53 protein-coding genes and 3 tRNA genes (1 of these 56 cut by a window edge) are annotated in these 56785 nt (G+C 61.9%); 38 read left to right on the plus strand and 18 right to left on the minus strand.

From position 1 onward, the window contains the following. The 12 genes from QD228_RS13710 to ihfA form a co-directional block, all read left to right on the plus strand. On the plus strand, window positions 1–201 hold a 201-nt coding region (locus QD228_RS13710; protein ID WP_279875892.1), incomplete at its 5' end, for a UDP-glucose/GDP-mannose dehydrogenase family protein. Then, window positions 198–1340 (plus strand): glycosyltransferase family 4 protein, encoded by a 1143-nt coding sequence (locus QD228_RS13715; RefSeq protein WP_077374646.1) that lies wholly within the window; start codon window positions 198–200, stop codon window positions 1338–1340. The genes QD228_RS13710 and QD228_RS13715, both read left to right, overlap by 4 nt. Window positions 1341–1495: 155 nt before the next feature. Then, entirely contained in the window at window positions 1496–2008 is a 513-nt protein-coding gene (locus QD228_RS13720) for a DUF2489 domain-containing protein (RefSeq protein WP_077374644.1), read from the plus strand. Between the two features lie 111 nt (window positions 2009–2119). Beyond that, a complete protein-coding gene (locus QD228_RS13725; protein WP_191237488.1) occupies window positions 2120–3274 on the plus strand; it encodes an amidohydrolase in 1155 nt (384 codons plus the stop codon). 278 nt (window positions 3275–3552) lie between these two features. Further along, entirely contained in the window at window positions 3553–4428 is an 876-nt protein-coding gene (locus QD228_RS13730; protein WP_065392602.1) for an OmpA family protein, read from the plus strand. Between the two features lie 345 nt (window positions 4429–4773). Beyond that, a complete protein-coding gene (gene thrS, locus QD228_RS13735; RefSeq protein WP_084208127.1) occupies window positions 4774–6672 on the plus strand; it encodes a threonine--tRNA ligase in 1899 nt (632 codons plus the stop codon). Window positions 6673–6706: 34 nt separating this feature from the next. Further along, window positions 6707–7246 (plus strand): translation initiation factor IF-3, encoded by a 540-nt coding sequence (infC, locus tag QD228_RS13740; protein ID WP_077374638.1) that lies wholly within the window; start codon window positions 6707–6709, stop codon window positions 7244–7246. A gap of 100 nt (window positions 7247–7346) precedes the next feature. Then, window positions 7347–7541, plus strand: a complete 195-nt coding sequence (rpmI, locus tag QD228_RS13745; RefSeq protein ID WP_043335648.1) for a 50S ribosomal protein L35 — start codon at window positions 7347–7349, stop codon at window positions 7539–7541. A gap of 45 nt (window positions 7542–7586) precedes the next feature. Then, window positions 7587–7940, plus strand: a complete 354-nt coding sequence (gene rplT, locus QD228_RS13750; protein WP_043335644.1) for a 50S ribosomal protein L20 — start codon at window positions 7587–7589, stop codon at window positions 7938–7940. Window positions 7941–8298: 358 nt separating this feature from the next. Beyond that, window positions 8299–9318 carry a phenylalanine--tRNA ligase subunit alpha gene (pheS, locus tag QD228_RS13755; RefSeq protein ID WP_176493407.1) on the plus strand — a complete coding sequence of 340 codons (1020 nt, stop codon included), beginning with the start codon at window positions 8299–8301 and terminating at the stop codon, window positions 9316–9318. A 56-nt stretch (window positions 9319–9374) separates the two neighbouring features. After that, a complete protein-coding gene (gene pheT / locus QD228_RS13760; RefSeq protein ID WP_279875893.1) occupies window positions 9375–11759 on the plus strand; it encodes a phenylalanine--tRNA ligase subunit beta in 2385 nt (794 codons plus the stop codon). A gap of 26 nt (window positions 11760–11785) precedes the next feature. After that, window positions 11786–12148 carry an integration host factor subunit alpha gene (gene ihfA, locus QD228_RS13765; protein WP_103751403.1) on the plus strand — a complete coding sequence of 121 codons (363 nt, stop codon included), beginning with the start codon at window positions 11786–11788 and terminating at the stop codon, window positions 12146–12148. Window positions 12149–12286: 138 nt separating this feature from the next. On the opposite strand, the gene QD228_RS13770 is transcribed toward ihfA, so the two are convergent. Together QD228_RS13770 and QD228_RS13775 are read right to left on the minus strand one after the other, a co-directional pair. Beyond that, on the minus strand, window positions 12287–13681 hold the full coding sequence (locus tag QD228_RS13770) for a TrkH family potassium uptake protein (RefSeq protein WP_240704230.1): 1395 nt from the start codon (window positions 13679–13681) through the stop codon (window positions 12287–12289). After that, on the minus strand, window positions 13678–14331 hold the full coding sequence (locus QD228_RS13775; RefSeq protein ID WP_077374629.1) for a TrkA family potassium uptake protein: 654 nt from the start codon (window positions 14329–14331) through the stop codon (window positions 13678–13680). The genes QD228_RS13770 and QD228_RS13775 overlap by 4 nt, the downstream gene beginning before the upstream one ends. Window positions 14332–14739: 408 nt before the next feature. Between QD228_RS13775 and QD228_RS13780 the strand changes: the two genes are divergently transcribed. Next, entirely contained in the window at window positions 14740–16197 is a 1458-nt protein-coding gene (locus QD228_RS13780) for a sodium-dependent transporter (RefSeq protein ID WP_176493405.1), read from the plus strand. 170 nt (window positions 16198–16367) lie between these two features. Here the strand turns inward: QD228_RS13780 and lapB are convergent, their stop codons facing one another. The 3 genes from lapB to QD228_RS13795 all read right to left on the minus strand — a co-directional run bounded on the left by lapB (window position 16368) and on the right by QD228_RS13795 (window position 18268). Next, entirely contained in the window at window positions 16368–17546 is a 1179-nt protein-coding gene (gene lapB, locus QD228_RS13785) for a lipopolysaccharide assembly protein LapB (protein WP_084208132.1), read from the minus strand. After that, the gene (locus QD228_RS13790) at window positions 17547–17852 is read right to left on the minus strand and encodes a LapA family protein (RefSeq protein WP_077374623.1); all 306 of its coding nucleotides are present in this window, start codon (window positions 17850–17852) and stop codon (window positions 17547–17549) included. It lies immediately after the preceding gene. A 119-nt stretch (window positions 17853–17971) separates the two neighbouring features. Beyond that, on the minus strand, window positions 17972–18268 hold the full coding sequence (locus QD228_RS13795) for an integration host factor subunit beta (protein WP_077374621.1): 297 nt from the start codon (window positions 18266–18268) through the stop codon (window positions 17972–17974). Window positions 18269–18536: 268 nt separating this feature from the next. On the opposite strand from QD228_RS13795, the gene QD228_RS13800 reads away from it, so the two are divergent. Continuing rightward, window positions 18537–18812 (plus strand): succinate dehydrogenase assembly factor 2, encoded by a 276-nt coding sequence (locus tag QD228_RS13800; RefSeq protein ID WP_077374619.1) that lies wholly within the window; start codon window positions 18537–18539, stop codon window positions 18810–18812. After that, a complete protein-coding gene (locus QD228_RS13805) occupies window positions 18772–19560 on the plus strand; it encodes a hypothetical protein (RefSeq protein WP_279875894.1) in 789 nt (262 codons plus the stop codon). Before QD228_RS13800 ends, QD228_RS13805 begins: the two co-directional genes overlap by 41 nt. Here the strand turns inward: QD228_RS13805 and nadB are convergent, their stop codons facing one another. Then, the gene (nadB, locus tag QD228_RS13810) at window positions 19561–21294 is read right to left on the minus strand and encodes an L-aspartate oxidase (RefSeq protein WP_279875895.1); all 1734 of its coding nucleotides are present in this window, start codon (window positions 21292–21294) and stop codon (window positions 19561–19563) included. After that, window positions 21291–22538: an FUSC family protein gene (locus tag QD228_RS13815; protein WP_279875896.1), complete on the minus strand. Its 1248-nt coding sequence runs from the start codon at window positions 22536–22538 to the stop codon at window positions 21291–21293. Before QD228_RS13815 ends, nadB begins: the two co-directional genes overlap by 4 nt. Before the next feature lie 440 nt (window positions 22539–22978). Between QD228_RS13815 and QD228_RS13820 the strand changes: the two genes are divergently transcribed. Further along, complete coding sequence (locus tag QD228_RS13820) at window positions 22979–24376, plus strand: class II fumarate hydratase (protein ID WP_279875897.1); 1398 nt, start codon at window positions 22979–22981, stop codon at window positions 24374–24376. 140 nt (window positions 24377–24516) lie between these two features. On the opposite strand, the gene glpD is transcribed toward QD228_RS13820, so the two are convergent. Next, window positions 24517–26019, minus strand: a complete 1503-nt coding sequence (glpD, locus tag QD228_RS13825; protein ID WP_271302251.1) for a glycerol-3-phosphate dehydrogenase — start codon at window positions 26017–26019, stop codon at window positions 24517–24519. Window positions 26020–26116: 97 nt separating this feature from the next. On the opposite strand from glpD, the gene QD228_RS13830 reads away from it, so the two are divergent. Further along, window positions 26117–26521, plus strand: a complete 405-nt coding sequence (locus QD228_RS13830) for a hypothetical protein (protein ID WP_279875898.1) — start codon at window positions 26117–26119, stop codon at window positions 26519–26521. Window positions 26522–26578: 57 nt separating this feature from the next. On the opposite strand, the gene QD228_RS13835 is transcribed toward QD228_RS13830, so the two are convergent. Next, window positions 26579–27361: a DeoR/GlpR family transcriptional regulator gene (locus tag QD228_RS13835; RefSeq protein WP_084208138.1), complete on the minus strand. Its 783-nt coding sequence runs from the start codon at window positions 27359–27361 to the stop codon at window positions 26579–26581. Window positions 27362–27780: 419 nt separating this feature from the next. Between QD228_RS13835 and glpT the strand changes: the two genes are divergently transcribed. The 7 genes from glpT to QD228_RS13870 all read left to right on the plus strand — a co-directional run bounded on the left by glpT (window position 27781) and on the right by QD228_RS13870 (window position 32961). Beyond that, window positions 27781–29124 (plus strand): glycerol-3-phosphate transporter, encoded by a 1344-nt coding sequence (glpT, locus tag QD228_RS13840; RefSeq protein WP_077374603.1) that lies wholly within the window; start codon window positions 27781–27783, stop codon window positions 29122–29124. An 88-nt stretch (window positions 29125–29212) separates the two neighbouring features. Then, on the plus strand, window positions 29213–30706 hold the full coding sequence (gene glpK, locus QD228_RS13845) for a glycerol kinase GlpK (protein WP_279875899.1): 1494 nt from the start codon (window positions 29213–29215) through the stop codon (window positions 30704–30706). 1 nt (window position 30707) lies between these two features. Further along, entirely contained in the window at window positions 30708–31430 is a 723-nt protein-coding gene (locus QD228_RS13850; RefSeq protein ID WP_191237481.1) for an MIP/aquaporin family protein, read from the plus strand. Between the two features lie 198 nt (window positions 31431–31628). Continuing rightward, window positions 31629–32351, plus strand: a complete 723-nt coding sequence (locus QD228_RS13855; protein ID WP_084208139.1) for an MIP/aquaporin family protein — start codon at window positions 31629–31631, stop codon at window positions 32349–32351. A gap of 302 nt (window positions 32352–32653) precedes the next feature. Then, a tRNA-Val gene (locus tag QD228_RS13860) sits at window positions 32654–32730 on the plus strand. Between the two features lie 37 nt (window positions 32731–32767). After that, window positions 32768–32844 (plus strand) — tRNA-Val (locus QD228_RS13865). Between the two features lie 40 nt (window positions 32845–32884). Further along, window positions 32885–32961, plus strand: a tRNA-Val gene (locus QD228_RS13870). 90 nt (window positions 32962–33051) lie between these two features. On the opposite strand, the gene QD228_RS13875 is transcribed toward QD228_RS13870, so the two are convergent. From QD228_RS13875 to QD228_RS13895, 5 genes are all read right to left on the minus strand, one after another. Continuing rightward, a complete protein-coding gene (locus tag QD228_RS13875) occupies window positions 33052–34083 on the minus strand; it encodes an alpha/beta hydrolase (protein WP_279875900.1) in 1032 nt (343 codons plus the stop codon). Between the two features lie 171 nt (window positions 34084–34254). Then, window positions 34255–34743, minus strand: coding sequence for a GAF domain-containing protein (locus QD228_RS13880; RefSeq protein ID WP_279875901.1), 489 nt, complete (start codon window positions 34741–34743; stop codon window positions 34255–34257). Between the two features lie 204 nt (window positions 34744–34947). After that, a complete protein-coding gene (locus tag QD228_RS13885) occupies window positions 34948–35766 on the minus strand; it encodes a MetQ/NlpA family ABC transporter substrate-binding protein (protein WP_077375588.1) in 819 nt (272 codons plus the stop codon). Between the two features lie 160 nt (window positions 35767–35926). After that, complete coding sequence (locus QD228_RS13890) at window positions 35927–36580, minus strand: methionine ABC transporter permease (protein ID WP_077374591.1); 654 nt, start codon at window positions 36578–36580, stop codon at window positions 35927–35929. After that, on the minus strand, window positions 36561–37604 hold the full coding sequence (locus QD228_RS13895) for a methionine ABC transporter ATP-binding protein (RefSeq protein WP_279875902.1): 1044 nt from the start codon (window positions 37602–37604) through the stop codon (window positions 36561–36563). The genes QD228_RS13890 and QD228_RS13895 overlap by 20 nt, the downstream gene beginning before the upstream one ends. 622 nt (window positions 37605–38226) lie before the next feature. On the opposite strand from QD228_RS13895, the gene QD228_RS13900 reads away from it, so the two are divergent. From QD228_RS13900 to QD228_RS13925, 6 genes are all read left to right on the plus strand, one after another. Continuing rightward, a complete protein-coding gene (locus QD228_RS13900) occupies window positions 38227–38838 on the plus strand; it encodes a riboflavin synthase subunit alpha (RefSeq protein ID WP_136938677.1) in 612 nt (203 codons plus the stop codon). A gap of 300 nt (window positions 38839–39138) precedes the next feature. Continuing rightward, window positions 39139–40440, plus strand: coding sequence for an NCS2 family permease (locus QD228_RS13905; RefSeq protein WP_084208142.1), 1302 nt, complete (start codon window positions 39139–39141; stop codon window positions 40438–40440). Beyond that, window positions 40440–40985 carry an adenine phosphoribosyltransferase gene (locus QD228_RS13910; RefSeq protein WP_077374582.1) on the plus strand — a complete coding sequence of 182 codons (546 nt, stop codon included), beginning with the start codon at window positions 40440–40442 and terminating at the stop codon, window positions 40983–40985. Before QD228_RS13905 ends, QD228_RS13910 begins: the two co-directional genes overlap by 1 nt. A 171-nt stretch (window positions 40986–41156) precedes the next feature. Continuing rightward, a complete protein-coding gene (gene gpt, locus QD228_RS13915; RefSeq protein ID WP_077374580.1) occupies window positions 41157–41654 on the plus strand; it encodes a xanthine phosphoribosyltransferase in 498 nt (165 codons plus the stop codon). 1 nt (window position 41655) lies between these two features. Beyond that, window positions 41656–42369: a uracil-DNA glycosylase gene (gene ung, locus QD228_RS13920; RefSeq protein WP_279875903.1), complete on the plus strand. Its 714-nt coding sequence runs from the start codon at window positions 41656–41658 to the stop codon at window positions 42367–42369. Window positions 42370–42405: 36 nt separating this feature from the next. Continuing rightward, window positions 42406–43596, plus strand: a complete 1191-nt coding sequence (locus tag QD228_RS13925) for a glycosyltransferase family 4 protein (protein ID WP_279875904.1) — start codon at window positions 42406–42408, stop codon at window positions 43594–43596. A 63-nt stretch (window positions 43597–43659) separates the two neighbouring features. Here QD228_RS13925 and QD228_RS13930 read toward each other — a convergent pair whose 3' ends face one another. After that, the gene (locus QD228_RS13930; protein WP_279875905.1) at window positions 43660–44595 is read right to left on the minus strand and encodes a glycosyltransferase family 8 protein; all 936 of its coding nucleotides are present in this window, start codon (window positions 44593–44595) and stop codon (window positions 43660–43662) included. A gap of 165 nt (window positions 44596–44760) precedes the next feature. On the opposite strand from QD228_RS13930, the gene QD228_RS13935 reads away from it, so the two are divergent. From QD228_RS13935 to QD228_RS13950, 4 genes are all read left to right on the plus strand, one after another. Next, window positions 44761–45381 (plus strand): sulfotransferase family 2 domain-containing protein, encoded by a 621-nt coding sequence (locus QD228_RS13935; protein WP_279875906.1) that lies wholly within the window; start codon window positions 44761–44763, stop codon window positions 45379–45381. A gap of 148 nt (window positions 45382–45529) precedes the next feature. After that, on the plus strand, window positions 45530–46738 hold the full coding sequence (locus QD228_RS13940) for a glycosyltransferase (RefSeq protein WP_279875907.1): 1209 nt from the start codon (window positions 45530–45532) through the stop codon (window positions 46736–46738). Window positions 46739–46862: 124 nt separating this feature from the next. Beyond that, the gene (upp, locus tag QD228_RS13945; protein ID WP_077374565.1) at window positions 46863–47492 is read left to right on the plus strand and encodes a uracil phosphoribosyltransferase; all 630 of its coding nucleotides are present in this window, start codon (window positions 46863–46865) and stop codon (window positions 47490–47492) included. A 122-nt stretch (window positions 47493–47614) separates the two neighbouring features. Beyond that, a complete protein-coding gene (locus QD228_RS13950; RefSeq protein ID WP_279875908.1) occupies window positions 47615–48895 on the plus strand; it encodes a uracil-xanthine permease family protein in 1281 nt (426 codons plus the stop codon). Between the two features lie 145 nt (window positions 48896–49040). Here QD228_RS13950 and QD228_RS13955 read toward each other — a convergent pair whose 3' ends face one another. From QD228_RS13955 to QD228_RS13965, 3 genes are read right to left on the minus strand one after another with little or no spacing between them, the layout of a single operon-like run. Beyond that, on the minus strand, window positions 49041–49727 hold the full coding sequence (locus QD228_RS13955; protein ID WP_279875909.1) for a helix-turn-helix domain-containing protein: 687 nt from the start codon (window positions 49725–49727) through the stop codon (window positions 49041–49043). Window positions 49728–49767: 40 nt separating this feature from the next. Then, entirely contained in the window at window positions 49768–52029 is a 2262-nt protein-coding gene (locus tag QD228_RS13960; RefSeq protein ID WP_279875910.1) for a cache domain-containing protein, read from the minus strand. Further along, complete coding sequence (locus tag QD228_RS13965) at window positions 52026–53558, minus strand: sigma-54 dependent transcriptional regulator (protein ID WP_279875911.1); 1533 nt, start codon at window positions 53556–53558, stop codon at window positions 52026–52028. The genes QD228_RS13960 and QD228_RS13965 overlap by 4 nt, the downstream gene beginning before the upstream one ends. A 546-nt stretch (window positions 53559–54104) precedes the next feature. On the opposite strand from QD228_RS13965, the gene QD228_RS13970 reads away from it, so the two are divergent. The 4 genes from QD228_RS13970 to mobA all read left to right on the plus strand — a co-directional run. After that, entirely contained in the window at window positions 54105–55034 is a 930-nt protein-coding gene (locus QD228_RS13970; protein ID WP_077374553.1) for a substrate-binding domain-containing protein, read from the plus strand. Between the two features lie 26 nt (window positions 55035–55060). Next, entirely contained in the window at window positions 55061–55735 is a 675-nt protein-coding gene (locus tag QD228_RS13975; RefSeq protein ID WP_279875912.1) for an ABC transporter permease, read from the plus strand. A gap of 176 nt (window positions 55736–55911) precedes the next feature. Then, a complete protein-coding gene (locus QD228_RS13980; RefSeq protein WP_176493387.1) occupies window positions 55912–56604 on the plus strand; it encodes an ATP-binding cassette domain-containing protein in 693 nt (230 codons plus the stop codon). A 95-nt stretch (window positions 56605–56699) separates the two neighbouring features. Next, window positions 56700–56785, plus strand: partial view of a molybdenum cofactor guanylyltransferase MobA gene (gene mobA / locus QD228_RS13985; protein WP_077374547.1) — the 5' end (the start) only. The gene runs 664 nt beyond the window's last position; only the first 86 of its 750 coding nucleotides appear in the window; its start codon is at window positions 56700–56702; its stop codon lies beyond the right edge, outside the window.

Genomic DNA, 56785 nt, shown 5'->3' on the forward strand with positions numbered 1-56785 from the left:
GGCGCGGATGCGCTGGTGATCTGCACCGAGTGGAAGGAATTCCGCACGCTGGATGGCGAGTGGTTGAAGCAGCAGCTGGCCTTCCCGGTGGTGGTGGATGGCCGCAACCTCTTCGAGCCGTCCGCCATGAAGTCTGCCGGCCTGATGTATTACGCGGTCGGCCGTGGTGATTCCATGCATCAAGCTCCGGAGGCCTCGTGAGCGCGGGTCTCGCGAGGTCAGAAAAGCTGGCCGCGATTGCCATTCGTCAGGTCGAGAAGAGCACCGGTGCCAGTCGCAACGCCTTCGAGCAGGCGGACGCCCTGACCGCGCTGGGGTATCGCGTGGTGATTCTCGCCGAACGTGGCAAGCCTGAGCTGGCGCGGGAGCATGGCGCGGAGCTGGTGCGTCTGTGGCGCTGGCCGTTCAAGGGGGCCTATCGGCGCTTCTGGTTCAATCGTCGGGTTCAGGCATGGGCCCGTCGCCACACGCCGGACCTGCTGGTCAGCCATGGGGATTGCGAGAGCCCGGATACCGTCTATCTGCACAACTGCGTGCATCTGGCGTCACAGTGCATCCATGGCCGTGATCTGCCTGAGAATCATGAAGTGGCCGCGATCCATGATCACGTGCTCAACGGTGGCAAGTTCCGTCAGGTGGCGGTCAATTCGCGCATGATGGGCGATGATCTCGTCGAGCGCTACGCGATCTCGCCGGACAAGATCGAGATCAGCTACCCGGGCTATGACCCGGTGCAGTTCACGCCCGAGCGTGCACGTGCCGGCCGTGAAGCCCAGCGTGAGGCGCTTGGCGTCAGTGGGGAAGAGCAGTTGATCGGGCTGGTGACATCAGGGAACTTCACCAAGCGCAATGTGGCCGGATTCGTCGCCATGGCCGCGCTGATGGAGCAGGCCAGCCCCGGACGCTATCGTTTTCTGGTGGTGGGCAAGGATGATGCCGCGCCCTACCAGCAGCAGGCACAGGTAGCCGGCGTGGCTGAGCGCATGATCTGGCGTTCGACCATCGCCGAGGTCGAAACGCTCTATGGCGCGCTGGACCTGTTCGTTCTGCCGGCACATATCGAGGAATTCGGACGCGTCGCGCTGGAAGCCATGGCCTGTGGTACGCCGGTACTGCTCAATGCGCGTGTCGGCTCGGCCGAGTTGCTCGACGATCACCCCTCGCTGGTGATGGCCGCGCAATCCAGCCCGACGCAGTGGGCCGAGCGCTGTACCCATCTGCTGGAGAGCGACTCCGATGCGCTGAGCAGAACCCTGGCCGCACTTGCCACGGGCTACTCCCATCAGGCCCAGAACCTCAAGCTCAAGGCCAGTTTCGAGGCATTGATGGCGGGGCGCTGAGCGAATCACCTGCTGAACAGAAAGCCCTGTATCCCGCTGGATACGGGGCTTTTTTTCTGTCAGGCATCGCGCGGGGGGCCCTGGGGCATCGCGCCGCCTTGGGTGTCTCGTCCGCAGTCCCTATACTCGTCACTTGATTTCGGCAGGAGAATCGCATGTCCCTGAGTACCAGCATCATTCTGATCGTCATTGCACTCATCATCATCGCCGGTCTGACGGCCTATGCGCTCAAGTTGCGCCGTGAGGTGAGGAAGCGCGAGGCGTTGCGTGCAGAGGAGTTGACGCGTGCACGCGCCAATTGCCTGGAGAGTCTTGAAGCGATTGCCCGTGCCATGCAGGCCGGCCAGGTGGACCTCGTGGAAGGGGGGCTGCGCTGCAAGGTGTTGATCGAGATACTGGATACCTCGCTGGCAGAGGATGACGTCCTGGGGGCCTTTGGCACCCTGCACGGGCGAGTGTCCCACCTGCATACCCACTCGGCACGCAAGGCACTGAGCCCGCGTGAGCGACTGGCAGAGGACAAGGAGCGCATCGCCGTCGAGGAAGAGATGGCCAAGCCTCTTCAGCAGGCAGCGCAATGCGTGCTGGAAAGCATGCCGGTGTGGTATCGCGAGTACCTGGGACGTGAACGGCCCGTGGCACCGACGGATCTGGGTCAGGCGCTATAGCGGCATCGGGTGCTGCGCACGGGCGGGGAGAGCATTCGCTTCGGACCCGCGGGTCACGAGCCGCAAGGCATCGTGTGAATTCGGGTGGTATCAGGCCATTGAGAGGCTGGCATGAACAATACGCTCCCGCTGCTGGGAACTGAACTGATCGAGCTGCGCCATGCGCTGCATCGGGCACCGGAGCTGTCCGGGCAGGAGGAAGCTACCTCGGCCCTGATCGCCGGCTGGATGGAAGAGGCAGGCGCCGAGGTGGTCACGGGATTGGGGGGGCATGGTCTGGCGGCCATCTTCCGCGGTGCCGCGCCCGGCCCGCGGGTCATGTTGCGCTGTGAGCTCGATGCGTTGCCCATCGATGAGGTGCCACGGGGAGACTGGTCATCCTGTCACCAGCATGTCGGCCATCTCTGTGGTCACGATGGGCACATGACGTGGCTGCTGGGAGTGGCGCAGCGTCTGGCCAGGCGCCCGGTAGCCAGGGGCGAGGTGGTATTGCTGTTCCAGCCCGCCGAGGAGACCGGAGAGGGCGCGCGTGCGGTGGTACGCACCAAGGCATTCGAGACCATCAAGCCGGATTTCCTCTATGCCTGCCACAATCTGCCGGGGCGGCCGCTGGGAGAGGTCAGCGTCCGTGATGACGCCTTCACCTGTGCCTCGCGGGGCATGATCGTGCGGCTTTCCGGACTGTGCGCCCACGCAGCCCATCCCGAGAATGGGCGCAGTCCCGCCATGGCCATGTGTCGCATCATGCAGGGACTCTCTCGTCTGCCGCTGCAGTTCGCGGACGAGACGGGGCTTGCCATGGTCACTCTGGTGCACGCGCGGCTGGGGGAGGTCGCCTTCGGCACCGCGCCGGGGGATGCCGAGGTGATGGCGACCCTGCGCACGGAAAGCAACGACATGATGAAGGCCCTCGCCGAGGCGGCGGTCTCATTGGCTCGCAGTGAGGCGGAAGAGGACCATCTCGGCATCGAGGTGGACTGGTGCGATGCCTTTGAGGCGACTTGGAATTCGGCTGAGGCGAACGCGGTGATTCGTCGCGTGGCGGCGCAGGTGGGGCAGCCCTGTCATGAGCTGGATCAGGCACATCGCTGGTCGGAAGATTTCGGAGTGCTGGGGCGAGAATGCCATGCCGCCATGTTCACGCTGGGGGCCGGTGAAGCGCTCCCGGGACTCCATCATCCCCGCTATGATTTCCCGGATGACCTGATCTTGCCGGGTGTCGCGCTCTTCGAGGGACTGGTGCGTCACCACCTGAACGGTGCATGAATCGTGACTTTTACAGCGTCTCTTAAATGATACAGGTAGTGTCAAAGTTTTTCGACGTTGCAAAAAACACTGTTTTCCTTCAACGTATGCATGAGGATCGGTACCGTTTTCAAGGGAAACAGACCCGATCAGAGCTGGAAGGACGCACTCAGATGTGCTTTCTTCTAAAGGGATGAGGTATATAAAATTCCTTTCACCGTAACGAGTTCGGCTCTTATACTCGGAGCCGCTGCGTAACACCCCGTTACAAATAGCGCTGTGTAAAGAAGGAGTCTTACATGAAAAGATCTACGACTGGCCTGGTTCTGGGGTCTGCATTGGTTGTTGGCCTGTCTGGCTGTGCAAGCTCTGCTTCCCAGTCCTCATCCGCTGAGAAGCCGTGGTACAGCCAGCCGTTCGTCTGCGGTCTGGCCGGTGGCCTGATCGGTGGGGGGATTGGTTACGGCGTCTCTGGCGACAGCGACGAAGACACCGGCGCTTCTCTGGGTGCCGTGGGCGGCGCGACTGCCGGTGCACTGCTGTGTGCTGACGACGCTCCGAAGTCCATGGACGACGACGGCGATGGCGTGCCGAACGATCGTGACGAATGCCCGGGTACTCCGGCAGGCGTCGCAGTCGATGCGAAAGGCTGCCCGCTGGACACCGACGGTGACGGCGTTGCTGACTACAAGGACCAGTGCCCGGGTACCCCGGCCGGCGTCACTGTTGACGCGAAAGGCTGCCCGCTGGATTCCGATGGTGACGGCGTGCCGGACTACCAGGACCAGTGCCCGAACACTCCGGCAGGTGCCAAGGTCAACGCCCTGGGCTGTGTCGCTGACCTCGTGCTGCGCGACGTGAACTTCGAGTTCGACTCCGCCAAGCTGACCTCCGGCGCTGAGCAAGTGCTGAACGGTGTGGCTGCCAAGCTGGTGTCCAACGAGAACGTTCGTGTCCGTATCGAAGGTCACACTGATTCCGTGGGTTCTGACTCCTACAACAAGCAGCTCTCCCAGAAGCGTGCTGACTCCGTCAAGGCGTACCTGGCCTCTGAAGGTGTCGGTTCCAACCGCATGGAAACCATGGGTTACGGTGAAGAGCAGCCGGTTGCCAGCAACGACACCGCTGCAGGTCGTGCTGAAAACCGTCGCGTCGAGCTTGCTGAAGTCAAGTAAGCCCATCGCGGTAAGCTGAATCAGACGGGGCGCCTTCGGGCGCCCCGTCTGCGTTTCCCCCTTCAGGATCATGTACCTGCTCATGGGTGTGTCTTTACGCTATTTGAGTGGGCTGCTAAGGTCTTGTCTCGATCATGGGCCATCGGTCCGTGCGTCCGTGATGTGTGGCCGGCGCGTCAGCGCTCTGCGCCATCACGGCAGCTTCCCCTGGCATCGTAGGCCGGGGACGGCAACCGTTCCGTCCATGATCCGTACCACCCCATCGAGCCGACGCCCCGGGCGCTCGGCTAAATTCGCTTCACGTGACCCTTGGTAAGGGCCACCACTGAATGCAAGGATTCCTTCATGCCTATCGTTACCCTGCCTGACGGCAGCCAGCGTACCTTCGATACTCCGATTTCCGTGATGCAGCTGGCCGAATCCATCGGTCCCGGCCTTGCCAAGGCGTGTGTCGCCGGCAAGATCAACGGCGTCGAAGTCGATGCCGCCGACATGATCACCGAAGATGCTGACGTCGCCATTCTCACGGCCCGTGATGCCGAAGGCCTGGACGTGATCCGTCACTCCTGCGCCCACTTGATCGGTCATGCCGTCAAGCAGCTCTATCCGGATGCCAAGATGGCCATCGGTCCGGTCATCGATGACGGTTTCTATTACGACATCGATTTCGGTCGCTCCGTGACGCCGGAAGACCTCGAGTCCATCGAGAAGCGCATGAAGCAGCTGATCGACAGCGAGTACGACGTGGTCCGCGAGTACGTCTCGCGTGACGAGGCCATGGCCGCTTTCGAGAAGCGTGAAGAGCCGTACAAGCAGGAAATCATCGAAGGCATCGGTGAGGGCGATACCATCCGCCTGTATCACCATGAAGAATACACCGACATGTGCCGTGGCCCGCACGTGCCGAACACGCGTCACCTGAAGCACTTCCAGCTGCTCAAGCTGGCAGGTGCCTACTGGCGTGGTGATTCCACCAAGCCGATGCTGACGCGTATCTATGGCACCGCCTGGCCGGACAAGAAGCAGCTCAAGGCCTACCTCAAGCGTCTCGAGGAAGCCGAGAAGCGCGACCACCGCAAGCTGGCCAAGAAGCTGGATCTCTTCCACATGCAGGAAGAGGCACCGGGCATGGTGTTCTGGCACCCGAATGGCTGGACCATGTATCAGGTGCTCGAGCAGTACATGCGCCGGATCCAGCGAGCCAACGGCTACCAGGAGATCAAGACCCCTCAGGTCGTCGATCTTTCGCTCTGGAAGAAGTCCGGGCACTGGGGGCATTACAACGAGCTGATGTTCACCACCGAGTCCGAGAAGCGCGAGTACGCCGTCAAGCCGATGAACTGCCCGTGCCACGTCCAGGTCTTCAATCAGGGGCTCAAGAGCTACCGCGACCTGCCGCTGCGTCTGGCCGAGTTCGGCTCCTGTCATCGCAACGAGCCTTCAGGCTCTCTGCACGGCCTGATGCGTGTGCGTGGTTTCACTCAGGACGATGCTCACATCTTCTGTACCGATGATCAGGTGCAGTCCGAGGCGGAAGACTTCATCCGACTGACGCTGGAAGTCTATCGTCAGTTCGGCTTCGAGGATGTCGAGCTCAAGCTCTCGACACGCCCCGAGTCGTTCATCGGTGAGCCGGAAGCCTGGGACAAGGCCGAGGCTGGCCTGCAGGCGGCACTGGATGCGACCGGCCTGCCGTGGGAGCTTCAGCCGGGCGAAGGCGCCTTCTATGGACCAAAGATTGAATTCTCCCTGCGAGATTGCCTGAATCGTGTCTGGCAATGTGGTACGCTACAGCTCGACTTCAATCTGCCTGAGCGTCTCAGTGCCCAGTTCGTCGATGAAAGCGGTGAGCGTCGCACTCCGGTCATGTTGCACCGTGCGATTCTCGGCTCCTTCGAGCGCTTCCTCGGCATACTGATCGAGCACCACGCTGGCGCGATGCCTTTCTGGCTCGCCCCGGAGCAGATTGTCGTGATGAACATCACGGATTCCCAGGCAGAATATGCCAAGGATCTGGTCTCTCGCCTCGAGAAACATGACATCCGTGTCAAAGCAGACTTGAGGAACGAGAAGATCGGCTTTAAAATCCGTGAGCATACTCTGCAGAAGGTTCCTTACCTCATCGTCGTCGGCGACAAGGAAGTGGAAGCTGATGCAGTAGCTGTCAGAACCCGTTCCGGTGAAGACCTCGGCACCATGAAAGTTTCAGAATTCATGGAACGCCTGAAGGAAGAACAGGTCTGACAGTAACGAATTTCAGCCAAACGGAGACGCAACGATCAAGCGGAATAATCAGCGCGGACGCCCCCAGGAAAAGCGGGCTCCCATCAATGACCGTATTCGTGCGGACGAAGTCCGCCTCATCGACGCAGATGGAGAGCAGGTCGGCGTAGTGCCGACGAAAGAAGCGCTCACCAAGGCCGAAGAGGCAGGGCTCGACCTCGTCCAGATTTCCAATGCCGATCCCATCGTCTGCAAGATCATGGATTACGGCAAGTTTCTTTTCGATGAGAAGAAACAGAAGAATCTTCAGAAGAAGAAGCAGAAGCAAATCCAGGTCAAGGAAGTCAAATTCCGTCCTGGTACCGATGAAGGCGATTATCAGGTCAAGCTGCGTAACCTGACTCGCTTCATCGAAGGCGGAGACAAGGGCAAGGTTACCTTGCGCTTCCGTGGTCGTGAAATGGCGCATCAGGACATCGGCCGCAAGCTGATGGAACGTATCGCCGGCGACCTCGGTGAACTCGTGACCGTCGAGTCCTTCCCGAAAATGGAAGGCCGTCAGATGATCATGATTCTCGCGCCGAAAAAGAAGTGATCCACAGGCAGTAGAACGGACATATCAGGGTCACGCTTGCGGGCGTGGCTCTTTTTGTCGGCCTTGGATTTTCTCAAGAAACCGAGCGGAGTTAATACTCATGCCGAAGATCAAGACTAACCGCGGCGCTGCCAAGCGCTTCAAGAAGACTGCCAACGGCTTCAAGCACAAGCAGTCCTTCCGTAGCCACATCCTGACCAAGAAGTCGACCAAGCGTAAGCGTCAGCTGCGTGGCATGAAGCAGGTTCACGCTGCAGACAAGGCGCTGATCCAGCGCATGCTGCCGAACCTGTAAGCCGTCCTTACCTCGGTCCAACTTTCTTAATATCAGGAGTACGCTATGTCCCGCGTCAAGCGTGGCGTCGTCGCACGTCGCCGTCACAAGAAGATCATGAAGCAGGCCAAGGGTTACTACGGAGCGCGTTCACGCGTCTTCCGCGTAGCCAAGCAGGCTGTCATCAAGGCCGGCCAGTACGCTTACCGTGACCGTCGTGTCCGCAAGCGTCAGTTCCGTGCCCTGTGGATCGCGCGTATCAACGCTGCGGCCCGCATCAATGGCATGTCTTACAGCCGCTTCATCGCTGGCCTGAAGAAGGCCAATATCGAGATCGACCGCAAGGTCCTCGCCGATATCGCGGTTCACGAAAAAGCTGCCTTTGCTGCCATCGTCGAGAAGGCCAAGGCTGCTCAGTAAGTGACCGGATCAGATGTCGCCCGGCACCGGCCAGCCACGCGAGTGGTGAGTCGAGGCGCGACTGTCGAATGCTTGCATTGGGCAGCTCAGGTGGCATCGAGATGACGTGTTACGTCACAGGGGAAGAGCAGCCGCTCTTCCCCTGTTTTTGTTTGGTGTCTCCCTCGGATTTCGGGAGAGGTGCCAGCGCGAACATGAATGAGGCTGGCCGCGGATCGGGCCGGACTCTGGCAAGGGCGCGACCGTCTGTGTGACTCACCGCGGACGGAGCGTTCTCCCTGCCGATCTTCGGGTCGGCGCGACTTCCATTGACGTGGGCTCTACCACGTCGATGACTCAAGCGATCGGAGCTGAACGGATGGAACATCTTTCCACCCTGGTGGACGAAGCACGCACCGCGATCCAGGCGGCCGGAGACGTCCAGACCCTCGATGAGGTGCGGGTACGCTTTCTGGGCAAGAAGGGCGAGATCACCGCGCTGCTCAAGGGGTTGGGCAAACTGTCCCCCGAAGAGCGTCCCAAGGCCGGTGAGACCATCAACGAAGCCAAGCAGCTGCTGAACGGCGAGCTGGAAGCGCGTCGTACCGCGCTGGAAACGGCAGCGCTCAATGCACGACTGGCTGCTGAACGCGTCGACGTCACCTTGCCGGGACGCGGCGAACCAGTGGGTGGCCTGCACCCGGTGACGCGCACGCTTGAGCGCATCGAGAGCTTCTTCGCGCACATCGGCTACGGGGTTGCCGAAGGCCCGGAGATCGAAGATGACCACCACAACTTCGAAGCGCTGAACATCCCGTCGCATCACCCGGCACGTGCGATGCACGATACGTTCTACTTCGACGCCACGCGTCTGCTGCGTACGCATACCTCGCCGGTGCAGGTGCGCAGCATGAAGGCCAGTGAACCGCCGCTGCGCATCGTCTGCCCGGGTCGTGTCTATCGCTGCGACTCTGACCTGACCCATACCCCGATGTTCCATCAGGTCGAGGGTCTGCTGGTCGACGAGAATGTCAGCTTCGCCGACCTCAAGGGCACCGTCGAAGAGTTCCTGCATGCCTTCTTCGAGCGTGATGATCTGGAAGTCCGCTTCCGTCCGTCCTACTTCCCGTTCACCGAACCGTCCGCTGAAGTCGATATCCAGTGCGTGATGTGCGCCGGTGACGGCTGTCGTGTCTGCTCCCACACCGGCTGGCTCGAGGTGATGGGGTGCGGCATGGTGCATCCGGAAGTCTTCCGTCACTCCGGTATCGATAGCGAGCGCTTCCGCGGCTTCGCCTTCGGCATGGGCGCGGAGCGTCTGGCGATGTTGCGTTACGGCGTCAACGACCTGCGGTTGTTCTTCGAGAACGACCTGCGTTTCCTTCGCCAGTTCAGCTAGGCACTCATTCACGTATCGCGCCTTGAGGGCGTGAACTTACGGAACAGGACAGCAAGATGAAATTTTCCGAACAGTGGCTGCGTGAGTGGGTGTCGCCGGAACTGAGCACCCAGCAGCTGGCCGATCAGGTCACCATGGCTGGTCTGGAAGTCGATGGTATCGAACCGGTCGCCGGTGAGTTCACCGGTGTGGTCGTGGCCGAGGTCAAGGACAAGCAACCGCATCCGGAGGCCGATCGCCTCAATGTTTGCCAGGTGGATGATGGCAGCGGTGCGCTGGTGCAGGTCGTGTGTGGCGCGCCGAATGTCGCCGCCGGTCAGAAGGTGCTCTTCGCCCAGGTCGGCGCGAAGCTTCCGGGTGACTTCAAGATTCGCAAGGCCAAGCTGCGCGGTGTCGAATCCCGCGGCATGATCTGCGGTGCCTCCGAGCTGGGTCTGGAGGCGGAAGCCTCTGACGGCATCATGGTGCTGGCCGCGGATGCGCCGGTGGGCCGTGATGCCCGTGACTTCCTGAACCTCGACGACAACGCCATCGAGGTCGATCTGACCCCGAACCGCGGTGACTGCCTGAGCGTCAAGGGCCTGGCACGCGAAGTCGGTGTGCTCAATCGTCTTGCCGTCACGGCACCGAGCATCGAGCCGGTCGCGGCCCAGATCGACGACACCTTCCCGGTCACCGTCAGTGCGCCGCAGGCCTGCCCGCGCTATCTGGGGCGTGTGGTGCGCGACGTCAATGTCGCCGCGACCACCCCGCTATGGCTCGAGGAGCGTCTGCGCCGCAGTGGTATCCGCAGCATCGACCCCGTCGTCGACGTCACCAACTACGTGCTGCTGGAGCTCGGTCAGCCGATGCACGCCTTCGATCTGGCGCGCCTGAACGGTGGCATCGAGGTGCGCATGGCGGCCGCTGAAGAGCCGCTGACGCTGCTCGACGGTCAGGAAGTCGCGCTACGTGACGACACCCTGGTCATCGCCGACGAGAAGGGCCCGCTGGCCATCGCTGGCGTGATGGGCGGCGAAGGCAGTGGCGTGAACGGCGAGACGCGCGACATCTTCTTCGAGTCGGCCTTCTTCGCGCCGTTGAGCGTGGCTGGCAAGGCGCGCAGCTATGGCCTGCACACCGACAGCTCGCATCGTTTCGAGCGGGGTGTGGACGCGCAGCTGCAGCGTGATGCCATCGAGCGGGCGACGGCTCTGCTGCTCGAGATCACCGGCGGCAAGCCGGGCCCGATCATCGAGGTCGCAAGCGACGCAGCGCTGCCCAAGGCCGCCGTCGTCAGCCTGAGCGGCGCCAGTGTCGAGCGCACGCTGGGCATGGCATTGCCGGATGCCGAGATCGTCGAGATCCTCGAGCGTCTGGGCATGCAGGTCGTGGCCGATGGCGAGAGCCAGTGGCAGGTGACGGTGCCGAGCTGGCGTTTCGATGTCAGCATCGAGGCTGACCTGATCGAGGAGCTGGCGCGCATCCACGGCTACAACAATCTGCCGGTCAGCCGCCCGAACGCGCGCCTGGCACCGGCCGTGGCCAATGAGACCACCCAGCCGCTGACCAGTCTGCGTCGTCAGCTGGTGGCGCGGGGCTATCAGGAAGCGATCAGCTACAGCTTCGTCGCCCCTGAGCTGCAGAAGACGCTGGACCCGCACGGGGTGGCGCCGGCACTGGCCAACCCGATTTCCAGCGACATGGCCGTGATGCGCAGCTCGCTGCTGCCGGGGCTGGTCAAGGCACTGAGTCACAACCTCAATCGTCAGCAGTCGCGCGTGCGCCTGTTCGAGACCGGGCTTGTGTTCCGTGGTGAGCTGGACTCCCTCGAGCAGACACCGATGATCGGTGGCCTGATCACCGGCGCACGTCTGCCGGAAGGCTGGAATGGCGGTCGTGACAAGGTCGACTTCTTCGATCTCAAGGGCGATGTCGAGGCACTGCTGGCACTGGGCGGCAACCTGGATGCCTGGCGTTTCGAGGCTGCCGAGCATCCGGCGCTTCATCCGGGTCAGTCCGCTCAGCTGTTCTACAACGGCGAGCCGGCAGGCTGGATGGGGGCTTTGCACCCGGCGGCGCGTGCCGAACTCGGCCTGAAGGTCGAGGTGTTCGTGTTCGAGATCACGCTGGCCGCTGCTTGTGCGGGCCGTCTGCCGCGCTTTACACCGCTCTCCAGGTATCCGGAAGTGCGTCGTGACCTGGCCTTCGTGGTCGAAGAGGGCGTGCACGTGCAATCGCTGCTCGACGCCATCCGCTCGCAAGCCGGGGAATGGCTGACGGATCTGCGCCTGTTTGACGTCTATCAGGGCCAGGGGGTAGCCGATGGTCACAAGTCGCTCGCTCTGGGCTTGACCTGGCAGCATCCTTCGCGCACGCTGAATGATGAGGAAATCAATCAGTTAGTCGATGCGATCGTCGCCGATGGCCACACACGTTTCGGGGCGGCGCTGAGAGCATGAGTCGCCACTTGAACGAGGGAGCGGACATGGGAGCGTTGACCAAGGCGGAACTCGCCGAGCATCTCCATGCAGAGCTTGGCATGTCCAAGCGCGAAGCCAAGTCGATGGTCGAAGTCTTCTTCGATGAGATTCGTGGCTGCCTGCGTGAGAACGAACAGGTGAAGCTGTCCGGTTTCGGCAACTTCGATCTGCGTGACAAACGCGAGCGTCCGGGGCGCAATCCCAAGACAGGCGAGGAGATTCCGATCTCCGCGCGTCGCGTGGTGACCTTCCGTCCTGGCCAGAAACTCAAGGCTCGGGTGGATGAGTACGATGGCGAAGGCCATACCCATCAGCGCCTTGAGGAGCATGACGACCACGATGATCATCATGATGACGATGATCACTGAGGTCGCTGGTCGAAGCCGTTGCCGTTGAGCCATTGACAGCTTCGCCGCTCCTGTCGTTCGAGTGAAAAGCCCCGATGCCCTGCATCGGGGCTTTCGTCGTTCAGGGGGAGAGAAAGTGCGTCAGACAAGTCGTGCTGCCTAGCCGATGGAGAGTTCGGTGCGTGCATAGCTGACGCCGGGACGGCTGCGGGTCGCCAGCAGGTAACCCAGTGCCAGCGGGCCGGTGCGTCCCAGCAGCATGGTGATGATGATCAACCACTGTCCGGGAGCGGAAAGCTCCGGCGTCACCCCCAGGCTCAGTCCCACGGTGCCGAACGCCGAGACCGTCTCGAAGGCCAATGATCGGAAGTCGTGGTCGGGGTCGGTGATGGTCAGCCCGAACAGCATGCTGAAGATCAACAGCATGCCGGCCAAGGCCACGGCGATGGCCTTGAAGACAGTCTCGTCTCCGATACGGCGGCCATGCAGGGTCGGTGAGTGTCTCTGGCGCAGGAAGGCGCGAGTGGTCAGCAGCAGCACCACGAAGGTGGTGATCTTGATGCCACTGGCCGTCGAGCCACTCCCGCCGCCGATGAACATCATCGCCATGGTCCAGAGGGTCGAGGCCTGTGTCATCGCGGAGGTATCGAACATGCTGAAGCCGGCGGTACGGGGCGTCACTGCCATGAAGGCTGCCGAGATGAAGCGTTCGCCATGATCACGCATGCCTGCCAGGGTATCGGGGTTGCCCCATTCAAGCGCCAGTATCACCACCAGGCTCAACAGGTTGAGTGCGATGGTGGCTTCCAGCACCAGGCGTGTCTGTACGGAGAAGCGTGAGGGGTGCAGCAGCACGCGCCACCCATGCTCACGCCTGCGCTCGCGCAGTTCGCCGATCACGGCAAAGCCGATTCCACCCGTCATGAAGAGCAGGCTGATGACGCTTGCGACCAGCGGGTTGCGGGATTCGCGCAACAGGCTGTCCGGCCACAGGGTGAAGCCGGCATTGTTGAAGGCCGAGACCGAGTGGAAGAGGCTCAGCCACATGCCGCGTCCCCAACCATGGCGTGGCACCCATTCGAGCGCCAGCAGCAGAGCGCCGCCCAGTTCAAGTGTCACCGCAAAGGCGGTGATGACCCTGAGCAGTCGGCCGATCTCGCGTGAGCTGCTGCGGTTGAGCGCTTCACGCAGCAGGCTGGTCTGATGCATCGGCAGTCGTTGCCCCAGCATCACCAGTGACAGGGCGGCGATGGTCATGAAACCGAGGCCGCCAAGCTGGATCAATACCAGCACGACGGCCTGCCCGGCGAAGGTGAACTCGCTGAGCGGGGTGACGGAAAGCCCGGTGACGGTCACCGCCGAGGTGGCGGTAAACAGTGCCGACAGCCAGCTGAGGCCCTCCTGATGCATGCCCGGCAGTTTCAGCAGGCAGGCCCCCAGCATGCTGAGTCCCAGAAAGCCGCCCAGCAGGATCTCCGGAGGCGACAGGTGGATGATGGGGCCACGTGGGCCACGGGTCAGGGGGCGAAGATAGCGTCGGTAGCGCTGCCTCACAGATGGGCCCCCAGCTTGCGCAGCGCGCTCAGTTCGCCGATCAGTACCAGATGATCGCCAGCGGACAGCTGCGTACTGCCGGAAGGCTTGCGATCGAGTGTCGCGCCCTTGCGCAAGGCGATCACGCTGATGTCCTCATCGATGGGGAGCTGATCGAGCTGTTGGCAGTCATCGCACAGACGCTCGCTGACCTCCAGCTCGACCACGAACTGGTGATCGCCCAGGTGGATGAAGTCGACCATGGCGTGATAGGCGAGGCTTTCCGCCACCCGCACGCCCAGGTCGTACTCCGGGTGCACGATGTGATCCACGCCCAGACGGCTGAGCAGCTTGTGATGCGCATCCGAGGTCGCCTTGACCCACAGTTCCCTGGCACCGAGTTCCTTGGCCAGCAGCGCGCAGATCAGGCTCTGCTCCATCGAGTCGGCCAGATCGATCAACACGGCATCGAACTGTTCGAGGCCAAGCTCACGCAGGGCATGCTCATCGGTCGGGTCGGCAATGACGGCCTGATTGAGCAGGTCCGCCATGGCATTGAGACGTTTCTCATCGAGATCCACGCCGAGCACTTCATGGTCGTGGCGCCTGAGCTCCCGCGCGACGGTACTACCGAAATACCCCAGTCCGATCACCGCGAATTGACGATGCATGACGACTCCTTGTCTGCGCTGCTTGAGAGGGCGAGATACCTGTCAGCTCAGCGAATTCCGAGGCTCTGCCGCTAGCGCTTTCAGGTGCGCTCATGGATGAGCTTACTCCAGTGACTCGTCGATGTCGGCTTCCGCACTGATCCTCGCCCGACAGGGATTACCCTTGGCAAGCGCCTGCTCTGATGGTCGTTTCAAATGTTACCAATTAGCAGTGGCTGATGTAGAGTGGATGGCGTCGCTTGGTAATGGCGCTATCGCAGACGTTTTGCGAGGTGCGTATGGGGATTTTCCACAGGAATCGCGGACGAACATCCTTCTTATCAGTAAAATGGTCTGCGTGAGCACCCGAGACGGCAAGGCGTTGCGTCGATCACCACTGGCTCACAACAATAACTCGTAAGGTATTCCATGACGGCAAGACAGCAACCCAAGAATCTCTGGATCAGTCGCTGGGGGTTCATCCTTGCAGCTACCGGTTCCGCGGTAGGGCTGGGCAATATCTGGAAGTTTCCCTATATCACCGGTGAATATGGCGGAGGCGCCTTCGTGCTGGTGTATCTGGCCTGCATTCTCGCCGTGGGCGTGCCCGTGATGATGGCGGAGATCGCCTTCGGGCGTCGTGGTCGCGGCAGCCCCATCGAGGCGATCGCCAACCTGGCCCGGGAAGCGGGGGCCAGCCCGCTGTGGAAGGTCTTCGGTTGGATGGCGATGCTGGCCGGCTTCATGATCCTGTCGTTCTATGTCGTGGTCGCGGGGTGGTCCTTCAGCTACCTGTGGAAGATGGCCAGCGGGTCGCTGTCCGGACATGGCGTCGCTGAGCTGGGCGGTATCTTCGAGGCTGGCAACGCCAATCCCTGGGCACTGGGTGGCTGGGCGACGCTGGTGACGGTAGTGACGATGCTGATCGTCGGGCGTGGCGTGCAGGAGGGGGTCGAGAAGAGCGTGCGCTGGATGATGCCGGGCATGGTGATCATGCTGTTGATCATGATCGGTTACGCCCTGACCTCCGGCAACTTCTCGGCAGGCTTCCACTTCCTGTTCGACTTCGATGTCTCTCGATTGAGCAGTGAGGGCGTGCTGGCCGCGCTGGGGCATGCCTTCTTCACCCTGTCGCTGGCCTCCGGCGCCATCCTGACCTACGGCTCCTATCTGCCGTCAGGGACCTCCATCGCTCGCACCACCTTCACGGTCGCGATCGCCGATACGCTGGTGGCGCTGATGGCGGGACTCGCGATCTTCCCGATCATCTTCGCCAATGGCATGGACCCGTCCTCCGGTCCGGGGCTGATCTTCATGAGCCTACCGGTGGCCTTCAACCAGATGCCCTTCGGTCAGCTGTTCGGGGTACTGTTCTTCGCCATGCTCTCCATTGCCGCCTTGACCTCCGCGATCTCGATGATCGAGGCCACCGTCGCCTGGCTGTGCGAGAACCGCAACATGAGTCGCACCAAGGCATCGTGGCTTGCCGGAAGCGTGTTGTGGCTGGTCGCGATGTTCGCGATGCTGTCCTTCAATCTGGGCGCGGACTGGACCCTGGCCGGCAAGCACTTCTTCGACTGGCTGGATTACCTGACCTCGCGCTGGATGATGCCGATCGGTGGCATTGCCATGGCGCTGCTGGCCGGCTTTGTCTTCAAGAGCAGCATGTTGCGCGATGAGCTGGATCTGAGTGAGGGAGGCTACCGTATCTGGCTGTTCATGATTCGCTATGTCAGCCCGATCTGCATCGTGGCGATCTTCATTGATGCGCTTGGCGTGGCGGCCCTGAGTCTAGAGGACTGGCCGTATTTCCTGGGGGCCATCGTGCTGGCCTGCGGGGCAGGAGAGACGCTGTCACCGCGTCTGCGTGGGCCTCGCGTCGCCTGACAAGCCAGAGAGTCGAGGGCTTTCAGGCCCTGAAATGACGAGACGCCCCCGTCGCGAAAGCGGCGGGGGCGTCTCGCCTTCTGCTCGGGCGTGCTTGGTCTGACGTGCTTGGTCTGACGGGCTTGAACTGACGGGCTGGTCCAGATGAGCGAGTCACGGAACGCGGGGGCTCATTCGCCCTCCAGTCCGGTGATCGGCTTGACGGTACCCCAGTGGCGACATTTCGGGCATTGCCACAGCAGCATCGAGGCCTCGAATCCGCAGCGGTGGCAGCGATGGCGAGGGCGTGCCTCGATCAGCTGCTGGGTATGGCGCTTGAGCAGGCTGAAGCGCTGGGTCTCGCGCTCATCGGCATCCAGCAGGTACAGGTCGAGCAGATAGTCGACGCCCCGCAGGCTGGGGTGACGATGCAATTGCTCGCTGGCGAAGCTGACGGCGGCCTCGACTCCTTCCCGGCGCTCGATCAACTGGGCGAGACTGACCACCGTGGTGGTATAGGGGCCGCGCTCGACTTCCTGCTGCAGATAGCGCACCAGTCCGCTTTCGTCGTCCAGCATGTGGAATGCCTTGCCGAGCGGTTCGAGAATGATGGGAGTGAAACCGGTGTCCTGACGCGGAATGCGCTGCAGCAGGCGAATGCTCTGCTTGTAGTTGGCATGCTCGTATTCGATCTCGGCCAGCATCCAGTTGGCGCGCACACACTTCTCATCCGTGGAGAGTGCCTGCTTGAGGCGCTTGCGCGCCACCGCCTGACTGCCTTCGAGGATATCGAGGGCCGCCAGTTCGCAGTGCCAGTGGGCGGCGGCGCGTCGGATGCCACCTTCCTGACGCAGGATGGGGTGCGCGACCTCGAGGGCAGCCTCCCATTCTCGCTCACGCTCGAGCAGGTCGATCAGGAGGCGTCGGCCAGCGCGACGATGGTCATCGTGCTGGGCCTGCTTGAGGAGGGTTTCCAGCAGCTTCTCGGCGCGGTCGTAGACACCGCTGCGCATGAAGTCGCGGGCCAGTTCCAGCTGTACGCGTTCGCCCTGCTCGCTGTCGAGGGCCGGGCGTGCCAGCAGATTCTGGTGGATCTTGACGGCGCGGTCGACCTCCCCGCGACTGCGGTACAGGTTACCCAGCGCGATGTGGGTATCGACCGTGTCGCTGTTGACTTCCAAGGCCTGTACGAAGGTTTCGATGGCGCGATCAGGCTGCTCGTTGAGCAGATGATTGAGGCCAACGAAATAGTCGCGGGACAAGGTGGCAGGGGCGGGAGTTTGCGTAGTGGGGCGACGATCACGTCGCCCCAGCCAGAACCCGATGGCAATGGCGGCCATCAGCAGTCCCAGCAGTATCAGGTCAGGCATTTATGCCACTTCCTTGATCTCCTGGATGCGCAGCTGGTCCAGTTCCTTGCGTTGCTGCTGGTTGCGGCGCTGCGCGCGGGTCAACAGCGTGCGCAGGCGCAGATACATGCCGGTCATGGCGATCATGCCGAGCACGACGCCGATGGCCAGTGAAAACAGCAGCCACATGGAAAGTGAGGCAGCCGGCAGCTCGAGCCAGATGAGGTCGAGAGGCACGGTTTGCTGGTTGTGAACGGCAAACAGGATGCCGACCAGCAGAACGATCAGCAGGATCACGGCCAGAACGAGACCTTTTAGCCAGCGCATAACGGTTTCCTTGTCATGAAATGCAGTCGTGAATCATCGCCTGGCGAGTGTATCACCGGGCAAGCCGTGAGTCTCGACGTCAGCCGTGCGGCCTGAGGCCAGGCCGATGCCTTGTGGGCTCAGTAGCCGAGCGCGCGGCTGGCATCGACCTGTTCGCGCAGTTCCTTGCCCGGTTTGAAGTGCGGGACGAACTTGCCGTCCAGCTGGACGGGCTCTCCGGTCTTCGGGTTGCGTCCCAGACGCGGCTCACGGTAGTGCAGCGAGAAGCTGCCGAACCCGCGAATCTCCACGCGCCCCCCGTGGGCCAGCGCATCAGTGACATCATCGAGGATGATGCGAACGGCGGCTTCTACATCCTTGAGCGACAACTCAGGCTGTCGCATGGCTATCTGTTCGATCAGCTCGGACTTGGTCATCGGATCTCTCCATGCCTGCACCCTTGCGGGAAGGGTGATCGTGATGCGGCTGTCAGATGACCTCTTGTCGTCTGACGGACCCCCGCATCCTTGTGATTGTTATCTCCTCAGCATAATGGGCAAATCCTGAGAAAACAACGCACTACGAACATCATTGCCCATCACGACATGGATTGCCAATTCCTGTCGTGGCAAAGGGTCAACGGATGCTGCCAGACTCCCCCTCGGGTATACTGCCGGCATTGATGTGACGACTGAGGTTCGGGCAATGGATGAGATGATTCGCAAGCGCCTTCACTGGCACTCCCGCCGCGGCATGTGGGAACTCGATCTGCTGCTGTTGCCTTTTCTCGAGCAGCGCTTCGATGCGTTGAGTGAGCAGGACAAGGCCCTCTACGTGGAACTGCTCGCGGAAGAGGATCAGGATCTCTTCGTGTGGCTGATGAAGCGGGATCCGTGTGGCAATGAGGACTATCAGCGCCTGATCGACATGGTGATCGCCAATGCAGAACATGGCGAACGCGATCAGTTCAAGGGCCTCTGAACAGGCCCTGCATGCTCAGGCGATTCTGCGCCTGATACTGCTGGCGTGCAGCCTCGTGCTGATGACGTGGCTGTTCGCTCGCCTTGCAGGACCTTCCGGCCTGGATGCCTGGTGGGCCTGCCGCACCCATGATGCTCTGCCTTTCGAGGCGGAGCATTGTGCTTTCTGGGGCATGATGCCGCCTTTGAACATCCATTCGGCCGTCATGGCCATGCTGACCACAGGCGGGGTCTTGCAGGGGGTGGAAGCCTGGTGGTGGTGGCATCGCCGTGACCGGCATCGGGAGGTATGGTGGCTGGCGCTCGGGGCGGAGCCCGTGGGGGAAGGGGCGGAGCGCTCGGGGCTGGCCGCCATGCCAGAGGCAGAGACGGAGACAGGTGAGGAGGGCGAACTGGCGCACGACGAAGCCGAAGAGGAAAGTCCTCGCTCACCGGCATCACTCGACGAGACGCGCAGGCGGCACCCCGAGATGCGCCTTTGCTGGTGGTGGGCCGACGCGAACTCCGGTGGCTGGCAGCGAGTCGGCGTCACGCGCCTGTGGTGTTCGCCGCGACTGGTGGGCCTGCGCCTCACGTGCCCCGGTGAGCGCTCACGTACTCTGTGGCTATGGCCAGACAGCGCACCTCCAGCCCAGCTGCATCGGCTGCGACTGTGGCTGCTGTGGCCACCTCTCGCCCACGACATGCCACGACAGCCGCCTGCCATCGAGCCGCTGATGGCCCGTATCGCGACTGATCGCCGCCAATGATCATCTGAGGTGAATCACGCTGTCACGTGCACGCGGTGCCGGCATGGGGTAATCGCGCACGAAGTGGAGCCCACGTGATTCATGACGTTGGTGAGCGCTGATCAACAACAGCGGCGCCAGAGTCAGCGCCTGATACAGGGCCAGGTGAGTGACACCTGCGCTGGCCCCTGAGTGCCTGCCTTGCCGGGAGAGTTCAGAGGAATGAGCGCGCTCTGACGAATGAGGGGGCTCACAGGCCAGCCAGGCCGCCATCTGATCCAGTGCCGCTTCCAGTCCCTGCTGGCTACGCTCGATGCCCGCCTGCAGGCTCATCAGGCGCCGCAACGCCGTGAGCCGCTCATCCGCTTCGCGATTCTCCAGGCACATCACGTGCTGCCAGAGTGCATGCCTGTCTTTCAGCCGGGTCAATAGTGCCTGCTGGCGGGGAGGCAGCTGTCCTCGTTCAGGCAGCACGCTCGTTGTGAGCGCCTGCGCCACTGGCCAGGTGTCGGGCGCCGATTCGCGCTCGGTGAGCGCCTCGCCGCAGGCGCGCGCCTGCACCAGGCATTCCAGCAATGAGTTGCTGGCCATGCGATTGGCCCCGTGAAGTCCTGTACAGGCCACTTCGCCGATGGCCCACAGTCCTGCCAGATCACTCGCGCCATTCAATTCGGTGGCGATTCCGCCGCAGCTGTAATGTGCTGCCGGTACCACGGGAATCGGGGCTCGGGTGATGTCGATGCCACGCTCCCGGCAATGCGCCAGGATGGTCGGGAAGTGATGATGGATGGCCGCGGATCCCAGCGCACTGATATCAAGATGGACGTGATCCAGCCCGTGAGCGCGCATCTCGGCGAGGATGGCGCGCGCCACCACGTCGCGTGGTGCCAGCTCCAGGCGAGGGTCGTGATCCAGCATGAAGCGATGGCCATCGGGGCGCTTCAACAGGCCACCTTCGCCGCGCACGGCTTCCGAGATCAGGAACGGCGTTCCGGCCGGGTCGTACAGACAGGTAGGGTGAAACTGCTGGAACTCCAGATTCATCAGGCTGGCACCGGCACGCACGGCCATCGCCATGCCATCCCCGACGCTGGCGCTGGGGCTGGTGGCATGCGCAAACAGGCCGCTGGCACCGCCCGTGGCCAATACCAGGTCGCGTACCGTCAGCAAGCGTTGCTGGCCGGTGCCATCGATGACCCGCAGTCCCGCGACCTGGGCCCCCTTCACCTCGATGTCCACGGCGAGCAGGTCATCGAGCACCTCGATGGCAGGATGTGACTCGACATGCTGACTGAGCGTTTCCAGCAGCGCCCGCCCCGTGGCGTCGGCCGCATGGATGATGCGTCGCCGGCCGTGGCCGCCTTCCCGGGTGAGGTGATAGGGATAGCTGGCATCGGCTTCGGCTGGCGTGAAGGGGACGCCAAGCCCGATCAACCACTCGATGGCCTCGCGGGAATGTCCGACGGTAAAGCGCACCGCTCGCTCGTTGCACAGGCCGTCCCCCGCGATCAGCGTATCGGCGACATGCGATTCCACGTCATCCTCCGGGGCCAGTACCGCCGCGATGCCGCCCTGAGCCCAGCGGCTGGCGCCCTGGGCCTCCCGCGCCGGACGCAGCAGCGTCACGCGGCGCGAGCGCGACGCGGATGACGGCTGATTGGCCAGGCTGAGCGCAAGGGTCAGGCCGGCCGCACCGCCGCCCACGATCAGGACATCGTGGTCACTGGTGGCAGTGATGTCATGCGCTGTGCTCATGCGTCTTTCCTTGGCGTGTCACCGGGCGTGTCACCGGGCGTGTCACCGGGCGTGGTTGAGGGCGTGGCTGAGGGCGTGCCGTCGCTGTCAGAGTCTTTCGGGACGGCTGTCTCGCCCGGGGTCGGGTCCTCCGGCAGGAAGATCCGGCGGGCATCACTGATCAGGCCATGGCCCGGCAGGCGCCGTTGCAGGCGCTCGCTGGGCAGACGTTCCAGCAGGGACAGCCGCTCCCCCAAGGCTTCCGTCAGGCGCGCGAGTTCACGATTCAGCCACAGATAGCCTGCCGGACTGAACAGGGCACGTCCTTTGCGGCTCTCGACATTGCGTACCTCGGCGTAGCGCTGCAGGTCGAACGGGGTCACCGTCAGCTCGATGTGCTGGCCGGTACGCACCTGGAAGGCCAGCGTGCCGAGGGCACGAGCCAGTCGGTGCTGGGCATCGCGCAGGCCCTCGAGTCCTTCGATGAACTCATGACCTTCTCGCGTATTCCAGTGGGTTTCCTGCAGCAGCTCGATGGTCGAGATCATGCGCCGCTCGAACGACAGGATCTCCTCGATATCACCGCGCTGGATCCGGCCCTCACGCACCACGGCATCCACCAGTCCACGCTGCTTGACCAGCTGGGCGGAGGTGGCGCGCACCAGATTGAGCGTTTCCTCGATGCTGGAACGCTCTGCATTGGTGTGGTTGTGGTAGAGCCGCGCCAGCTTGTCGAGGTTGTCGGCCAGCAGGAAGCGGAAGACATCCGTCGCCTTCTGGGGCAGCAGGACCAGGCTGACCACGATACTGATCAAGGTGCCCAGTACCACGTTGAAGACGCGCCACAGGGCGATCCCGAGATCATGATTGCCATCGCCCACCACCATCAGCAGGGTGACGCAGAACAGCAGCGAGCTGTAGCCATAGCGATTGCTGAAGGTGGCATTGAGCGCCAGCGCGATGCCGACCATGCTCCAGATGGGCACCACGCCGGTCAGCGGGTCCGCGACCAGTATCAGGATCAGCCCCCAGAGTCCCCCCAGCAGCGTGCCGAGCAGGCGCTGCGAGCCCTTGTCGAGCACGCCGCCGACGTGGGGCAGATTGCCCATCACCATCACGGTGCTGACCAGTGCCCAGGAGCTGTGCGGCAGATCGAACAGCTCGATGATGCTGAAACAGAGCGTCAGGGCGACGGTGACCCGCAGGATATGCAGGCGCTGGCGGTGCAGATAGGTGAAGTAGGGATTGTGCGATAGCCAGTTCATGCCGATTCCCCCTCGCGAATGACAAGACCGGGAGTGAGCAGGCGAGTCGCAGACATGGCGGGCATCAGCAGCAGAGAAGTGGACATCGGGTGCCAGGAGATTCCGTCGACAGAGAATGGAAGAGGATGTCGTGAGCGATGCCGCCGCGCACCGGCGCAGGCAGGGCGCGGCGGACTACCGAATCGCCGCACAGTGTAACCGACCCCCACGAGCTCGTCACAGCGCTTGGCATGCCAGAATCACGTTGTCATCAGCAGGTTAGTGGTGGCTCGTGAAGGGCAACGCGGAAATCTGATGATTGTTATTGATAATCACTACCATCAAGTGGCTTGATTGGATTCCCCCAAGGCCCCACGTGATCATGGGGGCAATCCATTCACGCCTACCGGCAGCGCCAGTCACACGAGCCGCTGCCTGGTGTCATCACAGGGAGTCATTGCATGAGCAGCCAGACCCGTCGCGAACAGGACAGCATGGGCGAACTCGAGGTGCCGGTCAGTGCACTCTACGGGGCGCAGACCCAGCGTGCGGTGGACAACTTCCCGGTCAGCGGCCAGCCCTTGCCGGCACCGTTCATCCAGGCGGTGGCGCGCATCAAGCTTGCCGCGGCAGAGGTCAATCTCGACCTCGAGTTGCTGGATGAGGCGCGTGCCGGCGCCATCGTCAAGGCGGCGCGCCAGATCATCAATGGCGAGCATGCGGATCAGTTCCCGGTCGATGTCTTCCAGACCGGTTCCGGCACCTCGACCAACATGAACGTCAATGAAGTGCTGACGCATCTGGCCAATGCCCAGCTGGAAAGCGAGAACAGCGACCTCAAGGTCGGCGCCAATGACCACGTCAACATGGGGCAGTCCAGCAACGATGTCATCCCGACGGCGATTCACCTGTCGGCGGTCATTGCCGTCACCGATACCTTGCTGCCTGCGCTGCGTCATCTGCATGACGTGATCGCGAGCAAGGCGGCGGAGGTCGATGATGTCGTCAAGACCGGCCGCACTCACCTGATGGACGCGATGCCGATTCGTCTGAGCCAGGAGCTGGGGGCATGGCAATCCCAGGTGGCACAGGCCATCGAGCGCATCGAGGAGTCGCTGCCGCGTCTCGAGCGTCTCGCCCAAGGCGGCACGGCCGTCGGCAGTGGCATCAACGCGCATCCCGAGTTTGCCGAACGCATGGCCAAGCGCCTATCGCTTCAGACCGGGCACGCCTTCCGTCCGGCCGACAGCTTCTTCGCGGCGCTGTCTTGTCAGGATTCCGCGGTCGAGCTTTCCGGCCACCTGCGGACCTACGCCGTGGCGATGATGAAGATCAGCAATGACCTGCGCTGGATGAACTCCGGGCCGTTGGCCGGGCTGGGCGAGATCGAGCTTGAGGCCTTGCAGCCGGGCAGCTCCATCATGCCGGGCAAGGTCAATCCGGTGATTCCGGAAGCCGCCGCCCAGGTGGCTGCCCAGGTGATGGGCAATGATGCCACCATCGGCATCGCCGGTCAGAGCGGCAACTTCCAGCTCAATGTCATGCTGCCGTTGATCGCCAACAATCTGCTGTCCTCGATCACGCTGAGCGCCAATGTCAGCCGCCTGCTGGCGGACAAGGCCATTGCCACCTTCACGGTGCGGCAGGACAACATCGAAGCGCCGCTGGCCAGGAACCCGATTCTGGTCACGGCACTCAATCCGGTGATCGGTTACAACGAGGCCGCGCGTATCGCCAAGGTGGCCTATCAGGCCGGCCGGCCGATCCTCGAGGTGGCCGAGGAGGAGACGGATCTCGACCGTGAGACGCTGGAGCGTCTGCTGGACCCGGCCAAGCTGACCGAGGGCGGCATCCAGTAAGCGTGCCCCCGCAAGGCTGACAGCAAGCGTCAGCAGGCAAGAGACAGCACGCAAGAGTCTGCGAGTAAACGACAGAAAGCCCGCCCTCCAGTCAGGAGGGCGGGCTTTCTGATGTCGCGAGCAGATGAATCAGCGAAGCGTCAGGCGGCGTGCGCCATCAGGCGTTCCTTGAGGTACTCGCCGATACGGGCCTTCTGCTCATCGCTCAGGCGCAGGGTCAGCTTGGTACGCCGCCACACCACATCCTGTACCTCATGTGCCCACTCACGCTCGACCAGGTAATCGATCTCGGCGGCGCTCAGGCCGGCACCGAAGTCTTCGCCAAGCTCGGCTTCGCTCTTCTTGCCCTCGAGGAAGTGCAGGCACAGGCTGCCATAGCTGGAAGCCAGGCGTCTGGCGCGAGCCTCTCCCAGGAACGGGAAGTCGCGGACCAGCTGGCGAGTGAAGGCCGCGCGGCTCTCGATGTCTCCCCCCGGCAAGGCCTTCTCGTGGGTCCACGGCTCACCCATGTTGGGCAGCAGCGGCTTCAGATCTTCCAGCGCGGATTCGGCCAGCTTGCGATAGGTGGTGATCTTGCCACCGAAGATGGACAGCATCGGCGCGCCGCTGTCATCCAGGTGCAAGGTGTAGTCGCGGGTCATCGCTGACGGGTCGGCTGACTCGTCATCACACAGCGGGCGTACGCCGGAGAAGGAGGAGATGACGTCATCGCGGCTCAGCTTGCGCTTGAAGTGATGGTTGACCACCTCGAGCATGTAGTCGGTTTCATCGCTGGAGCAGGCCACCTCGGAGGGGTCGCCCTTGTAGCGCACGTCCGTGGTGCCGACCAGGCTGAAGTCTTCCTGATAGGGCAGCACGAAGACGATGCGCTTGTCCTTGTTCTGCAGGATGAAGGCGCGATCATCGGTATTGAGGCGCGGCACGATCAGGTGGCTGCCCTGGATCATGCGGATGCCGTAGCGCGGCGTGCGCTCGGTGGCACCCTTGATGAAGGACTCCACCCACGGTCCGGCGGCATTCACCAATGTGCGGGCGTGGCGGGTGAAGGTCTCACCGCTGTCGATGTTCTCCAGCGTCAGCTCCCAATGCCCGTTCACGTCGCGTGCCCCGACGCAGCGAGTGCGCGTCATGATCTCCGCGCCTTGCTCCTGAGCCTGAAGCGCGTTGGTGATGACCAGACGCGCATCATCCACCCAGCAGTCGGAATATTCGAAGCCCTGGGTGATCTCGCTGACCAAGGGGCTCTGCTCACCGAACTTGAGCCCCTTGGAGGCTGGCAGGGTCTCTCGCTTGCCGATGTGGTCATACAGGAACAGGCCGGCGCGGATCATCCAGGCCGGACGCAGATGTGGCTGGTGCGGCAGGATGAAGCGCAGGGGCCAGATGATGTGCGGTGCCTTCTTGAGCAGCACTTCACGCTCCTGCAGGGCTTCACGTACCAGCCGGAACTCGTAGTGTTCCAGGTAGCGCAGGCCGCCATGGATCAGCTTGCTGCTGGCGGAAGAGGTGGCGCTGGCCAGATCATTCTGCTCGCACAGTGCCACGCTCAGGCCGCGCCCGCTGGCGTCATTGGCGATACCGGCACCATTGATGCCACCGCCGATGATGAAGAGGTCGATAAGTGCGTCGTTGTCGCGGGACATGGGCTGCTCCTGCACGTGCCCGGCGCTACCGGGGAGATCGAGATGGGGCGGCACCGGTTCGGTGCGCGTGATAAGTTTCGAAAGTGAACATAGCTTAGTGAAAGTCGAACATCAAGGTGATTCTTGTGGCATCTCGATTTTCGAAAGTGCGCATAATGGGCTCGAACAAGCGACCCGGCATTGCACCATGTTCAACCTGTTGTCCAGCCTGAACATTTTTCACAGTGTCGAGGCGGGATATGACAGTCGGATGAAGATCTGCCTCTTCGCCCATGCGCTCGGGGCACTGGCCGACGGAGTTTTCTACAGCCTGCCGGCGCACTGCAAGGCGAGATGCCCGATGCAAGGGGAGCTTGCTGAGCAGGAGGATGAGAAGAGAGCCGAGGAGGAGGCTAGAAGAAGAGAAGAAGAGAAGAAGAGAAGAAGAGAAGAAGAGAAGAAGAGCGGCGACCCACGCCACGGCATGACGCACGGCTTGACGTGGGAAATGACTCAACGATGAGGAAGGGGATGGCGAGACGACAGGCGTTCCGCGTGGCTGGGCGCTCTGCGCCGTGGATCAGGCGTTCCCGGCCTCGTCGGATACCGCAACATGCAAGGCCACTTCATGCTGGTGCATCAGTCTCAGAATGTTTTCCGGAGGCTGGATATCCGTGAACAGCGCATCCAGCTGGCTCAGGTTGCCCTGACGCACCACGGCATTGCGCTGGAACTTGGAGTGATCCGCGATCAGGAATACCTGGCGCGAGTTGTGGATGATCGCCTGGGCGACACGCACTTCCTGATAGTCGAACTCCAGCAGCGAGCCATCTTCATCGATGCCGCTGATGCCGATGATGCCGTAATCCACCTTGAACTGATTGATGAAGTCGATGGTGGCCTCGCCGATGATGCCGCCATCGCGGGAGCGCACCATGCCACCGGCGACGATGACATTGAAATCCTCCTTGTGCTGGAGAATGGCTGCCACGTTGAGGTTGTTGGTGATGACTTCCAGTCCGTGATGATCACACAGCGCCTCGGCGACCATCTCATTGCTGGTGCCGATGTTGATGAACAGCGAGGCGTGATCCGGTATCTCGTTGGCCAGGGTGCGAGCGATGCGTCGCTTGGCTTCCAGGTTCAGGGTCTTGCGCGTGCTGTAGGCCGTATTCACCGTGCTGGATTCAAGTCCCGCCCCCCCATGGACACGCTTTAGGGCACCGGCTTCCGAGAGCTGGTTGAGGTCACGGCGAATGGTCTGCGGCGTGACCTTGAAGTGACTCGCCAGCTGCTCGATGGAGGCATAGCCCTGACGCGTGATCAGTTCGACGATGGCGCGGTGGCGCTTGGACTGCATCATCCTGTCCTCTTGCTCATGTCCGGTGAAAAGACGTCTGCTCTGAACCGTCGCGCAGGCAACGTGATCCTGCGTGCGGTTGCTGCTCGACCAGGTGCCCCGTGATGGTGAGGCGGGGCAGTGTGCCATCCAGAATGTTCGTTTGATGTTCTTTTTGATACATGCTCGCGGTGACGCCAGTGGTTGCACTGATTGACCTGGTGGGCGCAAGCCGTTGAAGTTATACGAAATCATGCATAACTTACTGAATAGCAAGGATTGTCATGCTCGTGTAGACAAAGGTCTAGCGAATATCGGTGCTTTTCGCATTGTGACACCGATGTGAAGCCTGTACTTTCGCATTCGAACACCAAGCGCGTCTGTCAAGGCGTCGCTATGCCCGTGTAGAGGTCGGTGTCGTAAAATCAGGAGCGAGCAGCAGAATGTACGGTTTATTCAAATCCGCGGTGCACGCCACACCGCTTCACGACGCCAAGGTAGACGACACCTATAAGCGACTGAGATGGCAGATCTTTCTCGGTATCTTTCTAGGCTATGCCGGCTACTATCTGGTACGCAAGAACTTCTCCCTGGCCATGCCTTCCCTGGTGGAGCAGGGCTATTCCCGTGGTGATCTTGGTCTGGCCTTTGCCGGCGTGTCGATCGCCTATGGTATCTCCAAGTTCGTGATGGGGGCTGTCTCTGACCGCTCCAACCCGCGCTACTTCCTTCCTGCCGGTCTTCTGATGTCTGCCGGCATCATGTTCCTGTTCGGTTTCACTGACTGGGCAACCTCCAGCATCGGCATCATGTTCGTGCTGCTGTTCCTCAATGGGTGGGTGCAGGGCATGGGATGGCCGCCCTGCGGTCGCACCATGGTGCACTGGTGGTCACAGAGTGAGCGTGGCCAGATCGTCTCGGTGTGGAACGTGGCCCATAACGTCGGCGGCGGTCTTGTCGGTCCGCTGTTCATTCTTGGCATGGCCTGGTTCAACGACTGGCAGTCCGCGTTCTATGTGCCTGCCGCGCTGGCCGTCTTCGTGGCGATCTTCGCCCTGCTGACCATGCGAGACACGCCGCAGAGCTGTGGCTTGCCTCCCATCGAGAAGCACAAGAATGACTACCCGCCGGGATACGATGAAAGCCACGAACAGGAATTCTCCACGCGGGAGATCCTGGTCAAGTACGTGTTCAAGAATCGCATGCTCTGGTACATCGCGCTGGCGAATGTCTTCGTGTATCTGCTGCGTTACGGGGTCCTCGACTGGGCGCCGACCTACCTGCAGGAAGCCAAGAGCTTCAGCGTCGACAAGTCCTCCTGGGCGTATTTCCTGTATGAGTGGGCCGGTATCCCCGGCACGCTGCTGTGTGGTTGGTTGTCCGACAAGCTGTTCCGGGGCAACCGCGGTGCGACAGGGGTGTGCTTCATGGCGCTGGTCGCCGTCTTCACCACTGTTTATTGGTTGAATCCTGCCGGTAATCCGGGAATCGACATGCTGTGTCTGGTCGCCATCGGCTTCCTGATCTATGGCCCGGTCATGCTGATCGGTCTGCAGGCGCTTGAGCTGGTACCCAAGAAGGCGGCAGGGACCGCGGCTGGCTTCACCGGCCTGTTCGGTTACCTGGGCGGCTCTGTCGCTGCCAGTGCCTTGGTAGGCTATACGGTAGATGCCTATGGATGGGATGGTGGTTTCATGTTGTTGATTGGCTCGTGCGTGATGGCGGTCGTCCTGTTGTCATTGACGATCTTCGAGAGCGCTCGCATGTCGGCACGCACCGCCAGCTGATTCCCAGCGGAAACATGATCATTCAAATGGCCCGCTGAACGTGGCATGGGCGGGCCATCTTGTAACGGACTACCGGGAGATATTGACGATGACCAACCACATTCTGTCCATTGACCAGGGAACCACCAGCTCGCGCGCCATCCTCTTCGATCGTGAAGGCGCGGTGACCGGACTGGCACAAGAAGAATTTGCGCAACACTTTCCGAACAGCGGCTGGGTCGAGCATCACGTCGATGATATCTGGGGATCGGTGAAGCGCACCGTGCATCAGGCGCTGATCAATACCAATATCGGCGCTGAGCAGGTTGCGGCCATCGGGATCACCAACCAGCGTGAGACCACGATCGTCTGGGACCGCAAGACCGGCGTGCCGGTCTACAACGCCATCGTCTGGCAGGACCGCCGGACCCACGAGTACTGCCGTGAGCTTTCCGATGCCGGCCATGGCGAGATCATTCAGCGCAAGACCGGCCTGCTGATCGACCCGTACTTCTCCGCGACCAAGCTGCGCTGGATTCTCGAGAATGTCGAAGGCGTGCGTGCGCGCGCCGAGAAGGGCGAACTGGCCTTCGGAACCGTCGACAGCTATCTGATCTGGAAGCTGACCGGTGGGGCCCGTCACGTGACCGATGCCACCAACGCCTCGCGCACCTGCCTGTTCAACATCGTTGATCAATGCTGGGACAGTGAGCTGCTGGCGCTGTTCGGCATCCCGGAATGCCTGCTGCCGGAAGTGCTGGATTCCAGTGATGATTTCGGCACCACCGATCCGCAGCTGTTCGGGGCGGCAATGCCGATCCGTGGCGTGGCGGGCGATCAGCAGGCGGCGCTGGTCGGGCAGGCCTGTTTCACGCCGGGCATGAGCAAGAGCACCTATGGCACGGGCTGCTTCATGATCATGAACACCGGCGAGAAGATGGAGCTGTCCAGGAACCGTCTGCTCACCACCGTCGGTTATCGCCTCAACGGCAAGCCGACCTTCGCCATGGAAGGCAGCATCTTCGTGGCCGGCGCCACCGTGCAGTGGCTGCGTGATGGCCTGAAGCTGTTCTCCGATGCCTCCGAGACCGAGCCGCTGGCACGTGCGGCCAGCGCCGATCACGGCGTCTACATGGTGCCGGCCTTCACCGGCCTGGGAGCGCCACACTGGGACCCGCAGGCACGCGGCGCGATCCTGGGGCTGACCCGAGGTACCGGCATCACCGACATCGTCGCGGCCGGCCTGCAATCGGTGTGCTATCAGACCCGAGATCTGCAGGAGTGCATGCTGGATGACGTCACCATCAATTGCGCGAATCTGCGCGTGGATGGCGGCATGGTCAGCAACAACTGGGTGATGCAGTTCCTCTCCGACATGCTGGGCGTGAAGGTGGATCGCCCGCGCGTGCTGGAAACCACGGCGCTGGGTGTGGCGTATCTGGCCGGCCTGCATATCGGTTGGTATGAAAGCCTGGAGGAGATCAGCGAGCTGTGGCACTGCGAGCGCACCTTCGCGCCGGAGATGGCGGAAGAGCAACGTGAGCGCCTCTATGCCGGTTGGCTGGAAGCCGTCGAACGGGTGAAGAGCGACGGAGGTCACTGACATGTGGACTGACGTCATGACGGGCGAGTTTCTCGGTTGCCTGTTCCTGATCCTCTTCGGCGGCGGTGTGGTCGCCAACGTGGTACTCGCGGATACCAAGGGCAACGGCTCCGGGTGGATCGTGATCACCACCGGCTGGGGATTTGCGGTGATGATCGGGGTGTTCGTGGCCGTTTCCACCGGCTCGCCCCAGGCGGACCTCAATCCGGCGGTGACCCTCGCCAAGTACCTGCTCGGGGTGCATGCCACCCTCATCGATGTGGTGCGTCATGTCATCGCCCAGATGCTGGGCTGCTTCGCCGGTGCGGTGATGGTGTGGCTGGCCTATCTGCCGCATTGGAAGCGTACCGGCGATGCTGGCCTCAAGCGTGCGGTGTTCTGTACTGACCCCGCGGTCGAGTGCCGGTTGGGCAACATGCTCAGTGAGGTGATCGGTACCGTGGTGCTGATCTTCGGCATCGGCGCCATCGTCGGTTCCGGCAAGATCAGTGCCGGCCTGCTGCCGTATCTGGTCGGCATGCTGGTGTGGGCCATCGGGCTGTCGCTGGGTGGCGCCACGGGCTATGCCATCAATCCGGCGCGTGATCTTGGTCCTCGCATCGCGCACTCGCTGCTGCCGATCCATGGCAAGGGTGCCTCCGGGTGGGGATATGCCTGGGTGCCCATCGCCGGCCCGCTGGCGGGGGCATTGATCGCGGCCAGCATGTGGAATCTGCTGCTGTAAGCCCTTCTGTCGCAAGTGGCTGGAGCCACCTCGTCAGCTGTGGCAATGTAACGCCTCCTTCGCCCCGTCACTCGACGGGGCGAAGTCTTTGTGCCCGTGTGCCGACATTCCTGTCTGGGGGAGCGATGCCGCGACCTCTCTCGGGGCTGGAAGACACAGTGGGTGGTGGATGGGGACAAGTGACGGAGGTCATCTGGCATGTGGACTGACGTCATGACGGGCGAATTTCTGGGTACCACGCTCATGATCCTGCTGGGCGGCGGAGTCGTCGCCAATGCGATGCTGCGCAAGACCAAGGGAGCCGGTTCCAGCTGGTTGATGATCAATGCCGGCTGGGGCTTTGCGGTGATGGTCGGGGTGCTGGTGTCGACCTCGACAGGCTCTCCCTACGGAGATCTCAATCCAGCGGTCACCCTCGCCAAGTATCTGCTGGGCGTGCATGCAAGCGTGCTCGAGGTGGCCAGGATGATGCTGGCGGAGATGCTGGGATGCTTCACCGGGGCCGTGCTGGTGTGGGCGGCGTATTACCCCCACTGGAAGGTGACCCGTGACCCGCTGCGCAAGCGTGCGGTCTTCTGTACCGATCCGGCAGTCGATTCCCGATTGGCGAATGTCGTCAGTGAGGCGATCGCGACGGTGGTGCTCGTCTTCGCGATCGGCAGCATGGTCAACAGCGAACTGATCACTGACCGAGTATTGCCGTATCTCATCGGGGCGCTGGTGTGGGCCATCGGTCTGTCACTGGGTGGCCCGACCGGCAATGCGATGAACCCGGCGCGCGATCTTGCGCCACGTGTCGCGCATTGGCTTCTGCCGATTCCGGGCAAGGGCAGTTCTGACTGGGGGTATGCCTGGGTGCCGATCGCCGGCCCCTTGCTGGGGGCGGCTGTGGCCGCGGGACTGCGATGGGTATTGTTTTGACGCCCCGTTGCCTTGTGATGTCGCTTGCGCGGCGCTGAGGGCGTGAAGACGTGAGGGCGTAAAGAAGTGAGGCGGTGCCGGCATGGGCTGGCACCGCCTCGCGCGTTCTCGGGGGAGGATCGGTGACCCTGGTGAGACGCCTGAAAGAAGGCGCATACGGCGAGTATCGCGATGCTGCTCCGGCGAGAAATTTTTTTATCATCAGGGGGTTGCATCAAAACGGAAGATAAGTAGAATACGTCCTCGCTGACAGGGCAAAGCGCTTCGCACCACAAACGCTTCCCTCATTCAGCTGCTGACACAGGACCATAGCTCAGTTGGTTAGAGCGCCACGTTGACATCGTGGAGGTCGGCGGTTCAAATCCGCCTGGTCCTACCAGCATCGGCATCGATGGCAACATCTCGCCACTTGATACAGGACCATAGCTCAGTTGGTTAGAGCGCCACGTTGACATCGTGGAGGTCGGCGGTTCAAATCCGCCTGGTCCTACCAAGCAGAAACTTCAAGTGACAGTGATCCATCAGCCTCATTCAGGACCATAGCTCAGTTGGTTAGAGCGCCACGTTGACATCGTGGAGGTCGGCGGTTCAAATCCGCCTGGTCCTACCAGATTCCAGAAAACGCCCGGCTCATCGAGTCGGGCGTTTTCGTGTGCGCGTCAGACACGCCTGTCGAGAAGCGCTGGCGCTGGCCGTGCTGTCAGGCAAGCGTGGTGTCGAGGAAGTCACCGGCTTCCTTGAGGGCGGCGTTGGCAGCGCTGAGCAGTGGTGCGAAGCCGACGAACACATGCGGCATGTCCGGCCACAGGCTGAGCGTGACAGGCGAGCCGCAATCCTGTGCCTGCGCGGCGTAGCGACGACTGTCATCGAGCAGGATTTCCGCCTCGCCGCATTGGATCAGCGTCGGTGGCAGGTCAAACAGATTCCCCTCCAGCGGCGAGATGCGTGGATCGCTCATGTCGGTACCGTCCTGCACATAGGCCATGCTCACGAAGGGCAGCAGATTGGGGTCGAGGATCGGGTCTACCTCGGCCTTGCGCGACAGCGAGGCGCTGCCCCAGCTGAGGTCAGTGGCGGGCGAGAAGGCGATCACCGCGTCCGGCAGTCGCTCGCCTGCGCTTTTGAGCGCGTTGAGGGTCGAGAGCGTGAGGTTGCCGCCCGCGCTGTCTCCGGCCAGCAGCAGGTGGTCATCCGGAAACTCGCGGCACAGCCAGTGCCATGCGGCCAATACGTCTTCCAGGCCTGCCGGGAAGGGCGCCTCAGGGGCGAGGCGATAATCCAGCGTGTAGGTCTCGGCGCGCGCCGTGCGGCCCAGACGACTGGCCAGCGGGCGATGGCCGGCGGGGGAGCCGGCGATCCAGCTACCCCCATGCACGTACAGCAGGCGGCGAGCAGGTGTCGGTGCGCCGTCTGGTGCGGGCAATACCTCACAGAGGCGCTCGCCGTTTCCTCCCGGCAGCATCTCGAGGCGTGGCGTCACGCCGGTGTCGAGAATGCTGGCATCGGCGGCGAAGTAGCCTTCCAGCAGGGTGCGCTTGGCGCCCAGGTCATTGCCGGTACGTGCCGTGAAGGCCTTGAGGCGCTCGAGATGCGCGATGACCTGCTCGAGCCCTGCGTGGGCGTCATCGTGATTCTGGAGAGAGCCTTGCGCATGCGGGGCAGGATGAGCGGTCGATGAAGATGAGGAAGGCGCTGAGGAAGACGCGTCATGTGATGGCGACTGGGATGACATGTTCTGCTCCTGTCGGGTCAGAGAACTCTTAACGTGTCATCTCGCCAGGGGCTGTGCAAGGGGCTGTGTGAGGGCTATGCAAGAAAGGCCTGACCCGCCGCAACGCAGACCGCCCGCCATGCAGGAGGCATGGCGGGCGGCAGGACATGATGTCAGCACCTGATGGGCGTATCAGGCGGGCACGCTGTCGAAATCGCTGGAGGCGATGAAGATCTCGACCAGGCGTTCGATGCCGGCTTGATCCTCTTCATCGAAGCGCTCGGGGCTGGGGCTATCCAGGTCCAGCACGCCCCACAGCACTTGCTGGCCGTTCTGCTCGATGAGAACGGGGATGACCAGCTCGCTGCGCGACGCGGCGTCACAGGCGATATGGCCTGGGAAGGCATGCACATCCGCGATGCGCTGAGTGGTGCGCTGGGTCGCGGCGGCGCCACACACGCCCTTGGTGAAGGGGATCGGGTGGCAGGCCGGCTGACCCTGGAACGGCCCCAGGTGCAGGGTCTGCGGCTGACGTTGCACATAGAAGCCAGCCCAGTTGAGGTCCGCCACCGTCATGTTGATGAAGGCAGCCGTCTGGGAGGCGTTGGTCAGCCAGTCGCGAGTGTCGAGCGTGGCGTCCAGCTGGCGGGCCAGCAGTGAGTAGTCGGGACGAGTGGCCATGTTGGCTCCTGAGTGGATGGCGGGTTGATGCCGGTGACGCAGGGATGCGGTCGCGGGTCGCCTGTTTCAAGCACGCCCTGCGCGCGCGCTCTTGCGCCGCGTCGGCATCTGGACGTGATGGGGGGATTCATCAATCAGATGCAAAAGCGCCGACCTCAGGGTCGGCGCTTTGCGTCATGCGGCTGTCAGCTTGCGCTCGAAGGCTTATTTCCAGCCCGGTACCGCAGCGCCCTTGAACAGCTCTTCGGCCTTGGCTTCGACTTCCGGTGTCTGGTAGGCCTTGACCAGCTTCTGCACCTTCTCGCTGTCTTCATCGCCCTGGCGCACGACGATCAGGTTGACGTACGGGGACTCGGCGCCTTCACGGATCAGCGCGTCTTCCGGTTTCAGGCCAGCCGGCTGAGCGAAGGTGTTGTTGATGAAGGCCAGGTCGACGTCCGGCAGGATGCGCGGCAGCTGGGCAGCCTCGATTTCCTTGAACTGGTAGTCATGCGGGTTCTTGGCGACGTCGATCGGGGTCGCTTCGAGGTTGTCCTTGTCGGTCAGCTCGATCATGCCCAGGTCGTGCATCAGGATCAGGGAGCGGCCTTCGTTGGACGGGTCGTTCGGCAGTGCGATGGTCGCGCCGTCCGGCAGTTCGCTGATGTCTTCGTACTTCTCGGAATAGGCACCGATCGGGTACACGAAGGTCTTGCCGGCGCTGGCGAACTTGTAGCCGCGCTCACGCACCATGGATTCCATGTACGGCTGGTGCTGGTAGGCGTTGGCATCCAGCGAGCCATCGGCCAGAGCGGCGTTGGGAGACACGTAGTCGGTGAACTCTGTGATCTCGACGTTCAGGTCGTACTTTTCCTTGGCGATCTCGGCTGCGACCTTCATCACCTCGGTTTCCGGACCTGCGACGGTACCCATCTTGAGGGTGTTCTCGTCGGACGCGTCGTTGCCGCAGCCTGCCAGCAGGGTGGCGCCGAGCAGGGTGGCAGCACCGGCAAGGCGCAGCGGGGAAGAAAGCGTGGTCAGCATGTTGCGCATCGATGTTCTCCTTGTGATCCGACGTGACCGGCGGGGTCCGCGGGATGTTATGAGTGACGGCTCATTGTGATGAGCCGTCACGATACCGAAAGCCGTGTGATTTGTAGATCGAACGCCACTGGTGGATCAGTCGCCGCTCATGGAGCGAGGCTTACTTGTGGTTCGACTTGCGCACCAGATGGTCGCCCAGGCTCTGGAAGCCCTGCACCATGACGACGAGGATGACCACGGTCACCAGCATCACCATCGGGTCGAAGCGGTTGTAGCCGTAGCGGATGCCGAGATCCCCCAGGCCGCCGCCACCGACGGTACCGGCCATGGCGGAATAGCTGATCAAGGTGACCACGGTGATGGTCAGACCATTGATGATGCCGCCGCGTGCTTCCGGCAGCAGGACCTTGGTGATGATCTGCATCGGCGTGGCACCCATGGCCTGAGCGGCTTCGACCAGCCCCGGGCCGACTTCATTCAAGGCGCCTTCGATCAGACGGGCGACGAAGGGAATCGAGGCGATGGTCAGCGGCACGATGGCGGCATTGGTGCCGATCGAGCTGCCGGCGATCAGGCGCGTCAGCGGGATGATCGCCACCATCAAAATGATGAAGGGCACCGAGCGGCCGATGTTGGTGATGATGCTCAGCACGCTGTTGAGCACCGGGCGCGCGAGAATCTGGCCCGGGCGCGAGGTGTAGAGTGCCACGCCCAGCGGAATGCCGAGTGCCGCGGAGATCAGGCCTGCCACCGCGACCATGTAGAGGGTCTCGAGGGTGGAGGACAGGACGAGTTCAAGCAGTGCGGGTGACATGGCCGAGCACCTCCACTTTCAGGTCGTGGGATTCGAGATAGTCCAGCGCCTGCTGGGTCTGGGCGCTGTCGCCCATCAGTTCGGCGATCATCAGGCCCAGGGTGCGGTCCTGAATGGATTCCACCTTGGCCTGCAGGATGCTGACGTCCACCTGACACTCACGCGCAAGGCGCGAGATCAGCGGCGTGGAGACGGCGTCGCCACTGAAGGCCAGACGGACCACCGGATGGGTGTGCGGGCCGGGAGTCGCCTCCAGGCGCTCGACCAGTGCGCGCGGTGGTTCGAGTTCCAGGAATTCATTGAGGAATTCGCGGCCCAGGCGGGTCTGCGGGGCGGTGAAGAAGTCGCCGACCGCTGCCACTTCCACCAGCTCGCCGCCGCTGATCAATGCGACCTGATCACAGATGCTCTTGACCACTTCCATTTCATGGGTGATCAGCAGGATGGTCAGGCCCAGCTTGGCATTGATGTCCTTGAGCAGCTCGAGAATGGAGGCAGTGGTCTGGGGATCGAGCGCCGAGGTGGCTTCATCGCACAGCAGCACCTTGGGGCGGCTGGCGAGTGCGCGAGCGATGGCGACGCGCTGCTTCTGTCCGCCGGACAGCTGGGCAGGATACTGGCTTGCCTTGTCGCTCAGGCCGGTCAGTTCCAGCAGTGGCTCGACGCGCTGGCTGATCTCGGCCTTGGAGATTCCGGCCAGTTCCAGCGGCAAGGCCACGTTGGCGAAGACGGTGCGCGAGGACAGCAGGTTGAAGTGCTGGAAGATCATGCCGATCTGGTGGCGAGCACGACGCAGGGCGCTTTCGTCGAGTGCGGTCAGCTCCTGACCATCGACCACGACACTGCCCTCGGTGGGGCGTTCGAGCAGATTGACGCAGCGAATCAGGGTCGATTTTCCGGCACCGGACAGGCCGATGACACCGGTAATGGCGCCCTGGGGAACCGTGAGACTGGCATCCTTGAGCGCGACCACGGCCTTGTCACCACTGCCGTAAGTCTTGGAGACGTTCTTGAGTGTGATCATGGGGGTCCGAATGGTTAAGGCACCAACCGGAATGCGGGCGAAGGTCTGCGGCAAGCCGCCTGTTCTGCGTGTGTCGTGCACTGCGCCGAGAAGGGCAAGGCACGCCTGGCAAGAGGAGAGTGATCCAGAGAGGAAAAAAAGACCACCCAAGATGGGTGGCCATCAACGCTGGACACACCCTTTTAGCAGAACTTGCACCCCGGGAGACAGACTCTCGAAGTGGGCGCCCGCAATCCGGGTACAAATCGGCGCCAAACAGATTTGAGGCGCATTCTATCAGTCACCCTCGGGGTGTCAACGACTTTGGTCTGGCGTTGACGGTTTATTCGAACTGTCGTTCGATATGGCAATTTGCCGATACTCGCTGTCAGAGATGTCTTACACGCAGGACGCCTTGCCAGCCCCGTGGCGCAAGGCCAACCCTTGACAGCAGGCCTGCTCATCTTCTTTTCGCTCGATGGCGTGAAGGAGGCGTGATGGCTGCCGGCATCGAGTCCGGCATGCTAGGATTTCCCATCGGCATGTCGGATCTCGTGGTGTCATCAGTGCCCGGGTGTCATGGCCTGTCATCATATTCATGGGTTCCCGCTCTGCGGGAAGCAGTGCAAGGATAAGGAAGCGCATGTTCACCGGTATCGTGCAAGGCATGGCGGAAGTGGTCGCCATTGAAGAGCGTCCGGAGTTTCGTACCCATCAGGTCCGGTTGCCGCAGGGGTTGGAGCAGGGGCTGGAAACCGGGGCGTCAGTGGCGCACAACGGTTGCTGCCTGACCGTGACGGCACTCGAGGGTCAGCTGGCCAGTTTCGATCTGATGCGTGAGACACTGCGACTGACCAACCTCGGCGAGCTCAAGGTGGGCAGTCGGGTCAACATCGAGCGGGCAGCGCGCTTCGGGGATGAAATCGGTGGCCACTCCATGTCCGGTCACGTCATGGCGATGGTCACCCTCGATGCCATTGAAGCCACGGCCGACAATCGCCGGATCTGGTTCCAGGCTCCCGCTGAGCTGATGCGTTTCCTGTTCGACAAGGGCTATGTGGGACTGGACGGTGTCAGTCTGACCATCGGGGAGGTCCAGGGCACGCGTTTCTGCGTCAATCTGATACCGGAAACTCTGGAGCGCACCCTGATGGGTGAGCGCGCGGTGGGGGATCGGGTCAATCTCGAGGTGGACCCCCAGACCCAGGCCATCGTCGAGACGGTGGAGCGAGTCATGGCCTCACGGCTGGCATGAGGCTTGCAGGCTTCCTACGGGGTCAATTCGCTGGCAGGACGCCAGAACCCGTCTGACCGGTCAGGAAATATGCCTGCAATGCTCGATTCGCTGCAGACCTTTGGGTACCATGTTGCGCCTTTCGATGCCCTGCCACCGGCAGGGCATCGTGGTTCAGGCAGGCTGAACGAGGGGGAAGCCATGGTTGCCCCCTGTGCAGCATACCTGTCCGAGTGAGTTCGTGTTGATCCGCTGTCCCCGAACGTCATCGACCACTGCGGCTTGCCGGACAGGCACTGCTCAAGGATAAGGGTTTCCCTCATGCTGGAACGTCTCTTCAAGCTCTCGGAGCACGGTACCAATGTGCGTACCGAAGTCATCGCCGGATTCACTTCCTTCCTGGCGATGGCCTATATCATCTTCGTTGCCCCCTCGATGCTGGCCTCCACCGGCATGGATCACGGCGCTGTCTTCGTGGCGACCTGTCTGGCAGCTGCTCTTGGCTGCCTGATCATGGGGCTCTACGCCAACTACCCGATCGCGCTGGCACCCGGCATGGGCCTGACGGCCTTCTTCACCTATACGGTGGCGGGGCAGATGGGCGTTCCCTGGCAGATCGCGCTGGGCGCGGTCTTCCTGTCCGGGGTGAGTTTCTTCCTGCTCTCCGCCTTCAAGATCCGGGAGTGGATCATCAACGCCATTCCGGCCTCACTGAAGACGGGCATCGCCGCGGGCATCGGCCTGTTCATGGCGATCATCGCGCTGCAGGGCAGCGGCATCGTCGTTGATGCACCGGGCACCCTGGTCACGTTGGGTGATCTGTCCTCGCCGGCAGCCCTGTATGCGCTGCTGTCATTCTTCCTGATCGTCGCGCTGTCCTACCGCAAGGTGATCGGCGCCGTGATGATCGGCATCCTGGTGGTGACGCTGCTGGCGACCCTGACCGGCAACAATGACTTCCATGGCCTTGCCTCGATGCCGCCTAGCATGCTGCCGACATTCGCACAGCTCGACATCGCCGGTGCCTTCAACCTGGGCATGGTGTCGATCATCTTCGCGTTCCTGTTCGTCGATCTGTTCGATACCTCGGGCACGTTGATCGCCGTGTCCCAGCAGGCGGGACTCACCAACGAGCGTGGCCACCTGCCGCGTCTCGGTCGTGCCCTGATGGCAGACTCCAGCGCGACCATGGCCGGTTCGGTGATGGGGACCTCGAATGTCACCAGCTATATCGAATCTGCCACCGGGGTGGCGGCAGGCGGACGCACAGGACTGACCGCGGTGGTCGTGGCGGGACTGTTTCTCGTCAGCCTGTTCCTGTCACCGCTGGCCACCTCCATCCCCGCCTTTGCCACCGCGGGTGCGCTGCTCTATGTTGCCTGCCTGATGACAGGTGGCCTGGCACGCATCGACTGGAATGACATTACCGAAGCCGCGCCAGTGGTGATCGCCACCCTGGTGATGCCACTGACCTACTCGATTGCCAACGGGATCGCACTGGGCTTCATCAGCTACGCCGTGATCAAGCTGTTCTCTGGCCGCTATCGTGATCTGAGCCCGGGGCTGGTGATTCTCGCCGTCCTGTTTGCCTGCAAATACCTGTTCCTCGACGGAGCCCTTTAATGAGCATCTACAGCGACTACATCAAGTCTGTCATCCGCACCGTGCCGGATTGGCCCCAGCCGGGTGTCAACTTCCGTGACATCACGCCGGTGCTGCAGAATTCCGCCGCGTTCCGCAAGCTGATCGACTCCTTCGTGCACCGCTATCAGGAGATGGAGATCGACGCCATCGCCGCCATCGATGCACGCGGCTTCATCATCGGTGCACCGCTGGCCTATGAGCTGGGCTGCAGCTTCGTGCCGGTGCGCAAGAAGGGCAAGCTGCCGTTCAAGACCATCAGCGAGACCTACACGCTGGAATACGGTGAGTCCACCGTCGAACTGCATTCCGATGCCTTCCGTGAAGGCGATCGCATCCTGGTGATGGATGACCTGATCGCCACCGGTGGCACCATGCTGGCGGCCTGCAAGTTGATCGAGCGCACCGGCGGTATCGTGGTGGAGACCGCCGCGATCATCGACCTGCCGGAGCTGGGCGGTTCCGCCAAGATCCGCGAAGAAGGCCACAGCGTCTTCGCCGCCTGCAGCTTTACCGAAGCCGAGTAAGCCTGCGCAACGACGATGGCCCTGTCTTCTGGCAGGGCCATCGTCGTTGCAGACAACGTCCGATATCGTCGTCGCCGGCAGTGTCGTTTCACACCGGCGCGATCTGTCCCTTGTAGGGTGGCACGCCAGCCACCATGCTTTGTTCCTGTTCCGTCATTGCGAGTGACCCACATGTCTTCCGAACGCTATCACGACCATTTCATCGTCTCCTGGGACCAGCTGCACCGCGACGTGCGCGCGCTCTGTCATGACCTGATCGGTCGTGACTACAAGGGCATCATCGCCATCACCCGTGGTGGGTTGATCCCGGCTGGCCTGATCGCCCGTGAGCTGGGCATCCGCCATATCGACACCGTGTGCATCAAGAGCTACCACGACCACATGGAGCAGGGGGGGCTGGAAGTGGTCAAGGGCGTCGATCACGACGGTGACGGCTGGCTGCTGGTCGATGACCTCGTCGACACCGGCAATACCGCACGTGCCGTGCGCGACATGTTGCCCAAGGCCCATTTCGTGACCGTCTACGCCAAGCCGGAAGGCCGTCCGCTGGTCGATGACTTCATCACCGAAGTGCCGCAGAACTGCTGGATCCAGTTCCCGTGGGACATGGGAATCGCCTACGTCGAACCGATCTCCGAGCAGCTCAAGAAGCAAGAGAGCGACAGCTGACATGCCGTTGGAGACTGCCACCTCCGGTAACTCCCAGGTGCTGCCTGCCGACTGGCAGGCGCATCTCGGGCTGGAATTCCATGCCGAGTACATGCAGCGGCTCAAGGCCTTCCTGCGCGCCGAGAAAGATGCCGGCAAGGTGATCTACCCGCACTCGCAGGACTGGTTTCGCGCCTTCTGGCTGACCCCGCTGAGCAACGTCAAGGTCGTGATCCTGGGGCAGGACCCCTATCACGGGCCGGACCAGGCACATGGTCTGTGCTTCTCGGTACGCCCCGGCGTGCGCCCGCCGCCCTCACTGAAGAACATCTACAAGGAACTGGCTGTCGATGTCGGGGTCGAACCCGTGGATCACGGCTTCCTCGAGAGCTGGGCGGAGCAAGGGGTGTTGCTGCTCAATAGCGTGCTGACGGTCGAGCAGGGCAAGGCCGCCTCGCATCAGAAGCAAGGTTGGGAGCAGTTCACCGACCGCGCCATCGACGTGATCAACCAGCACTGCGAGGGTGTCGTCTTCCTGCTCTGGGGCAGTCATGCCCAGAAGAAGGCGGGGGCCGTGGATCGCCAGAAGCATCTGGTACTCCACGCTCCGCATCCGTCGCCTCTCGCAGCGCACCGCGGATTCTTCGGTTCTCGTCACTTCTCACAGGCCAATGCCTGGCTGGAGGCACGTGGCGATGTGCCGATAGATTGGCAGCTGCCACTGCTTGATACCTGAGAGTGAAGACGAGAAACCACATTGACGCATCCGACATTGCAAGGACCTCGCGCGGGTCATCTGATCAGTCTCAAGAACCTGGGAGGGGCCGAGCGCACCTTCACCAATTTCTATCGCATGGCCGCCAATGAGCGTGATCATCATGTGCTGTTGCAGACCCCCGAGATTCATCCGATGCTGCAGTCCGTCTATGCGGACTTTCCAGGTCGCGTGCACGATATAAAGCGCTATCTCGGTATCAAGATCCCGCGTCAGCTCCCCTGGCTGCGGGATAACTGCCAGGCGCGATTGCTCGATGATGAAGAGATGCAGGCAATCGTGGTGTGGAACAAGTTGCGTCACCATCCTCTGCATTTTCCTGAGCACATCAGCCTCATCCATTACGAGCATGGCGCTGCCTGGTTCGTGGAGCCTACCCCCGAGGTCGAGGATTACCTCTCGAGGCTCGATGGCATCATCTGCAACTCCCATGCCGCCAGTCGCATGTTGCAATTGTCGCTCGGCATCCGTGACACCTTGCCCTGCAAAGTGGTGCGCAATTCCATCGTGCTGCCCGAGAAGGCCTCCACGCATCCGGCTTCGCGATTCAGAATCGGTTTTGCAGGACGCCTGACCGGCCTCAAGGCGCCAGTGATTGCCATCGAGGCGCTGCGAGATCTCAAGGTCAGTTTGCCCCATGCTGAGCTTTGGATCGCTGGTACGGGGACGCTGGAGGCGGCTCTCAAGTCATTGGTCATCGAGTGGGGGCTTGAAGACAGTGTCCGCTTCTGTGGCCTGCTCAGTGACATGAGTGAATTCTATTCTTCCCTCGATGCCTTCATCTGTCCTTCCTGGCGCGAGCCGTTCGGCAATGTGGTGCAGGAAGCCCTGGCGCATGGAGTGCCTGCGATCGTCGGCAATGTTGATGGATTGCCGGAGCAGATCACCTCCGGCCTCAATGGTGAGGTGCTGACACCCGGACGCCCGAAGGATGAGCTCGCCCGTTATGGAGAAGACTTCGTCCAGGGGTCGGACAGAGTCTATTCACCCGAGCGCGATGCCATCGTGCAGGCGCATGTCCTGGACTCGGCCGCCATTGCCGATGTCCTGCAGCGTTGGGCGGAAAGCCCGGAGCAGCGGAGAGAGATGGGGACGGTCGCCCGCGATATCATCGCACGAGATTTCTGTCAGCAACGGTACTGCCAGGGGATTGGTGACTTCATTGCCGAGGTAGTGGACAAGCGGTAATCAAGAGGCGGCCATGATGATGAATTGAATGGCATCTCCGAGAGATGCCATTCAAGGAAATCGTTATCGATGAGCGTCAAGCAACTCCTGGCTCATGGATCTTCTCTTGTGGTACTTGTATAACTTCTGCAATTCAATATAAGACAGAATGGATTTCTTGAGTGTCTTGTTGTTGACGATATTGCCAGAGGCCCATGGCGTCTTGGCTCTATAATAAAAGTAAACATCCTTCAATGGATGCAGTGAGCCATACTCCCAAGGCTTGCTGCCTTTTCCCATGTAGTGAATCATCTTGGGTTTCTTGATGGACTCCAGGAACTCATGTTCTGCTCTATGCTGTTCATCCATTCTTTTCTCAAGAATCTTGTAAGCAGGACGTTGAGCATTCCAGACCAACGGTAATTGTGTCCATTGGCCGTCGAGAATTTTATTCAGTGCGGATTGTTCAGGGTATAGACAGAGTTCGGGGTGTTTTCTCAAGAAATATAATGCCCTCTCGCCAATATTATATTCCTTCCAGCGAGGCATGTTGATCAACATCAAGCCGCAGTTGAAGTATTTGCCTTTCTCCAGGCCTAATGATTTATAAGGAGATCGGCCAATATTCTCCACAGCGGCCAGCGTGAAGTCCTGAGTCGGCAGGTCATCCATGATCGTCGTGATATCGTCCACGACGATAGTATCGCAATCAATGCATACGATATGTTGAATGGAAGGGTCGATGACCTCACTCAGATATAATCTGAAATAGATGGAAAGCCCGTAACGTTTGACCTCCAGTCCTTCAAACTTGCTCTCATCTAGATAGGTGAGCACGAGCTCTGACTGGAAAGGCGCGATCATCTCTTGCAATCTGGAAATGGTGTCGGACGACAGTCCTCCATCTCCAATGATGAAGCTCAGCGCTTCTGGTCTTTGACAGTTATCAAGTATGGACATGATGGTCGTGGCTAGATGAGGCGCATAGTTCTCATCGCACGATATAAAGATATGGAGCATGGCTGATGGTCACACCGTAAGTCTATTTTTCTGTACTGTAACATTGCGCTGGCGCATGATCTACTACTTCCTTTTTTTGACGGTATGTACACGAAAAATGCGTATTGTTTGCCTACTCTTGCGGCAAGGTGACGGATCATTCGCAATCTATGTATGAGGCTTGTCATGTGGTTGAAGCAGGAATTCCCTTATCGTAAACACTTTGATCGCAACAAATGTATTTTCATACATATCCCTAAGGCAGCCGGAACCTCTGTTCTAGCCGCATTGGGAAAGAAGAGTGAAAAAGGCCGGGATCACGTTTCCTGGCAAACTTATAAAAAAGCAGATGGCAAGAAATTCAATAATTACTTCAAGTTCTCCTTTGTGCGAGATCCCTATGATCGCGCTTTTTCCGCATACCATTATATATTGAAGGGTGGGAATCAGGGGCCTGAGGACAGTCGCGTGGCAGCCTCACTCGCAAAGTATCGTGGCTTTGATGACTTTGTGGAAAACGGGCTCTGGCAAGGTGCTTTTCGCAGTCATCTGTTATTCCACTCTCAATCTTCTTTCATCATGTCGGCAGATGACAGGTTGATGGTGGATTTCCTGGGACATTTCGAGACGCTGGATCAGGACTTCAAGATTGTCGCTGAGAAGCTGGGTATCGATTCCTCCATTGCTCATCGCAACAAGGGGGATGTCCGCTGTCGTGTGGCTCAGGAAAGTATGGCGTCTGCCACGCGAGAGAAGTTGGCCATCCTCTATGCACAGGACTTTGCCAATTTTGGGTATCCTTCTTGAGCAATGATTGTCGGAGGTTGGGTGTGGACTCATCCTCTCATGAGAGGGCAGGTGAGTCATCGGGGATGTCAGGCATGGCGCGGTGCTGATGTTTCCGTTGTGATAATGTCGGCTTCCGATAGGGACGCATTCACATAGAAGGAGCGCCATGGAAAGTCAGCCGAAGATAGGTCATCTCGTCAGCCTGAGAAATCTGGGCGGAGTGGAACGTCACTTTTCACGCTTCTTCACTACCATGCTGGAAGCCGGAAATGATTATCATGTCCTTCCGATGACCGATCGAATCCACCCTATCGTACAAGAAGAATTGAGTGATCATTTCTGGCGAATTCATTCCGTCAAGGGACCTCGTGGCATCAATCTTCCCAGGCAGATTCCATGGTTGCGTTCTACGTATCAGCGGAAATTGCTGAAATCATTGACGCTTGAGCAGTTGGTTGTCTGGAATAAATATCACCACTTCCCCATTGCTCTCCCAAATGACGTACCCATCGTGCATTTCGAGAGAGGCAGCGCCTGGTTCATCGAGCCGGCTCCCGATATCCAGCGCTACGTGGAACGCTGGTCCGGCGTCATTTGCAATTCCCATGCATCACTGCGCATGCTCCAGCTGAAGCTTGGTCTATCAGAGGAGTGCCCGGCGCTTGTGGCACGCAATGCCATGTCGCTACCGCAGGTGACGGCAACCCATGACGGCGACGTCTTCCGGTTGGGGTTTGCCGGTCGACTGACGGCACTCAAGGCGCCTGTCGTGGCGCTCGAGACCATCAGATTGCTGCGGGAAACCCATGCGAATGTGGAGCTGCATATCGCGGGAGACGGACCTTTGCGACACCCCCTGCAAGCATTGGTGACAAGGTGGGGGCTGGCCGATGTCGTGACGTTTCATGGCGCGGTCAAGGAGATGTCGGAATTCTATTGCACGCTGGATGCTTTCATCTGCCCTTCCTGGCGTGAGCCATTCGGTAACGTGGTGCAGGAAGCCTTGGCGCATGGCGTACCGACCATCGTCGGCAATGTCGATGGGCTGCCGGAGCAGGTCATCGCGGGAGAGAATGGCGCCGTGCTTCCCACCATCAGATCCATAGGTGAACTTGCAGAGCATGATCTCGCTTTCGTCGGGCCAGAGGTCAGGGTCTATTCGCCTGACGAGGATGCCATCGTTGCGGCCAGGGTGATATCGCCAGTGGCAGCAGCAGAAATGCTTGATAAATGGATCGCCAGTCCTGAGCTTCGGTGTGAAATGGGCCGACGTGCGCGTCAGATTCTGGCTGAGCGCTTCGATTACCCTAATTACTGTTCAGCCGTCGGCGATTTTCTTGACCGCCTCGCCCGTGACGATGTCGGGTGCGCTTAACATCAAAGTCCTGCTCGGCTAGAATACGCCCAATTTGCCAGCCTCTCTGCCTGCCATCGTCCCTCGCTGGCGGGGTAGTGCTGCGCAATCATGAGCACCATCTTCTGTCCCAAGAGGTATTTCCATGAGCGTCCATGCCATCAATCATCCACTGGTCCAGCACAAGCTCGGCCTGATGCGTGCAGCAGGCATCAGCACCAAGAGCTTCCGTGAGCTGGCCAGTGAGGTCGCCAAGCTGTTGACCTATGAGGCAACCCAGGACCTTGAGCTGGAAACTACCACCATTGACGCCTGGAGCGGCAACGAGCTGGACGTCCAGAGCATCAAGGGCAAGAAAGTGACCATCGTGCCGATCCTGCGTGCCGGTCTCGGCATGCTGGAAGGGGTGACGGACCTGATTCCCAGCGCGCGCATCAGCGTGGTGGGACTGTACCGTGATGAGGAAACCCTCGAGCCGGTACCGTACTTCGAGAAGTTCGTCTCGGATCTCGATGAGCGTCTGGCGATCGTCATCGACCCGATGCTGGCGACAGGCGGTTCCATGATCGCCACGCTGGACATGCTGAAGGCCAAGGGCTGCCAGCAGATCAAGGTGATCGTGCTGGTCGCGGCACCGGAAGGCATCGCCAAGGTGCAGGAGTCCTATCCTGACATCGAGATCTTCACGGCTTCCGTCGATGATCGTCTTGATGAGAATGGCTACATCGTCCCGGGTCTTGGTGACGCCGGTGACAAGATCTTCGGCACGCGCTAAGCGCCTCGTCTGAGCTCTCGACGCCCTACGCCTTGCGTGGGGCGTTTTTGTATCTGCCTTAACTGTCTGAGCAGTCAGGTTGAGGCCTTCCTTCGTCAGTTCATTGAATAGAATCTTCCGCCATGTCGTCTTCTCAAGCCCCGGACTCCGCTTCCTCTGCCTCTCACGATGCTCACCAGATTCCTGAGAAGGAGCCTTTCACGCTGGCGACGCTGATCACGGGAGCACAGATGCTCTTCGTGGCCTTCGGTGCGCTGGTGCTGGTGCCGTTGCTGACTGGCCTTGATCCCAACGTCGCGCTGTTCACGGCAGGGGTCGGGACGCTGGTCTTCCAGAGCGTCACCAAGGCGAGCGTGCCGGTCTTTCTCGCCTCGTCATTCGCCTTCATCGCTCCCATCCAGAGTTCGGTCGCCAACTTCGGCATTCCCGCCACCATGGGGGGATTGTTCGTTGCCGGACTGGTCTATGTGTTGCTGGCGCAGTGCATTCGTCTCAAGGGCGTCGGCATCGTGCATCGTCTGTTGCCTGCCGTGGTGGTGGGGCCTGTCATCATGGTGATCGGACTGGCGCTGGCACCGACCGCCGTTCAGATGGCCACGGGGGAATTCAGTGACACCATTTCTCATGGACAGGCACTGACCCTCTCGCTGGTGAGTCTTGCCGTCACCCTGGTACTGTCGATCTTCGGTCGCGGACTGTGGCGCCTCATCCCGATTCTCGGCGGGATCATCACCGGCTATCTGCTGGGACTGGCCATGGGGGTGATCGACCTGTCGCCTGTGGCGGAGGCGGCGTGGCTGGCCCTGCCAAGCTTCACCGCTCCTACCTTCGAGTTCTCCGCCATCCTGTTCATGATTCCGGTCGCCATCGCGCCGGCCGTGGAGCATATCGGTGACATGGTGGCCATCGGCTCCGTGACGCGTCAGAACTATCTGAAGAAGCCGGGGCTGCATCGGACACTGCTGGGAGATGGCCTGGCCACCAGCGCGGCCTCATTGTTCGGTGGACCGCCCAACACGACATACTCGGAAGTGACGGGCGCCGTCATGCTGACGCGCAATTTCAATCCGCGTGTCATGACCGTCGCGGCCTGCGTGGCCATCTCGCTTGCCTTCATCGGCAAGGTGGGGGCGGTACTGCAGACGATTCCCTCCCCTGTCATGGGTGGCATCATGTGCTTGCTGTTCGGGTCGATCGCCGTGGTGGGGATGAACACCCTGGTGCGTGCCGGTGACTCGCTTACCGCGCCGCGCAATCTGGTGATCGCATCCTTGATTCTGGTCTTCGGGATTGGCGGCATGCAGGTCGGTGGTGGCCAGTTCACGCTGCAGGGCGTCAGCCTGGCGGCCATTCTGGGGATCGTGCTCAATCTGGTGCTGCCCCCGGCGAAAGAGGGGGAGTGAACCCTCACGGCCTGTCGAGTGAGCGGATGCCCAGGTGAATCGCGGTTCTGATGAATGCCCCTCTTTCGTGTCGCGGTACTGACAGGAAAGAGGGGCATTCTTGATTGATGCGTGGCTCGCTGGGAAGAAAGGGGGCTCCTTCGGTTTATCCCGCGCTGGCGATGCATGACCAGTGACAGGCTGTCAGGCTTTCCTCGTCCAGTGGTTCAGACCCATCAGCATCTTGCGCCTGGGCATGGTGGAGTCGGTAGCGCTCTCCGGCCTGCAGCCGCACGGCATCTCCGGATCTGAGGTGGATATCGAGCGCTTCTGCCGGCAGCTCGATGCGCAGTCGCCCGCGGGTGACGAGCAAGAGGCTGTCATGGCTTGCCTGCAGGCTGACGCTGTCCTGGTCTTCAAGCCTCCCCAGCGTGACCTGCGGTTTCTGACGACGCTGTTCTGAGGCATCAGGCCAGTCGGGAATCTTGCGCAGTCGCGTGTCAGCGGGGCTTTCCTCGCATGGTGCATGCTCCTCACGGCGCAGCACTCGCGCAGGCGCCTCGGGGATCTCGTCGCTGAAGAAGTGACTGAGCGAGACGGGGAAGACATCGAGTATCTTGTTGAGCGAGCTGACAGAGGGGCTGACGGCATCCTGTTCGACCTGGGAAATGGTCGAGTTGGTGACGTTGGCGCGCTTGGCGAGTTCGCGTTGAGACAGGCCGTGGCGGGTGCGCAGGATGCGCAGGCGCTGGCCAAGCGTCGGCGACGTGTTCGCGTGACGGGCTTGTGGCTCATCGGGGGATGCCGTCGAGGTCTGGCGGGCTGGAGAGGGAGTCGAATTGGCCGATGGCATATGGCAAAGGCTCCGGTCAGTGGATGGCAGGGCAGGGGGATCAACTGGCACGGCTGCTGCCACCGGCGCTCAGGGTCTCGAGCAGGTGTCGGCCCTGGTTGTCTTCGTGGTGACGCCGCGCGATACAAGGCAGCCACAGGCAGAAGGTCGCGCCGCCCCCGGGCGTCTCTTCCAGCCACAGTCGTCCGCCCAGTTGCGTGATCAACCCGGACGAGACCGACAGACCGATGCCGGAGCCGTTGGCGCGCGTGGTGAAGAAAGGGATGAAGATGCGCTCCCTGAGGTGTTCCGGGACGCCATTGCCGTGATCGATGATCCGGATCTCGATGCCGGCCACGACCTCACCGCCGGGGTCTCCTGTCATCACCGGCGAATGATCCTCCTCCACACCGGCGAGCGTCGCGTCGCGATCGGCGCTGGTGATGCATAGCGTGTCCGGTCCGGGTGCCATCTCGATGGCATTGATGAGCAGGTTGACCAGCACCTGTGTCAGCTGGGCGCGGTCGGCCTCGATCTGACGTGTCGCCGAGAGCTCATGCGTCAATCTGTGTCCGTGATGATCCAGCGCATGGCGTACCAGTACTTCGACGCTATGGATGGCCTCATCTGGATGAATCTGGCTGAGGTTCGGGGGGCTCAGCGTGGTGGGGAGCGTCTCGCCCGGCAGGTCAGGCAACTCTGCCTGTGCGCCGTGGTGGCTCGCCTGATGTGGGTCACGTGCATATTGGCGCAGGTTGTCGACCAGCGCGCGAATCCGTTCCACCTGATGGATGATGGTCGCGATTTCCTCGCGTACGGGGTCTGCCTGGTCGCCGAGAATGACTTCGATCAACTCGACATGCCCGAGGATGACGGCGGCGGGATTGTTGATCTCATGCCCGATGCCTGCCGTGAGTTCCCCGAGTGCTGCCAGCTTCTCGCGGGTCAACAGCTTCGCGCGTGCTTCGCGCAACAGGCGGACATGCTCCTCCAGTGCCTGGCTGCGCTCGCGCAGCGTGTTCGTCTGTGCGCTCAAGTCACGCGTGCGGTCCTCGACCTGGGCTTCCAGGGTATTGGCGGCCGCCTGAATCTCGCTGCGGTGCGCCTCCAGCCGCGCCAGCATGGTATCGAATTCCTGCGCCAGCTCATCCAGCTCATCACCGCGACGCTGTTCGGGGCCAAGCGAGGCAAGCGGCCCGATGCGCAGCCCATCACTGGAGGGTGCATCGCGAACGGCATGCACCACATGGCGTATCTGGCGAATGGGGCGCATCAGGCGCTCGACCCCGCCCCAGACCAGCAGAACTCCCAACAGGCTGACCGCCAGCAGTACCAGGCTGATGTGGACCAATGTCTCCCGGTAGAGTCGCACGTAGGGTGCCTGGGGGTAGCCCGCGTAGATCATGCCGATCCGCTGGCCGTCCAGAGAATCCAGAGGCGCATAGGCGGCAACGAACCAGTCGCGTACCACGAAGGCGCGATTGACGTAGCGCTGCCCCTCACCGATGACCTGACGGGTCACTTCGAGCGAGGCCTGCGTGCCGAGTGCGCGTTCACCGGTGCTGTCAGTCACGTTGGTGGCAATTCGGACATCGTCCAGAAACAGGGTGATGGTGCCTGTGCCATCCAGCGGCAGCGTCCCCGGGCCGTAGAGGAGATCACGGATCTCATCCACCAGGTTGGGGTCACGATTGAGCAGCCGCCCGGCATCAAGCACGCCCACGAGCGTCCCGCGTGCATCCATGATCGGCACCAGCGCGCGCAGCAGCATGCCGCGCGTTTCCTCACGCCGCGCGCTGGGTTGTGCATGAGGTGTCCGGCGCAGGGCCAGGCGGGCCCGCTCTGCCAGCAAGGGGTCGAGGGATGCCAGCGAATCGGCGCTGAGCATGTCGAGGCCATCCAGGCTCTCGCCCTGGCGAAGGCGCGGAACCAGGGCGGCGACGCCGGGCGTCTGTCCGAGCTGCTCCGCTGGCAGCCAGCGGAGCCAATCGGCGTTGAGGGTCTCACGCAACGCCTTCAGACGAGGCGCCAGTGTCTCGGTCGATGGTGAGGTCGAGCCTGGCAGCGTGGTGGACTGGCGCAGGTTGCGGCGCAGGGTTTCCAGGCCGTCACGAAGTCGCTGGTGCTGACGTTGCAGCGTGCGGCTTGCCACATCGAGGTCGCTGCGCACGTTCATGTACAGCTGGCGGTCGGTGTAGGCGGTGGTCCAATAGGCGGTCAGGCCGACCAGCGCCAGCAGCAACAGCAGCAGCGGGGCCAGCGTCAGCACCAGCAAGCGGCGGCGCAGCGAGCCGGCAAGGTAATGGCGCAGGCGCTGGATCATGCAGGGTCATCAGCCGAGCGGTGAGACGAGTCGCGGTCAGGCATGGCGCTCTCGGCCTCGGCGCGCCAGTGGGTCAGCTTGCGATCCAGCGTCTTGCGCGAGATGCCCAGCTGACGTGCGGCAGCGGACTTGTTGTTGGCGTGATGCTCCAGTACTGCACGCAGATGCGCTTGCTCCACACGATCCAGCGACCACACCAGCGGATAGCCGTGTGAAGCCTCGCTGTCGGCCTCCCCCCCCGCATGGGGAGCGGCAGCGTCGCCTGGTGCATCCGAAGCGCCGGGCATCGCGGCATGGCCAGACGTGAGAGAGGTGCCGGAGGCCGGGAGGGCATCGCCGGGCAGGCGGCCCAGCAGCAGCGCGCGCTCGATGACATTCTTCAATTCACGCACGTTGCCGGGCCAGGCATAGCGACACAGGCGCGCAAGGTCGGTGTGATCCCAGGGGACCTCGGGCAGTCCCAGTTCGCGCGACAGCTGTCGAGAGAAATGCAGGGCCAGGGCAGGAATGTCCGCGGGGCGATCCCGCAGTGCCGGCAGCCGCAAGCTGAGCACGTTCAAGCGGTAGTAGAGGTCTTCCCGGAAGCGACCCGCCGCGACCTCCGTCTCGAGCGTGCGATGGGTGGCGGCCACGATGCGCACATCGACGGCCTGCTCCTGCTCACCGCCCACTGGGCGCACGCGTCGGGTTTCCAGTACCCGCAACAGCCTGGACTGCATGGTCAGCGGCATCTCGCCGATTTCATCCAGGAACAGGGTGCCGCCATCGGCGAAGCTGAACAGCCCATCACGTCCGCGGTGGGCGCCGGTGAAGGCCCCCTTGAGGTGACCGAAAAGCTCGCTCTCCAGAAGTTCCGGACTGATGGCGCCACAGTTGACCGGTACGAAGGCACCGCGCCGTCCGGAGAGGCGGTGCAGGTCGCGTGCCGCCAGCTCCTTGCCGGTGCCGGATTCCCCGAGTATCAGCACGGGAGAGGGGGCCGGCGCGACGCGCGCGATGATCTGCGCGAGTTCCTGCATGCCGGGGGTCTCGCCCTGCAGGCTGGCCTCCTCACCCTGGTGGCGTGCATTGTCGCGACGCAGCAGGAAGTTCTCGCGTGCCAGCTGGCGGCGTTCGAGGCAGCGGTCTATCGCGGCGTGCAGCTGTTCGAGGCGGAACGGCTTGATGATGAAATCACTGGCACCTGCGCGCAGGGCACGTACGGCGGTATCGAGATCGGCATAGGCCGTCATGAAGATGACGTCGCTGACCGATGACGGTGACAGGGCCTCCTCCCACTCAAGGCCATCACGTCCCGGCAGGCGGATGTCGAGCAGGATGAGATCAAAATGCAGGCGCGAGCGCAGCGATTCGGCCTGCTCGACGCTTTCGACGGCTTCGATCATCGCGAAGCGGGATGCCAGCGCCTTTTCCAGGTAACGCCGCATGCCCGGCTCGTCATCGACGATCAGGACCGATGCGGTCGGCAAAGCCTGGTCGTGCGTGGCGCGACGCGCCTCCCGTGCGGGAGAGGTGGCGTGGACGGTCATGGCGTTCCTCTATCATGCGTGGCGTGCATCGGGGCGATGGTCATACGGGTATGGCGTGTCAGGGTGGCGTTCGTTCGCTCATTGTCGCGCGGCGCACGGTACTTTATCTAGCCATTCTCTCGATCTCGCCATTCTCTCGGCATTCGCTTTCGCCCGGCGCGGCCACAGTCACCACGGTGTCGGGTGAAGCGAGATCTAGAGGCTCGCGCATGAGGCCATCGTAGCAGCGAGAGTCAGGGCCGCGAGCGGGTGGCCAGCGCGAAGGAACAGTGTATCGTGTCGTCCCGCGCAGGCTCACGGGTGGGTCAAGATGACCCGCTTGTGGCAGGGCGGCGATATCCTGTCAGTATTCTCGCCGGCGCTCACCCGGGCATCCAAGCGTTGCCAGCGGGCCATGTGCAGGACAAGTCACCAAGTGAATGGCGAGAGCGTGGCCTTGCGGGCACGCTGCTTGCAATGTCTTGCCGCGGGGAGATGGCCAGCCACCGCTGGAGGCACATCTCCCTCGTGAATCACCCCGATAATGACACGCCAGGGAGCTACCTCATGCCGCATCGCCACATCCTCTCCGCCCGCCATCTGCTGGGTGCCATCGCCGGTCTGTCTCTCGGCGCGCTGAGCCTGCAACCCGCTCAGGCCGCGGATGACATCATCCGCCTCGCGACCACCACCAGTACCTACAATTCCGGCCTGCTGGACAATCTGTTGCCGGCATACGAACAGGCCAACGATGTCACTGTCCAGGTGATCGCCGTGGGGACCGGCAAGGCATTGCGCATGGGGCAGGATGGCGATGTGGATCTGGTGATGACGCATGCGCCGGGCGCGGAGCGCAAGTTCGTCGATGCCGGGTATGGCATCGAGCCACATGGCGTGATGTACAACGACTTCGTGCTGCTGGGGCCCAAGGCGGATCCGGCCAATGTCGAGGGCATGTCCGACGTGGACGCGGCCCTGGCCAGAATTGCCGAGAGCAATGCCGGCTTCGTGTCACGCGGTGATGACTCCGGGACTCACAAGAAGGAGCTGTCGCTGTGGGCGAGCGCCGATGTCGTCCCCGATTTCTCGGCATACAAGGCCGTGGGGCAGGGGATGGGCAAGGTGCTGAGCATGGCCAGCGAGCTGCAGGATTACACCCTGAGTGACCGCGGCACCTGGCTTGCCATGCAGGACAAGCTCGACCTTTCCGTGCTGGTGGAGGGAGATGCGCGCCTGTTCAATCCCTACCAGGTGATTCTGGTCAACCCGGCCAATCATGAAGGTCTGAACACCGAAGGCGCCCGTGCGCTGGCTCAGTGGCTGATTTCCCGTGAGGGTCAGCAGGCGATCGATGACTTCCGTCTCAAGGGGCAGGCGCTGTTCCATGCCAGCCACGGTGAAACCGGTTTCGATGCCCAGAAGACTGCGGATGGCAGTGGTGCAGGTCAGGCAGCCGGCGGTGAGACTGCCACCCAGCAGGCGGCGCCGCGTTCGTGACGCTCTGGCATACCACGCAGGAGGCCATGGGCCTCCTGCTGAGCATGGACGCCGCACTCTGGGAAATCATCGGCGTCTCTTTCCGGGTCTCGCTGATGGCCATGTTGGTGGCTGTACCGCCGGCTCTGCTGATCGCCTTCGTGCTGGTGCGTTGCGCCTTCCCGGGGCGCTGGCTGTTGATCTCGCTGGTGAATACCCTGATGGCCGTGCCCACCGTGGTGGTGGGGCTGCTGCTGTTCATTCTGCTGTCACGGGCAGGCCCTCTGGGGGATTGGCATCTTCTGTTCACCCAGCCAGCGATGATTCTGGGCCAGATTCTGCTGGCGCTGCCGATATTGGTGGTGATGCTGCATGCGGCACTGGCTGGCGTGGACAGACGTGCCTGGGAAACCGCATTGCAACTGGGGGCATCCCGGCCTGCGGCGTTGTGGCGGCTGGTGATGGAGGCACGCTTCGGGGTGATGGCCGCGTTGGTGGCGGCGTTTGGTAGAATCATCGCGGAAGTGGGTTGCGCCATGATGGTGGGTGGTAACATTGCCGGCTTTACCCGCAACATCACGACCGCGATCGCCCTGGAGACCCTCAAGGGAGAATACGCTCAGGGGGTCGCCCTGGGCATGGTGCTGCTGATATTGGCCCTGGTGCTCAATCTGCTGCTGGGGCTGCTGCGTGGCCGTGGTCAGCTGGCCGTACAGGTCTGAGTGGCGTGCCGTGGATCACCGCATCGCGCAAGTCTGAATTGTCGTCTGGAGTTTCGATGTCCCCCCTCAACTCTTCGCCCTCATCCTCCTCGCCGGGCGAATCTCCCCATGAGGCCATGCTGACCTCGTCGTCAGAACCCGTGCCAGACGCTATGCCAGAACCCGTGGCAGAGTCTGTGCCAGAGCCCCGAACCCTCGCCGAGGAAAGTCTGCTGTGGGTGCGTGACCTGCAGTATCGTCTGCCTGACGCTCCCACGAGCCCTGGCCGCTTGCTGTGGCAGATACCCTCTCTTGAGTGGACGCCAGACCCGAGGCGCGGCTGGGTACATCTGAGCGGAGACAATGGCAGTGGCAAGACCACCTTGCTCAGGGTGCTGGCCGGCATGCAGCCTGCCAGTGGTGGAGAGCTTCGCTGGCAGAAGGGGGCCGCCGGCCAGATACGCTATCTGCACCAGCAACCCTATCTCTTTGATACCAGCGTGGCCGGCAACCTGGTGCTGGCGGCGCGCTGGCAGCCGCAACGGCGCTCTGCCGGCGAGCAGCGCGATCAGGTCGAGGCCATGCTGGAGTGGAGCGGTCTGAGCGAGCATGCCCGTCAGCCGGCACGCTCGCTGTCCGGTGGCGAGCGTGCACGTCTGGCACTGGCGCGCGCTTGGCTGTCGCGTCCTCCCGTCCTGCTGCTGGATGAGCCAGCGGCCAATCTCGACCAGGCCGCCGTGGAGCAGCTGGCCATCCGTCTCGAGCAGATGTCCCAGGCGGGTTGCGCGGTGATTCTGTCCTCGCATCAGGACAACGCGCTGAGTCATGGCTGTACGGCACGCTGGACGTTGGCGGAAGCTAGCCTGCACACTGAGCGCATGCCTGGTTGAGCCCGACACGGAGAAGGTATCGTCGGTTCCCGTGTCTTGCGTGATCAGAGGAATTTTCTCGCGCGTCCGCCGCGCCTGCATCGAGACCCTCTCGCATGTCCAGACCCCACTCTGATGCCAACTCCGGCCCCTCTCGTGATGGCCAAACCAATCCCGGCGTGACACCTCTGCCGGCCAGTGG

It is taken from the genome of Cobetia sp. 3AK (genome assembly GCF_029846335.1).
Lineage (GTDB): Bacteria > Pseudomonadota > Gammaproteobacteria > Pseudomonadales > Halomonadaceae > Cobetia > Cobetia marina.

Coding starts and splice junctions, on each gene's coding strand:
- ung (WP_279875903.1), top strand. CDS start 41,656: ATGCCGTTGGAGACTGCCACCTCCGGTAACTCCCAGGTGCTGCCTGCC.
- QD228_RS13970 (WP_077374553.1), top strand. CDS start 54,105: ATGCCGCATCGCCACATCCTCTCCGCCCGCCATCTGCTGGGTGCCATC.
- QD228_RS13950 (WP_279875908.1), top strand. CDS start 47,615: ATGTCGTCTTCTCAAGCCCCGGACTCCGCTTCCTCTGCCTCTCACGAT.
- lapB (WP_084208132.1), bottom strand. CDS start 17,546: ATGCCTGACCTGATACTGCTGGGACTGCTGATGGCCGCCATTGCCATC.
- QD228_RS13885 (WP_077375588.1), bottom strand. CDS start 35,766: ATGCTGACCACGCTTTCTTCCCCGCTGCGCCTTGCCGGTGCTGCCACC.
- QD228_RS13895 (WP_279875902.1), bottom strand. CDS start 37,604: ATGATCACACTCAAGAACGTCTCCAAGACTTACGGCAGTGGTGACAAG.
- QD228_RS13910 (WP_077374582.1), top strand. CDS start 40,440: ATGAGCATCTACAGCGACTACATCAAGTCTGTCATCCGCACCGTGCCG.
- QD228_RS13960 (WP_279875910.1), bottom strand. CDS start 52,029: ATGATCCAGCGCCTGCGCCATTACCTTGCCGGCTCGCTGCGCCGCCGC.
- pheS (WP_176493407.1), top strand. CDS start 8,299: ATGGAACATCTTTCCACCCTGGTGGACGAAGCACGCACCGCGATCCAG.
- QD228_RS13775 (WP_077374629.1), bottom strand. CDS start 14,331: ATGCATCGTCAATTCGCGGTGATCGGACTGGGGTATTTCGGTAGTACC.
- QD228_RS13955 (WP_279875909.1), bottom strand. CDS start 49,727: ATGCCATCGGCCAATTCGACTCCCTCTCCAGCCCGCCAGACCTCGACG.
- QD228_RS13780 (WP_176493405.1), top strand. CDS start 14,740: ATGACGGCAAGACAGCAACCCAAGAATCTCTGGATCAGTCGCTGGGGG.
- glpK (WP_279875899.1), top strand. CDS start 29,213: ATGACCAACCACATTCTGTCCATTGACCAGGGAACCACCAGCTCGCGC.
- QD228_RS13930 (WP_279875905.1), bottom strand. CDS start 44,595: ATGCTCCATATCTTTATATCGTGCGATGAGAACTATGCGCCTCATCTA.
- upp (WP_077374565.1), top strand. CDS start 46,863: ATGAGCGTCCATGCCATCAATCATCCACTGGTCCAGCACAAGCTCGGC.
- ihfA (WP_103751403.1), top strand. CDS start 11,786: ATGGGAGCGTTGACCAAGGCGGAACTCGCCGAGCATCTCCATGCAGAG.
- QD228_RS13730 (WP_065392602.1), top strand. CDS start 3,553: ATGAAAAGATCTACGACTGGCCTGGTTCTGGGGTCTGCATTGGTTGTT.
- QD228_RS13815 (WP_279875896.1), bottom strand. CDS start 22,538: ATGAACTGGCTATCGCACAATCCCTACTTCACCTATCTGCACCGCCAG.
- rpmI (WP_043335648.1), top strand. CDS start 7,347: ATGCCGAAGATCAAGACTAACCGCGGCGCTGCCAAGCGCTTCAAGAAG.
- QD228_RS13805 (WP_279875894.1), top strand. CDS start 18,772: ATGCAGAACATGGCGAACGCGATCAGTTCAAGGGCCTCTGAACAGGCC.
- rplT (WP_043335644.1), top strand. CDS start 7,587: ATGTCCCGCGTCAAGCGTGGCGTCGTCGCACGTCGCCGTCACAAGAAG.
- QD228_RS13940 (WP_279875907.1), top strand. CDS start 45,530: ATGGAAAGTCAGCCGAAGATAGGTCATCTCGTCAGCCTGAGAAATCTG.
- QD228_RS13820 (WP_279875897.1), top strand. CDS start 22,979: ATGAGCAGCCAGACCCGTCGCGAACAGGACAGCATGGGCGAACTCGAG.
- QD228_RS13855 (WP_084208139.1), top strand. CDS start 31,629: ATGTGGACTGACGTCATGACGGGCGAATTTCTGGGTACCACGCTCATG.
- QD228_RS13850 (WP_191237481.1), top strand. CDS start 30,708: ATGTGGACTGACGTCATGACGGGCGAGTTTCTCGGTTGCCTGTTCCTG.
- thrS (WP_084208127.1), top strand. CDS start 4,774: ATGCCTATCGTTACCCTGCCTGACGGCAGCCAGCGTACCTTCGATACT.
- QD228_RS13795 (WP_077374621.1), bottom strand. CDS start 18,268: ATGACCAAGTCCGAGCTGATCGAACAGATAGCCATGCGACAGCCTGAG.
- QD228_RS13900 (WP_136938677.1), top strand. CDS start 38,227: ATGTTCACCGGTATCGTGCAAGGCATGGCGGAAGTGGTCGCCATTGAA.
- QD228_RS13880 (WP_279875901.1), bottom strand. CDS start 34,743: ATGGCCACTCGTCCCGACTACTCACTGCTGGCCCGCCAGCTGGACGCC.
- QD228_RS13790 (WP_077374623.1), bottom strand. CDS start 17,852: ATGCGCTGGCTAAAAGGTCTCGTTCTGGCCGTGATCCTGCTGATCGTT.
- QD228_RS13905 (WP_084208142.1), top strand. CDS start 39,139: ATGCTGGAACGTCTCTTCAAGCTCTCGGAGCACGGTACCAATGTGCGT.
- QD228_RS13975 (WP_279875912.1), top strand. CDS start 55,061: ATGGGCCTCCTGCTGAGCATGGACGCCGCACTCTGGGAAATCATCGGC.
- QD228_RS13935 (WP_279875906.1), top strand. CDS start 44,761: ATGTGGTTGAAGCAGGAATTCCCTTATCGTAAACACTTTGATCGCAAC.
- QD228_RS13725 (WP_191237488.1), top strand. CDS start 2,120: ATGAACAATACGCTCCCGCTGCTGGGAACTGAACTGATCGAGCTGCGC.
- QD228_RS13800 (WP_077374619.1), top strand. CDS start 18,537: ATGGATGAGATGATTCGCAAGCGCCTTCACTGGCACTCCCGCCGCGGC.
- glpT (WP_077374603.1), top strand. CDS start 27,781: ATGTACGGTTTATTCAAATCCGCGGTGCACGCCACACCGCTTCACGAC.
- QD228_RS13965 (WP_279875911.1), bottom strand. CDS start 53,558: ATGACCGTCCACGCCACCTCTCCCGCACGGGAGGCGCGTCGCGCCACG.
- QD228_RS13875 (WP_279875900.1), bottom strand. CDS start 34,083: ATGTCATCCCAGTCGCCATCACATGACGCGTCTTCCTCAGCGCCTTCC.
- gpt (WP_077374580.1), top strand. CDS start 41,157: ATGTCTTCCGAACGCTATCACGACCATTTCATCGTCTCCTGGGACCAG.
- QD228_RS13835 (WP_084208138.1), bottom strand. CDS start 27,361: ATGATGCAGTCCAAGCGCCACCGCGCCATCGTCGAACTGATCACGCGT.
- nadB (WP_279875895.1), bottom strand. CDS start 21,294: ATGAGCACAGCGCATGACATCACTGCCACCAGTGACCACGATGTCCTG.
- glpD (WP_271302251.1), bottom strand. CDS start 26,019: ATGTCCCGCGACAACGACGCACTTATCGACCTCTTCATCATCGGCGGT.
- pheT (WP_279875893.1), top strand. CDS start 9,375: ATGAAATTTTCCGAACAGTGGCTGCGTGAGTGGGTGTCGCCGGAACTG.
- QD228_RS13720 (WP_077374644.1), top strand. CDS start 1,496: ATGTCCCTGAGTACCAGCATCATTCTGATCGTCATTGCACTCATCATC.
- QD228_RS13890 (WP_077374591.1), bottom strand. CDS start 36,580: ATGTCACCCGCACTGCTTGAACTCGTCCTGTCCTCCACCCTCGAGACC.